This is a genomic window from Pauljensenia sp. 20925_1_34 (genome assembly GCF_041432775.1).
Taxonomy (GTDB): domain Bacteria; phylum Actinomycetota; class Actinomycetes; order Actinomycetales; family Actinomycetaceae; genus Pauljensenia.
This window is the reverse complement of sequence record NZ_JAPWAG010000002.1, coordinates 115,343-173,013: the sequence shown is the minus strand read 5'-3', so window position 1 is coordinate 173,013 and position 57,671 is coordinate 115,343. Positions and strand designations below refer to the sequence as shown.

The 57,671-nt window shown below is 65.2% G+C and carries 50 protein-coding genes and 1 pseudogene (2 of these 51 running past the window's edge); 32 read left to right on the top strand and 19 right to left on the bottom strand.

Features of this window, described 5'->3' with window-relative positions:
• The 3 genes from O3669_RS01720 to O3669_RS01710 all read left to right on the top strand — a co-directional run.
• Positions 1-308, top strand: the 3' portion of a protein-coding gene (locus tag O3669_RS01720; RefSeq protein WP_295921641.1) for a carbohydrate ABC transporter permease. 604 nt of this gene lie to the left of the window's left edge; only the last 308 of its 912 coding nucleotides appear in the window; its start codon lies beyond the left edge, outside the window; the stop codon is at positions 306-308.
• Positions 305-1,237 (top strand): carbohydrate ABC transporter permease, encoded by a 933-nt coding sequence (locus tag O3669_RS01715; RefSeq protein WP_371523395.1) that lies wholly within the window; start codon positions 305-307, stop codon positions 1,235-1,237. Before O3669_RS01720 ends, O3669_RS01715 begins: the two co-directional genes overlap by 4 nt.
• A gap of 158 nt (positions 1,238-1,395) precedes the next feature.
• The gene (locus tag O3669_RS01710; protein WP_371523394.1) at positions 1,396-5,100 is read left to right on the top strand and encodes a cadherin-like beta sandwich domain-containing protein; all 3,705 of its coding nucleotides are present in this window, start codon (positions 1,396-1,398) and stop codon (positions 5,098-5,100) included.
• A 66-nt stretch (positions 5,101-5,166) separates the two neighbouring features.
• Here the strand turns inward: O3669_RS01710 and coaA are convergent, their stop codons facing one another.
• Positions 5,167-6,114 carry a type I pantothenate kinase gene (gene coaA, locus O3669_RS01705; RefSeq protein WP_371523408.1) on the bottom strand — a complete coding sequence of 316 codons (948 nt, stop codon included), beginning with the start codon at positions 6,112-6,114 and terminating at the stop codon, positions 5,167-5,169.
• Between the two features lie 180 nt (positions 6,115-6,294).
• Here coaA and glmS point away from each other — a divergent pair, with 180 nt between their 5' ends.
• The 9 genes from glmS (at position 6,295) to O3669_RS01660 (ending at position 14,691) form a co-directional block, all read left to right on the top strand.
• Positions 6,295-8,208: a glutamine--fructose-6-phosphate transaminase (isomerizing) gene (glmS, locus tag O3669_RS01700; protein WP_371523393.1), complete on the top strand. Its 1,914-nt coding sequence runs from the start codon at positions 6,295-6,297 to the stop codon at positions 8,206-8,208.
• A 199-nt stretch (positions 8,209-8,407) separates the two neighbouring features.
• Positions 8,408-8,959, top strand: a complete 552-nt coding sequence (locus O3669_RS01695) for a hypothetical protein (protein WP_371523392.1) — start codon at positions 8,408-8,410, stop codon at positions 8,957-8,959.
• A 40-nt stretch (positions 8,960-8,999) separates the two neighbouring features.
• Entirely contained in the window at positions 9,000-9,377 is a 378-nt protein-coding gene (locus O3669_RS01690) for a helix-turn-helix domain-containing protein (protein WP_295920675.1), read from the top strand.
• Entirely contained in the window at positions 9,370-9,825 is a 456-nt protein-coding gene (locus O3669_RS01685) for a hypothetical protein (RefSeq protein WP_371523391.1), read from the top strand. The genes O3669_RS01690 and O3669_RS01685 overlap by 8 nt, the downstream gene beginning before the upstream one ends.
• A 371-nt stretch (positions 9,826-10,196) precedes the next feature.
• Positions 10,197-11,096, top strand: a complete 900-nt coding sequence (locus tag O3669_RS01680) for a GRP family sugar transporter (protein ID WP_371523390.1) — start codon at positions 10,197-10,199, stop codon at positions 11,094-11,096.
• 455 nt (positions 11,097-11,551) lie between these two features.
• Positions 11,552-11,698: an NAD(P)H-hydrate epimerase gene (locus O3669_RS01675; RefSeq protein WP_295920680.1), complete on the top strand. Its 147-nt coding sequence runs from the start codon at positions 11,552-11,554 to the stop codon at positions 11,696-11,698.
• Between the two features lie 255 nt (positions 11,699-11,953).
• The gene (locus O3669_RS01670; protein ID WP_371523389.1) at positions 11,954-12,304 is read left to right on the top strand and encodes a hypothetical protein; all 351 of its coding nucleotides are present in this window, start codon (positions 11,954-11,956) and stop codon (positions 12,302-12,304) included.
• Complete coding sequence (locus O3669_RS01665; RefSeq protein WP_371523388.1) at positions 12,304-14,079, top strand: alpha/beta hydrolase; 1,776 nt, start codon at positions 12,304-12,306, stop codon at positions 14,077-14,079. The genes O3669_RS01670 and O3669_RS01665 overlap by 1 nt, the downstream gene beginning before the upstream one ends.
• A 138-nt stretch (positions 14,080-14,217) precedes the next feature.
• Positions 14,218-14,691, top strand: coding sequence for a hypothetical protein (locus O3669_RS01660; RefSeq protein ID WP_371523387.1), 474 nt, complete (start codon positions 14,218-14,220; stop codon positions 14,689-14,691).
• A 242-nt stretch (positions 14,692-14,933) separates the two neighbouring features.
• Here O3669_RS01660 and O3669_RS01655 read toward each other — a convergent pair whose 3' ends face one another.
• The 9 genes from O3669_RS01655 to O3669_RS01615 all read right to left on the bottom strand — a co-directional run bounded on the left by O3669_RS01655 (position 14,934) and on the right by O3669_RS01615 (position 20,223).
• Positions 14,934-15,365 (bottom strand): hypothetical protein, encoded by a 432-nt coding sequence (locus tag O3669_RS01655; RefSeq protein ID WP_314769851.1) that lies wholly within the window; start codon positions 15,363-15,365, stop codon positions 14,934-14,936.
• A gap of 99 nt (positions 15,366-15,464) precedes the next feature.
• Positions 15,465-15,764 carry a hypothetical protein gene (locus O3669_RS01650; RefSeq protein ID WP_295920524.1) on the bottom strand — a complete coding sequence of 100 codons (300 nt, stop codon included), beginning with the start codon at positions 15,762-15,764 and terminating at the stop codon, positions 15,465-15,467.
• The gene (locus tag O3669_RS01645; RefSeq protein WP_295920525.1) at positions 15,761-16,534 is read right to left on the bottom strand and encodes a hypothetical protein; all 774 of its coding nucleotides are present in this window, start codon (positions 16,532-16,534) and stop codon (positions 15,761-15,763) included. Before O3669_RS01645 ends, O3669_RS01650 begins: the two co-directional genes overlap by 4 nt.
• Positions 16,531-17,010 (bottom strand): hypothetical protein, encoded by a 480-nt coding sequence (locus O3669_RS01640; protein WP_295920527.1) that lies wholly within the window; start codon positions 17,008-17,010, stop codon positions 16,531-16,533. The genes O3669_RS01645 and O3669_RS01640 overlap by 4 nt, the downstream gene beginning before the upstream one ends.
• A complete protein-coding gene (locus tag O3669_RS01635; RefSeq protein ID WP_371523386.1) occupies positions 17,007-17,318 on the bottom strand; it encodes a hypothetical protein in 312 nt (103 codons plus the stop codon). The genes O3669_RS01640 and O3669_RS01635 overlap by 4 nt, the downstream gene beginning before the upstream one ends.
• 115 nt (positions 17,319-17,433) lie before the next feature.
• The gene (locus O3669_RS01630; protein WP_371523385.1) at positions 17,434-18,618 is read right to left on the bottom strand and encodes a hypothetical protein; all 1,185 of its coding nucleotides are present in this window, start codon (positions 18,616-18,618) and stop codon (positions 17,434-17,436) included.
• A 147-nt stretch (positions 18,619-18,765) separates the two neighbouring features.
• A complete protein-coding gene (locus tag O3669_RS01625; protein WP_295920531.1) occupies positions 18,766-19,044 on the bottom strand; it encodes a hypothetical protein in 279 nt (92 codons plus the stop codon).
• Complete coding sequence (locus O3669_RS01620; protein ID WP_371523383.1) at positions 19,041-19,277, bottom strand: hypothetical protein; 237 nt, start codon at positions 19,275-19,277, stop codon at positions 19,041-19,043. The genes O3669_RS01625 and O3669_RS01620 overlap by 4 nt, the downstream gene beginning before the upstream one ends.
• Positions 19,278-19,470: 193 nt before the next feature.
• Complete coding sequence (locus O3669_RS01615) at positions 19,471-20,223, bottom strand: hypothetical protein (RefSeq protein ID WP_314769848.1); 753 nt, start codon at positions 20,221-20,223, stop codon at positions 19,471-19,473.
• Between the two features lie 880 nt (positions 20,224-21,103).
• Between O3669_RS01615 and O3669_RS01610 the strand changes: the two genes are divergently transcribed.
• From O3669_RS01610 to tsaD, 10 genes are all read left to right on the top strand, one after another.
• On the top strand, positions 21,104-22,849 hold the full coding sequence (locus tag O3669_RS01610) for a bifunctional ADP-dependent NAD(P)H-hydrate dehydratase/NAD(P)H-hydrate epimerase (RefSeq protein WP_371523381.1): 1,746 nt from the start codon (positions 21,104-21,106) through the stop codon (positions 22,847-22,849).
• Between the two features lie 54 nt (positions 22,850-22,903).
• Positions 22,904-24,178, top strand: coding sequence for an alanine racemase (alr, locus tag O3669_RS01605; RefSeq protein ID WP_371523379.1), 1,275 nt, complete (start codon positions 22,904-22,906; stop codon positions 24,176-24,178).
• Positions 24,171-24,803 (top strand): tRNA (adenosine(37)-N6)-threonylcarbamoyltransferase complex ATPase subunit type 1 TsaE, encoded by a 633-nt coding sequence (tsaE, locus tag O3669_RS01600; protein ID WP_371523378.1) that lies wholly within the window; start codon positions 24,171-24,173, stop codon positions 24,801-24,803. Before alr ends, tsaE begins: the two co-directional genes overlap by 8 nt.
• 9 nt (positions 24,804-24,812) lie before the next feature.
• Positions 24,813-25,508: a tRNA (adenosine(37)-N6)-threonylcarbamoyltransferase complex dimerization subunit type 1 TsaB gene (gene tsaB / locus O3669_RS01595; protein WP_371523376.1), complete on the top strand. Its 696-nt coding sequence runs from the start codon at positions 24,813-24,815 to the stop codon at positions 25,506-25,508.
• Positions 25,505-25,981 carry a ribosomal protein S18-alanine N-acetyltransferase gene (rimI, locus tag O3669_RS01590; protein ID WP_371523375.1) on the top strand — a complete coding sequence of 159 codons (477 nt, stop codon included), beginning with the start codon at positions 25,505-25,507 and terminating at the stop codon, positions 25,979-25,981. The genes tsaB and rimI overlap by 4 nt, the downstream gene beginning before the upstream one ends.
• A gap of 204 nt (positions 25,982-26,185) precedes the next feature.
• A complete protein-coding gene (locus O3669_RS01585) occupies positions 26,186-26,899 on the top strand; it encodes a succinate dehydrogenase cytochrome b subunit (protein ID WP_371523374.1) in 714 nt (237 codons plus the stop codon).
• A gap of 16 nt (positions 26,900-26,915) precedes the next feature.
• The gene (locus tag O3669_RS01580) at positions 26,916-28,895 is read left to right on the top strand and encodes a fumarate reductase/succinate dehydrogenase flavoprotein subunit (protein WP_315282677.1); all 1,980 of its coding nucleotides are present in this window, start codon (positions 26,916-26,918) and stop codon (positions 28,893-28,895) included.
• Positions 28,892-29,635 carry a succinate dehydrogenase/fumarate reductase iron-sulfur subunit gene (locus O3669_RS01575; RefSeq protein ID WP_295919790.1) on the top strand — a complete coding sequence of 248 codons (744 nt, stop codon included), beginning with the start codon at positions 28,892-28,894 and terminating at the stop codon, positions 29,633-29,635. Before O3669_RS01580 ends, O3669_RS01575 begins: the two co-directional genes overlap by 4 nt.
• 151 nt (positions 29,636-29,786) lie before the next feature.
• The gene (locus O3669_RS01570; RefSeq protein WP_295919793.1) at positions 29,787-30,026 is read left to right on the top strand and encodes a hypothetical protein; all 240 of its coding nucleotides are present in this window, start codon (positions 29,787-29,789) and stop codon (positions 30,024-30,026) included.
• Positions 30,027-30,106: 80 nt separating this feature from the next.
• Entirely contained in the window at positions 30,107-31,162 is a 1,056-nt protein-coding gene (gene tsaD / locus O3669_RS01565; RefSeq protein ID WP_295919795.1) for a tRNA (adenosine(37)-N6)-threonylcarbamoyltransferase complex transferase subunit TsaD, read from the top strand.
• A gap of 15 nt (positions 31,163-31,177) precedes the next feature.
• On the opposite strand, the gene O3669_RS01560 is transcribed toward tsaD, so the two are convergent.
• From O3669_RS01560 to O3669_RS01545, 4 genes are all read right to left on the bottom strand, one after another.
• Positions 31,178-32,743 (bottom strand): esterase family protein, encoded by a 1,566-nt coding sequence (locus tag O3669_RS01560; protein WP_295919797.1) that lies wholly within the window; start codon positions 32,741-32,743, stop codon positions 31,178-31,180.
• A 2-nt stretch (positions 32,744-32,745) separates the two neighbouring features.
• Positions 32,746-35,442: a bifunctional lysylphosphatidylglycerol flippase/synthetase MprF gene (locus O3669_RS01555; protein ID WP_371523373.1), complete on the bottom strand. Its 2,697-nt coding sequence runs from the start codon at positions 35,440-35,442 to the stop codon at positions 32,746-32,748.
• 165 nt (positions 35,443-35,607) lie between these two features.
• Positions 35,608-36,777, bottom strand: coding sequence for a glutamate--cysteine ligase (locus tag O3669_RS01550; protein ID WP_371523372.1), 1,170 nt, complete (start codon positions 36,775-36,777; stop codon positions 35,608-35,610).
• Positions 36,778-36,842: 65 nt separating this feature from the next.
• Entirely contained in the window at positions 36,843-38,084 is a 1,242-nt protein-coding gene (locus O3669_RS01545; protein WP_371523371.1) for a methyltransferase, read from the bottom strand.
• A gap of 257 nt (positions 38,085-38,341) precedes the next feature.
• On the opposite strand from O3669_RS01545, the gene groES reads away from it, so the two are divergent.
• Positions 38,342-38,638 carry a co-chaperone GroES gene (groES, locus tag O3669_RS01540; RefSeq protein WP_003790486.1) on the top strand — a complete coding sequence of 99 codons (297 nt, stop codon included), beginning with the start codon at positions 38,342-38,344 and terminating at the stop codon, positions 38,636-38,638.
• Between the two features lie 112 nt (positions 38,639-38,750).
• Here the strand turns inward: groES and O3669_RS01535 are convergent, their stop codons facing one another.
• Entirely contained in the window at positions 38,751-39,566 is an 816-nt protein-coding gene (locus tag O3669_RS01535; RefSeq protein WP_295919806.1) for a thioredoxin domain-containing protein, read from the bottom strand.
• 102 nt (positions 39,567-39,668) lie between these two features.
• Positions 39,669-39,965, bottom strand: a complete 297-nt coding sequence (locus O3669_RS01530) for a WhiB family transcriptional regulator (protein ID WP_003790481.1) — start codon at positions 39,963-39,965, stop codon at positions 39,669-39,671.
• A 290-nt stretch (positions 39,966-40,255) separates the two neighbouring features.
• Between O3669_RS01530 and O3669_RS01525 the strand changes: the two genes are divergently transcribed.
• From O3669_RS01525 to O3669_RS01500, 6 genes are all read left to right on the top strand, one after another.
• Positions 40,256-41,176 carry a MerR family transcriptional regulator gene (locus O3669_RS01525; RefSeq protein ID WP_295919811.1) on the top strand — a complete coding sequence of 307 codons (921 nt, stop codon included), beginning with the start codon at positions 40,256-40,258 and terminating at the stop codon, positions 41,174-41,176.
• Positions 41,177-41,292: 116 nt separating this feature from the next.
• Positions 41,293-42,561, top strand: a complete 1,269-nt coding sequence (locus O3669_RS01520; protein ID WP_295919813.1) for an AGE family epimerase/isomerase — start codon at positions 41,293-41,295, stop codon at positions 42,559-42,561.
• 139 nt (positions 42,562-42,700) lie between these two features.
• Positions 42,701-44,224: an IMP dehydrogenase gene (guaB, locus tag O3669_RS01515; RefSeq protein ID WP_371523370.1), complete on the top strand. Its 1,524-nt coding sequence runs from the start codon at positions 42,701-42,703 to the stop codon at positions 44,222-44,224.
• A 316-nt stretch (positions 44,225-44,540) separates the two neighbouring features.
• Positions 44,541-45,179 (top strand): TetR/AcrR family transcriptional regulator, encoded by a 639-nt coding sequence (locus O3669_RS01510; protein WP_371523368.1) that lies wholly within the window; start codon positions 44,541-44,543, stop codon positions 45,177-45,179.
• Positions 45,172-46,338 (top strand): macrolide family glycosyltransferase, encoded by a 1,167-nt coding sequence (locus tag O3669_RS01505; protein WP_295969043.1) that lies wholly within the window; start codon positions 45,172-45,174, stop codon positions 46,336-46,338. Before O3669_RS01510 ends, O3669_RS01505 begins: the two co-directional genes overlap by 8 nt.
• Positions 46,339-46,425: 87 nt before the next feature.
• Positions 46,426-47,115, top strand: a complete 690-nt coding sequence (locus O3669_RS01500; RefSeq protein WP_297910218.1) for a transaldolase family protein — start codon at positions 46,426-46,428, stop codon at positions 47,113-47,115.
• Positions 47,116-47,965: 850 nt separating this feature from the next.
• On the opposite strand, the gene O3669_RS01495 is transcribed toward O3669_RS01500, so the two are convergent.
• Positions 47,966-48,718 carry an exonuclease domain-containing protein gene (locus O3669_RS01495; protein WP_371523367.1) on the bottom strand — a complete coding sequence of 251 codons (753 nt, stop codon included), beginning with the start codon at positions 48,716-48,718 and terminating at the stop codon, positions 47,966-47,968.
• Between the two features lie 80 nt (positions 48,719-48,798).
• Here O3669_RS01495 and O3669_RS01490 point away from each other — a divergent pair, with 80 nt between their 5' ends.
• Positions 48,799-49,923, top strand: coding sequence for a GuaB3 family IMP dehydrogenase-related protein (locus O3669_RS01490; protein ID WP_295969195.1), 1,125 nt, complete (start codon positions 48,799-48,801; stop codon positions 49,921-49,923).
• Positions 49,924-50,481: 558 nt separating this feature from the next.
• Here O3669_RS01490 and O3669_RS01485 read toward each other — a convergent pair.
• Positions 50,482-51,004 (bottom strand): annotated as a pseudogene (locus O3669_RS01485) (transposase); the annotation flags it as partial.
• Between the two features lie 165 nt (positions 51,005-51,169).
• Complete coding sequence (locus O3669_RS01480) at positions 51,170-51,706, bottom strand: hypothetical protein (protein ID WP_371523366.1); 537 nt, start codon at positions 51,704-51,706, stop codon at positions 51,170-51,172.
• Positions 51,707-53,011: 1,305 nt separating this feature from the next.
• On the opposite strand from O3669_RS01480, the gene O3669_RS01475 reads away from it, so the two are divergent.
• Entirely contained in the window at positions 53,012-55,573 is a 2,562-nt protein-coding gene (locus O3669_RS01475) for an ExeM/NucH family extracellular endonuclease (protein WP_371523365.1), read from the top strand.
• Positions 55,574-55,628: 55 nt separating this feature from the next.
• A protein-coding gene (locus tag O3669_RS01470; RefSeq protein WP_371523364.1) for a bifunctional UDP-sugar hydrolase/5'-nucleotidase crosses the window boundary here: on the top strand, positions 55,629-57,671 show its 5' portion. Its footprint extends 261 nt past the window's final position; 2,043 of the gene's 2,304 nt are visible here — the first part of the coding sequence; its start codon is at positions 55,629-55,631; the stop codon falls past the right edge of the window.

Genomic DNA, 57,671 nt, shown 5'->3' with positions numbered 1-57,671 from the left:
CCGAACTGGACGGCGCGGGCCCCATTCGACGCTTCATGACCGTGACCGTTCCCGGTGTCAAGGTCATGATGTTCCTGGTCGCCACGCTGACGACCATCGGCTGCCTGAAGATTTTCACCGAGGTCTACCTGCTGGGAGGGTCGGCCTCGCCCACCAAGACCCTGACGATGTACATCCGTGATCGGATCGTCGACCCAACATTCGGGTCGCTCGGTCAAGGCGATGCGGCGTCGGTGTGTCTGTTCCTCATCACCTTCGGCTTCATCATTGCCTCCCAGAGCCTGCAGAGGAAGGCTGAAGACTCATGAGCACAGTTTCTCCCACCGACACCACCTCCTTCGGCCAGCGATTCGCGCAGTGGCGCAAAGAGCGTCGGCTCGAGCGCCAGGGGCGCAATGTCGCCTCGCGCCAGATGCGTGGCGGAGCTCTGTTTGCCCGCTACGTCGTCCTGATTGTTGTCGCCATCGTCTTGGTCGGCCCCCTCATCCTGCCTTTGATGGCAGCCTTCAAGGCTCCCGGCGAGTCGGTCTTTGGCCAGGGGGCAACGATCCTGCCGCAGCAGTGGTCGCTCGAGTCCTTCTCCGTTCTTTTCGAGCGTACCAACGTCCTGGGGGCGATCAGGAACTCCGCGATCATTGCTGCCCTGACCGTCGCCTCGAACGTGGTCCTCTCGTGCGTGGGTGGCTACATGCTGTCGAGGCGTGGGTGGAGCGGGCGTAACATCATGTACTTCGTGGTCTTGTCCGCCATGATCTTCCCCTTCGAGTCGATCATGCTCTCGCTGTTCAAGATGATGGTCCAGCTGGACCTGTACAAAACGCTTCCCGGCGTGTGGATGGTCGCGATGATCGGCCCCTTCCAGATTCTCATGATGCGCGCCGCGTTCATGGGCATCCCCGACGAGATCGAAGACGCCGCCCTTATCGACGGGGCTGGGGAGGTGCGCCGCTTCTGGTCGATCTTCCTGCCCCAGGTTCGAGGCACCCTGACGGTCGTCGGCCTGACCTCCTTCATCGGGGCCTGGTCGGACTTCATCTTCCCGCTGCTCATGCTGCCCGACCCGAACAAGCAGACGCTGATGCTCACCCTGACGGCGATCCAAAACTCGCCTCAGGGCGTCACTTACCAGCTGGTTCTGGCAGGCGCTGTCGTGGCGATGGTGCCCGTCGTCCTGGTCTTCGCCTTCAGTCAAAAGTTCTTCTTCCGCGGCATCGAAGATGGCGGTTTGAAGTTCTAATCTCACCCCCGCGGGTGCGCGAGCATCCGCGGGGGCTTTTTCTACCCACAAAGGAGGTTCTGTGACAAAAAGCTAACACGTGTTAGGTATTGTGGGGTCCCGATCGTCAAGCGACGGATCCCGGATATTAACCCCATACTGACGAAGGAGTTAAACTCATGGGGAAAAGACCCATTATCGGCGCGTTTGGAGCCCCGATTCTTGCGGCCACGATGCTCGGGCTTGTGCCCGCCGCGGCCATCGCAGCACCCGACGCCCCCTACCACCCGAGTGTCCTGTGGGCGACCTCCGAAGAGAAGGTCGGCGAAGGAGCCCCCAACGGCACCATCGCCGCACTCGTCGATGACGACACCGCCCGCTCCGACGCAACCAAGACGTTCTGGACCACCAAGTGGAAGGGAGGCCTCGACCCCTACCCCCACGCCCTGGCGGTCCAGAACCCGACCCCCGGCACCCAGGTCTGCGGCCTTGGCCTGACCCCGCGCCCCACCTACGATTCCACCCTCGGAAACGATCAGTTCCCGGGCGAATACCGCGTCTTTGCCTTCGATGAAGATCCCGGCAACCCCGCGTCTGAGGCCTCCTTCGAGGACTGGAAGGCGAAGGTCGCCCAAGGAACCTGGGACGGTGGCACCGAGGTCACGCACGGAAGCGACCTCCAGTTCGGCAACAAGGAACAGTACGTCACCTTCCCGGCGACCACGAAGCGCGTCATCGCCCTGGCGGGCCTGCGCTCCCTCGCGCCCGGCAAGTCCGACATGGCGCTGTCCGACATTAAGCTCCTGCCCTGCGACGCCGAGGGCAACGCCATCACCTCCTACGGCAGCGACGAGGGCGGCGGACACAACGACGCGACCCGTCCCGTCGTGCCCCACCCCGAGGCCCCCGCGCAGGGATCGGGCGCGTCCGACCTCGTCGTTGACTTCGTCATCGACCAGCTGCCCTATGGCGAACCCGGCAAGCCCGTGGACTTCGCTCCCGGCACCCACACCTACACGGCCACCGGCTACTACCACGCCAAGGCCGTCTCGGCCCGCATCCGCACCGTCGAGGGGGCAACTGTCACCATTAACGACGCGACTCCCGACGCCGACGGGCGCGTGGCTAACCTCGACCTCGAAACCGGTCTCAACGTCATCACCGCTCACGTGGCCAAGGACGGCAAGGAAGCCACCTACGTCGTCAACATTTCCAAGGTGGAGACCGACTTTCGCGGAAACGTGCTGATCCCGGCCACGGCCTCGGCGAATGGCGGAAGCGAGACCGACAACGCGGCTCTGACCGACCTCGACCCCACCACGACGTGGACCTCGGATCCTCTCGTGCGAGCCAATGAGTGGTCCGAGGGCGTCACAGGTATCGAGCTGCACCTGGGCGAGGCCCGCTACGTCCACCGCGTCAACGGCTGGGGCACCCCGACCCTACCCGCCGGCGTGCAGGGGTGGCACGGTGGTAACTCCGTGGCGATCGCCGTGCAGGAAACCGAGGGGGGACCGTGGAAGACGATCGTCACCCACGCCTCGCTCACGCGCGACGCGCGCGGCCTGTGGTACTGGGACTTCAACGCCTACCACCTCGCCACGAACATCCGCATCTGGATGAACGACGAGACCGAACCCCAGACTCCCCAGAACATCGCCACCGCCGTGACCTTCAACGACCTCGAGGTGTGGGGCCTGCCCGCCGGCAAGACCCCCGTCGCCCCGGCGGTCGACAACTCCATGTACGAGCGCTACTCCGGCTTCGACCCGGGCGAGGGCAAGTGGGGCGTCAACCGCGCCCAGGCCCTCGCGCTGCAGTACGGCGTCATGATGCCCGCGTGGGTCCCCTCCGAGGGATACGGCCGCGGCGGCTTCGATGCGAACGAGCGCGACCTCACGGGCGGCGCCTTCCCGATGTTCTACGACCTGCCCATGTTCAACACCGCCATGATGGAGTCCCTGGGCAAGGGGGCGCCGTGGGCACTGGCCAAGGCTCCCTACGGCAAGAACAGCATGTGCAACGCCGGCGAGCCCGGTGAGTTCATGAACGAGTACATGAAGCCGTATGCCTCCACGCTCGTCGACATTCAGTACGGCGACGAGGGCGGCTTCAACCGCGGCGAATCCGAGTGTTTCAAGAACTGGTTCGCCTGGTCCAAGCAGAACATCCCCGGCGCCGTCGTCCACGCGAACTCCTGGGATGACCCGTCCTGGTACCGCGACGCGAACCTGAGCTACTACGTCGAAAACGCCCAGCCCGACCTGCTCAGCTGGGACAAGTACTACTGGGGCGCCAACGGAGGCCCGGCCCCGAACAATGTGGTCATGAACCTGCTGAACACCAACACCTGGAAGAAGCAGCGCGAATACGGCCTCAAGGGCACGAGCGGTGACGGCTCCAGTCCGATCCTGTACGGCCAGTACCTGGACTACAACTGGGACGCCAACGTGTCGGCCTCCGAAAAGTCGATCGTTCCCTCCCTGGGCTTGGCGACCGGCCAGAAGTGGTTTGGCCTGTTCCGCATGGAGTACAACGGCTACGACCGCTCCTCGATCATCGACCACGACGGTGCTCCGACGCGTTCGTTCTACGAGTTCTCCAACATCTTCGGCAACGTCTCCTACATCGGTAACTACACGAAGGCCATGAACTCCACGTTCGTTGCCTACAAGCCCGGACAGTACGCGGCACGCGCCGAGGCCCCGACGTTGAGTGGCTACACCTACGGCAACTTCGCCTCTGGCGACGAGGCCGTGGCCGCCAACGCTGCCGTCGGCCTGGTCGACCTGTCGGTGACCAACGTCGGTTCCGTCAACGACGGGATGCCCGGCGACGTCGTCGTCGGCTACTTCGAGCAGCTGAAGGGCCTCGAGGGCGCCAAGTCCGCCGAGATTTTCGGCGACTCCACAACGGCTCCCGTGGGCTTCATGGTCGTCAACGCCCTGACCGGCCAGACCCGCTACCCGTCCTACCTCCTCGACCCGCGCACCGACAACGGCTCGCTGGCCGAGACCGCGCAGGACATCACCCTGACTGTCAAGAAGCCGAGCGCGGGCGCGCACCTGATGCTCGTCAACCCCGCGGACAAGACGACGCAGGAAGTCGAGCTGGGCGAGGGCGAGACCTCGCAGGTCGTGCTCCACGCCGTCGGCGGCGGCGACTCGCGCTTCCTGTACTGGGTGACGGTCGACAACCCGACGCCGGAGCCCGAGCCCACCCCGGATCCAGCCCCCTCCGTGGACCCGACCCCCACCCCGGAACCGAGCCCCAGCGTGGATCCCACCCCGGCGCCCCAGCCGACCCCGGATCCCGCGCCCCAGCCTCGCAGTGGCCAGTGGAAGTCTGGATACTTCGGCTGGTGGTACGCCTACTCTGACGGCACCTACGCCGCCAACGAGACACTGGTGATCGATGGGCTGACCTACCGCTTCGACGCGAGCGGCTACCTGAAGATGGGCTGGGTCTACGAGGAAGGACACTGGTACTTCCACGGCGCGTCGGGCGCCCAGCAGATCGGCTGGGTCAAGGACCGCGGCACCTGGTACTACTTCGACCCCGCGTCGGGCGCGATGGCAACCGGGTGGACCATGATCGGTGGACAGTGGTACCTGCTGTCCGAAAACGGCACCGTGCGCACCGGCTGGGTGAGCGACGGTGGCGCCTGGTACTACCTGACGCCATCTGGAGCGATGGCCATCGGATGGCAGCATCTGGGCGGCGCCTGGTATCACTTCGGCGCGAACGGCATGATGCACACCGGCTGGATCCAGGACGGGCCCACGTGGTTCTACCTGCGTGGTGACGGCTCCATGGCCACCGGCTGGGAGCTGATCGGCGGAACCTGGTACCAGTTCGCGCCCTCGGGCGCCTGGATCGGGTAACCGAACCTGCGCATGATCGACGAGGCCGTGGCCGGGTGTTCCGGCTGCGGCCTCGTTCGGTGGTGGTCAGTCTTTGCGGATCGCCAGCGACTCGACGCGGTGGTCGGGGCCCTTCGTGAAGATGAGGGTCGCGCGCTCGCGGGTCGGCTGGATGTTTTCGCGCAGGTTGGGCAGGTTGATCGCGTTCCAGACGACGTGGGCGGTCGAGACGGCCTCGTCGTCGGTCAGCGAGGCGTAGGTCTTGAAGTAGGAGTCCTCGCGCGAGAAAGCGGTCGCGCGCAGCTTGAGGAAACGATCGACGTACCACTGCTCGATGAGCTTTTCGTCGGCGTCGACGTAGATGGAAAAGTCGAAGTAGTCCGAGACGGCCACCGAGATGGAACCGGGTGCCGAGCGCGGCGGCTGGAGCACGTTGAGGCCCTCGACGATGAGGATGTCGGGGCGGTCCACGTCAACGTAGGTGTCGGGCACGATGTCGTAGGTGACGTGCGAGTACACCGGGGCTTTTGCGTGCGGGTTGCCGGCCTTCACCGAGGCGAGGAACGAAATGAGGGCCGAGCGGTCGTAGGACTCGGGAAACCCCTTGCGGGCGATGAGGGATCGTTCCTGCAGGATCCGGTTCGGGTAGAGGAAGCCGTCGGTGGTCACCAGGTCCACGCGCGGCGTGGAGTCCCAGCGGGAGAGCAGCAGCTGGAGGAGGCGCGCGACCGTCGACTTTCCGACGGCGACAGAGCCGGCGATGCCGATGACGAAGGGGGTTGAGTGGCCTTCGGGTTCGCCCAGGAACGCGTGGCGCTCGGCGGCGGTGCGGCGGCGCCCGTCGATATAGAGCTGGAGAAGGGCCGACAGGGGCCGGTAAATCATGTCGACCTCCGTCATGTCGATGGGGTCGCCTAGCGACGCGATCTGGTCGATGTCTTCTTGCGTGAGCGGCAGCGGAGTGCGGTCCGTCAGGCGGTCCCACGCGCAGCGGTCGAAGCGGGCGTAGGGGCTGGGATTGGCCCGCCATCCCACGTTCGGGGCCGCTGTCGACGAGGCCGTGGCTGGGGTGTGCGAGGAGGCGTCAGTGGTGCTCACGGGCTTATTCTCCCTCACATGGGCGCATGTGCGCGCCCCGTGTTCACCTGACGTTCACCACGTGAAGCGACACACGTTATATGTCCCGAGCGGGGTAGGTGTGCTGGAATTAGTTCTATGTGTGGAATTGTTGGACATATTGGATGCAAGGCTTCTCAGCGCAGCCGCGAGGTGATCCTCGGCGGTCTGGCGCGCCTGGAGTACCGCGGATACGACTCGGCGGGCATCGCCCTGGCCTCGGATGAGGGCCTGTACGTGCGCCGCGCGGTCGGTAAGCTCGTCAACCTCGTCGAAGAGGTCGACGCGGACAGCCCCGCCGACGCCTACGCCGGTATCGGGCACACCCGCTGGGCCACCCACGGTCGCCCCACGGTCGCGAACGCTCACCCTCACACGAGCCCGGACGGCCGCTTCTCCCTCGTGCACAATGGCATCATCGAGAACGCGGACACCCTGCGTGCCGCCCTCGTCGCCGACGGCGAGACCTTCGCCTCCGAGACCGACACCGAGGTGGTCGTCCACCTGCTGGCGCGCGCCTACGATGAGGCAGCCCCGGCCTCGTACACTGGCGCGGTCGCCGGACTGAGCGGCACCGACGAGGAGGTGGCGCGCCGACTGGTTGCGGCCATGCGCGCGGTCACCGCCCAGCTGCACGGCACCTTCACGCTCCTGGTCGTCTCCAACCAGTCCCCGAACGTTATCGTCGCCGCCCGCCGATCCTCCCCGCTGGTCATCGGCCTGGGCGAGGGTGAGAACTTCCTCGGTTCCGACGTCCTGGCCTTCGTCGAACACACGAACCGCGCGCTCGAGGTCGGCCAGGACGAGGTCGTGGTCGTCTCCGCGACCGGTGTGACCGTCATCGACCCCAGCGGCAACCCCGTCGAGCGCGCGGCGTACGAGGTTGACTTCTCCTCCGATCGCGCCACCAAGAACGGCTGGCCGACCTTCATGGAGAAGGAAATCCACGAGCAGCCCGAGGCCGTGGGTGCGACCCTGGCCGATCGCATCGACTCTCACGGACACCTGGCCCTGGACGAGGTGCGCATCCCCGAGCACGTCCTGCGCTCCGTCGACAAGGTCATCATGATCGGCTGCGGCACCGCCTCCTACGCGGGCCAGGTCGCCCGCTACGCGATCGAGCACTGGTGCCGCATCCCCTGCGAGGTCGAGCTCTCCAGCGAGTTCCGCTACCGCGACCCGGTGGTGGGCGAGAAGACGCTGGTCGTCGCCATCTCGCAGAGCGGCGAAACCATGGACACCATCCAGGCGATCCGCCACGCCCGCGAGCAGGGCGCCAAGGTCGTCGCCATCGTGAATACGCCCGGCTCGACGATCTCGCGCGAATCTGACGCCGTGATCCTCACCCACGCCGGCCCCGAGATCGCGGTCGCCTCCACGAAGGCCTTCACCGCGCAGGTCACCGCCTGCTACATCCTGGGCCTGTACCTGGCGCAGGTGCGCGGCAACAAGTACGCCGACGAGATCGCCGACTACATGGAGAAGCTCGCGCGCGTCCCCGAGGCCATCGCCCGCATCCTCGAGAGCGGCGAGACGGTCCGCCAGTTCGCCCGCACGATGCAGGACGCAACCTCGGTCATCTACCTGGGTCGCCACGTCGGTTTCCCCGTCGCCCTCGAGGGGGCGCTCAAGCTCAAGGAAATCTGCTACATCCATGCCGAGGGATTCGCCGCCGGCGAGCTCAAGCACGGCCCCATCGCGCTCGTGGACGAGGGGCAGCCGGTCATCGTCATCGTGCCAACCCCGCGCCGCCCCGAGCTGCACGGCAAGGTCCTGGCCAACATCGCCGAGGTCCGCGCCCGCGGCGCCCGCACGATCGTGGTCGCCGAGGAAGGGGACACCTCCGTCGATGAGTTCGCCGAGGTCGTCTTCCGCGTGCCCCCCGTGCCGACCCTGTACGCGCCTCTCCTGACCGTCGTGCCGCTGCAGATCTTCGCGTGCGAGCTCGCCTCCGTCAAGGGGCTGGACGTCGACCAGCCGCGCAACCTCGCCAAGTCCGTGACGGTGGAGTAACCACCCGCGCGGGGCACCTGTCCTGCGGACGCGCCCGGGCCTCGTTCCTCATCCAGGGACGAGGCCCGGGCAGTTTTGTGGTCTGGTTTCAGTTCCTCATGCTCGGGGCGACCGTGAAGTCCCCTTGCGTGTTGTACGTGGCAAGCTCTCGACGGCATGTGTGCTCACAATTCAATGCCACCCGGCTACCATGGAGTTCATGAGCGTCGCAGATGATTCCTCCAGGTCGAATGCGTGTCTCGGCCTGCCTGCGGACTTCTATTGGTATGGCGGCGGCATTGGTACGGCTCAAGAGCACATTAGCCTAGCTGTGAATGCTCTCATGGCGGCCATCAAGAAACCGGCGAACCGTCGCTGGAATCCATACCAAGAGGCAATGATCCGAGCGAGTTTTAGAAAGCGCCTGGAAAAAGCGGCTCAAGGTAAGCTCCGACCACCGGGAGAGCTGAAATCTTTACGCGGGGGTGCCACTCTCTTTGAGATTCGGTGGCGGGACATCAATGTTCGCGAAGTTAATCCCTTAGGGAATGAATCCTATGTTCAGGTTGAGATTCGCCTCATCCACGCTCAGCCATACGATCAGCTTGGCCTTTGTATACTGGGCCTTCACGCTCATGGGAAGGTAATCGTCGAGGGGGACCCGGCTGCGACCAAGGCCGCGCAAGACGCTGAGATCGGCATTGCCGAAAGCCTTCTCAACTCGGGATATTCCACATGCTGGGGTGTCGAGCGGCGCACACAACATGACTGAAGTTTGCATAACGTCATCTCACACTTATATAGTTTAATCTATGACTTCAGTGAGTGATGAGATCCTTGAGCGCCGCGCAGATCTGCTGGTCGATGCGAAGGATCGCCTTCTCGAGGATTTGGTAAGCCTCCGCAAGGAGCATAAGCTCAGCCAGCAGACTGTCGCCGAGCGCATGGGTGTCAGTCAGCCGACGGTCGCTGCGTTTGAACGCTATGACGCTAACCCGACCGTGTCATCCATCATCCGATACGCGATGGCCGTCGACGCACTCCTCGACATTAAGGTTGTCGATGACTGTGGTGAGGGTGTGCCCGCTACGTGGCAGATGACCGGAGCCGCCAAGGCGACTGTCCGTGTTCCGGCGACACCGCGTCAGGCACAGACGATCAGCATTACGCAGGAGCTAGCTCATGTCTGAGACCCCCCTCTTGACGAGCATCGACGAGATGCTTGAGACTGCACAACTCCAGCTTGCAGACATTCGCTTTGACCACATGTCGATTGATCTTGTGGAAAATGCTCCCCAGGCGGGTTCCGATCTCGAAGGCAGTGAGTCGACGCCGATCGAGATCAACTGTATGCTCGGCACTCGCCACGAAGGCAAACGTTTCGGAACACGATTTGAGTTCCAGTTTAAGGCTACGCAGTGGCAGGCCATTATCGCGGTCATTACCTACTACGAGGGTTGCCAGGAGTTTGCTCTCGCTCCTGAAGTCCCTGCAGACTTTGCATCGAGAGTCGCGCTCATGGCGGCGTTTCCTTATGTTCGTGAGGCCCTCAGTGATCTGACCACGCGGGTTACCGGCACGGCGGTTGTTCTGCCTCTCCTTCGCCCTGGTCAAATCGTATTCACTCTCAACGAGTAGTCCAGGTGTTTCTCGCGCAAGGGCTGTGTGCGTCTTCCGATCTTGTTCGTTCGATAGGGCGGCACCAGGCTGCGGCTTCGTGAGCGCTAACGGGCCTCGTTCCTCATCCAGGGACGAGGCCCGGGTCGCATTGCGTGGATCGGTGTCAGATTCCGAAACCTGGGCGTGCGCTGCCTCATGGACGGGGCCTGGTCTGGTGAAAGGCTTCACGACGTACATGTGAAACAGGAGCCAAAACGGCGACGGAGTTTGCAGGGGTGGGGGAGGGGGAGACTAGCGTGGAAGAGGTGGCGGCGCTCCTGCCGCACCCACCAACGTAAATCACCCCGGCCTCGTCAATCGGGGCCGCGACCACCCCAGGAGGTGCGCATATGACCCTGTCCACGATCCTTATCGGCATCCTGCCCTCAGTCTTCTTCGGTGTCGCCACGACGCTGATGGGAAAGACCGGCGGCTCAGACCGCCAGCGAGTCATGGGCGCCGTCCTCGGCGGCCTGCTCATGGCCGCCGTCGCCACCCCCTTCCTGCATCCCGCGTGGACGCCGCTGAACCTGGGAGTCTCCTTCCTGACCGGCCTGCTCCTTGGCGTCGGCGTGTGCGACCAGCTGCGCTCCTACTCGGTGCTCGGCATGAGCCGCACGATGCCCTTGTCCACCGGCGGCCAGCTGGTCCTCATGTCCCTGGCGGGCATCGCGATCTTCGGCGAGTGGCTTCACGGCGGGGCGCTGCCCTACGGTATCGCCGCCATCGCCGTCCTCATCGTTGGCATCTGGTTCCTGTCGCGTTCCGAGTCCGGTTCCGACGCGGCGTCCCTCGACTGGAAGCGTGGCGCCTTCCTGCTGACGACCTCGACGCTGGGCCTCGTCGCTTTCCCGCTCATCATCAAGTGGTTCGGCATCCAGCCCGCCGAGTTCCTGCTGCCTCAGGCGATCGGCTACACCGCCTACTGCGGCGCATTCTTCGCGATCCAGGGGCGCGGCGGGGTCGACCCCGAGGATTCGCTGCGCCACCGCCGCATGATCCCCTCGATTGTCAACGGCGTCCTGTGGGGCACCGCCATCCTGCTTCTCCAGCTCAACTCCAACAAGCTGGGCGCGGGAACGGGTTTCACCCTCTCGCAGCTGGGCATCCTGATCTCCACGCCGCTGGGCATCCTGTGGCTCCACGAGACGCGCTCGCGCAAGGAGCTGCGCTGGACCATCATCGGCGTCGCCCTCGTCATCGTAGGCGCGGTCCTGGCGGGCGTCGCCAAGACCCTCGACGTGGCCTAAGTGACGCGATGGAGCCACCTCACCGCTCGGTGCGCGACGGCGGTGGCGACCCCGATACTCTCCCGGGCCTCGTTCCTCATTCGGGACGAGGCCCGGGCTGCATCCGCGGGCACTGTGACGTCGTTGCGCAAGCGGGCACCCCGGGCGTGCGCGGTGCGACAGAATATGGTGCATGTTCACGATTGATAGAGCTGCTCTGTCCTTCGCCCACGCTCGGGAACTGGAGAAAAGTGCATTGATCAGGCGGTTTCTGAGGGAGATCTGGACCGCTACATGCTCGACGTCGCGGGCGAGGTTGCGGCCGCGGTCGTGCGCATCATTGACCTCGGCGGACAGTCGCTGCGCTCCATCGAGAACACGCCCGCATGGTCCGAAGTGTTCCTCGCACACGCCCGGATCGACAGCGTCGTGGGCACCGGTGCCAAGGCCCGCTCACGGGCGCACTCGCGGAATCCGTGGAGCTCCTCAACAGGCTCTCCGCCATCAAGCCGCGGCCCGTCATCGCGATCGACGTCCCCTCGGGCCTGACCGACGACGATGGCGCGATCACGGATCCGATCCTGCGTGCCACCCACACGCTCACATGCGAAGAGCCGGTTTAACGCGTGTGCAGGTGGGTCCAGAGTGTCACCTGACTGTCCGATGACGCAATCCGCTGGAGCGGACTCTATCGCGCCCTACCGCAGCGTCCGGGACTGACCTCAGCAGTGCGAAAGATTCTATAATCCCGGGCTGTGTTTGTGAATCGCGCGTGACCTGCGGATTCGTGGGTAAATGTTTAACGCTTTGAACTTCTTTGATAGGGTCGATATGTGACAGAGTCGCGCAGCGTTGCGCCTGGTAGAGGAGGGACTCGAATGACAGATCTGCACATCGTGGAGGGCGATCTTGAAGTGTTGCGTGATCGAACGCGGATCGTGGGCGAGGATTTGGAGCCCGTCACCGTTGCCGACATCGGCGGCTACGTGACGAGCGCGATGCAGGGAGCAACCAGTGTGGGTGAATCGGAGCGCGCGTGCGATCGTATCGATGACGACGTGACAGGCGTCGTCACTGCGCTGTCGGACTTCTCCCAATCTGTCGACGAGTCCATCACCAACTACGCCACCACGGAGGACGCGTCCAGCGTGAGCTTCACGGTCCCCGCGCACGTCTACGGGCCGCTCACCGGCAACAAGCTGCGTCAGATGTGGGAGGCCGAGCGCTGATGGGACTGTCATGGGCTGACGTGAAGGAATGGACCGATGCGGGCCTCAATGAGGCCATCGCCATCGCAGAGGATGCTCGCAAGGCCGCGTCCAATCAAGCGGCGGAGCTTGCATCGCATAAGAGTTCTATCGCGTCGACGGGTCAAGCGCCCAGCGACATGCGATCGGCGCTCGATGCCATCCAGGGGAATCTCGATGCGCGCGTCAACGAGCTAAGCGAGCTGATGATGGCCTGTGCCGAGGCCTACGACGGCGTGCGCGTTGTTATCGCGAAGGCGGATTCATGCAAGGAGCTGAGCGCCAGCCTCGGGTGCACGATTTCAGATGATGGAACAGTGTCGGCTCTGGTCAATGACGACGGGGTGAGCAGTAGTAAACACGAGGAGCTGACAGAGCTACTGAGTGAGACGTTGACCGAGGCCGACCGGGTTGACGTCGCCTTCGCGGCGCGGCTCAAGGCTCTCGGGGACGGAACCTATTCGTCGAACGAGAATCACGCGTCGGCCTCACCCGGCCTCGTCAACAATGCGGACTCCACGTGGACGCCTCGCCAGGTCTCGGCCTGGTGGAATTCCCTCACCGAGGCCGAACGGCAAGCCTGCATTGAGGGGAATCCCAAACTGTACGGGAATCTTGACGGCATCGACATGGCGTCGCGCGCCGCCGCGAACGACCTTGTCCTGAATGGACGTAAGGACGCCTCCGGTAATCGCATCCCGGGAACGTCCATGCTGGATGAGGCGCAGGCCGAGTATGATCGCGTGAAGGCGCTGTATGACGAGGCTCAAGCAAATCCTCACAAGTACGATGCTCGTGGTGAGGGGCTGAGGCCAAATCCCCACAAGGATGAGCTTGAAGCGGCGCAGCATAGGCTCGACGAACTCAATCTGTTGGTTAAACGGCTGGGACCTGAGGAGAATGAGCTGGGAGCTGAGGAGAATAAGGATGCTTCGCTCATTGCCCTTGATGACAGTGGGGACCGTCTTAAGGCGGCAATTGCCTTCGGCGACGTCGATAACGCTGCGCACGTTGCTACCCTGGTGCCCGGAATGGGCACCAACGTACACGATTCGGTTGAGCGCTACATGGATACGGCTCAGCGTCTACGCGTCAAAGCGGCAGAGCAAGCGCGCATAGATCTAAGCGATGTCGCGACCATCGCGTGGCTCGACTACGACGCTCCTCCGGATTTCTTTAAGACTGGCGATACCTCCGTGGCTTCGGTGAATCTGGCGAAGGCGGGGGGCCAGCGCCTCACGGAGCACGTGACGGGCATCGACGCCTGGCGGCAGGAACGCGGCATGTCCGTTCATCAGACCGCGGTGACGCACTCCTACGGGTCCACGACGGGTGGCTTCGCGATGCGTGACATCGGGCGCGGCGTCGTCGACGACTTCATCTACACAGGCTCGCCGGGCAGCGCCGTCCAGTCCGTTGAGCGCTTGGGGGTTGAGTCCGGACACGTCTACGTCAGCGCGGTTCCATCGCTGGATGCGGTGCAGGGTATCGGGCCGGACGGATCGTTCGGCAGGAACCCCGATCAGCTCGAAGGAATCGAGCACCTGTCGGGGGACACTACGGGTGCTCAAGACCATAAGAATCTCTTCGAGTTCCGCTATGATCGCTGGTGGTTGGCCCCGACTGCGCTTGGCCCGCTGGCCGTCACCGACATTCCGAATCCTTTCGGTAACCACTCGACCTACTTCAGTCCCGCCCAGCAAGGGCAGCACAACGTTGCTTTTGATGACATTAGCCGCGTGGTTGGGGGGTGTTAAGTGATGCGTCGGGTTGTGGGGGTGTTGTGTGCGCTGGTGTGTGCGGCGTTGGTAGGGTGTGTTCCTTCTGGGCGGGAGTGGTTTGATCCGCCTGAGGGTAAGACTTCTTTTGAGAAGCGCCAGACCATCAGTGAATTCATGGAGCACACCGAGCCGGTCTTCGTGGAGTTTATCGCCGATGTTGTGCGGCGCAATAGCGGCGACGAATTGTATTACTTCAGGAATGAGTCGCTCACGGGGTGTGAGGACGGCGCTGGAGCTCGTTTACACTCCCTGCTCTTTAGTGTGCGTATGGATGGTGATGGGCATCTTGCTGAGTCGTCGCACATTTTGGAGGAGGCGGGCTTTGTTCCCCCGCCGGAGTTTGTTGCCGACGAGCACGCGACGATGAGGTGGGTGCGTCCAGGTGATGCCGACACGATGACGGTCGTGTATTTTCCGAACGAGGGCTTCAGCATCGCGTACGAGACCGGCTGTCACCCGCTGGGGGAGCTGACCCTGAAGGATTACCGGCAGATACTCAAGGACTGGGATCCGGTCGAACGTTTCCCCGACATGACTGTCATGGAAGGGACCTTCGGTCGATCCTCCCAATCGGGGACTCAGAGCTGAGGGCTTGTCCGCCAGCCCTCGGTCGTGAACTGGCACATAGGCAGCGCCCCGTTGTGTGAATACCACCATGAGGTGTCTGTGAAACAGTAGACATAACGGCGACGGAGTGTGCGAGGGCGGGGGATGGGGCTACTAGCGTGGAAGAGGCGTGCGCATGACCCTGTCCGCCGGCGGCTAGCGATTCTCATGTCCCTGGCGGGCGTCGCCAAGACCCTTGACGTTGCCTGACGGACCTGCCCACGCTATGCGTGCGGCGGTATCCCGTCCTCGCGTTCGGCAAGAATGCGTTCAATGTCTGCATCCGGGAGGGGCTTACCCGTTGCGTCCAGTAGGCCGTGACGCTTCAAGTACTGATAATACGGATCAGCAAAACGAGGCAGAGGAAACGGCAACAAATACACGACCCCGACCACAAGCGCTAACAAAGCGATGAAGAGCAGAACCCTCACAATAAAGACAGGGGCACCAATTGGTTCGAGAAGAAGAGCGATTCCTCCGAAGAAGAACCAGAGGCCGACGCAGGGGCGCAGCATCGCCTGGGCGTTGCGCGTGGGGGACAGTGCCGCAGACATCCTCCGCCACGATCTGGCAAGCGGCGAGTCCGTGTATGTTTCGAACCACCACGCATGAATAAGGAGGCAGCCAAACACCACGCAGCCGATTCCGCTCCACATGTTTCGTGTCCTTTCCGAGCGCCTTGCACGCTCCGTCAGCTGTATGGTCCCTTGAATGGGTACGCGCGCAGCGTTGGGTTATTCCAGTTGCTCATGGTCTCACGTGGGCTCTCTCTGGGATGACTCGAGGTAGCGTGCGGATGCTTCGATGTCGGCTTTATTTTCGTCGTCGATTTCTCGAAATGCACTATCCGCGCCATCTATTCCCTCTTGTATGAAGCCCAGGATTTGCGCGATGTCACTCGCGGCCTTCGTGATCTTGGCGATCTTCTCATCCAGGGAAGCTTGATGTTCGCTGCCTGTTGCAGGTGAATCAAGCGTGATCTCATTCAGTGTCGTCTGTGCAGCGTCGGCGTCTTGTTGGGCTTTCTTAACTTCCCCGAAGTCCCACGAAATCATGCGCGTTCACCACCCTTTGCATCGTCGGCGGGGGGCGTGAAGAGTTGGGCAAGTTGGCCCCATAGGACGGTTTGGAGGACGGGCTCCATGGTGGCTTCTTCGCCGGAGGATTCACCTCGTGGCGGGGTGACCAGGTAGGAGCCTGAGGGAGTGGAAAGGACATTCAGGGCAGCCCAGGGGATTAGGCCGTCGGGGGTGATGTTGTCGCGTGTCCAGGTGGTGTATTCCCATTGGCGGTTGAGCAGGGCCTGGGAGAAGAGGGAGTCGGAGGGGCCGAAGGTGGTGAGGTGCTCCAAGATGGCTTGTGCGGTGTCCAGATCGCCGTCGGTAGCTGCACCGATGAACTCAGAGGGCAGATAAGGGGGTCCATCGAAGGCCTCGGGGCGCGGTCGCAGCGGAGAATTCGCGGCGACGACGTGGGGAATCTCCTCGGTGTCGATACGGTAAATGTGGATCTTTTCCCCGCGCGCGCGGGCGACGGTCGCGTAGGGGCGGGACAGCCAGATCCGCAGGTTACGGTGGGTTGGGTGTGTAGGGGTCAGGGACGCCATCGTCATGATGGCACGTGCCCGTTTCATAGACTCCCACAGTGCCAGTGCGGTCTCGCTGAAGGCATTTTCGTCGACAACGGCTGTCGAGCTAAGGTTCAGGTCACGTGCGGTGTCGAGCTGCTCAGCCTCGGGGATACGGCGCGATGCCAGAGACAGGAACGACATAGCCTGCTCGACGGGCAGGCTCAGGGTGGGGCGGAAGGAGTCGGTGGGGCTCATAGGGCAACCTCGATGGTGGGAACGATGGTGACGATGTCGTCGGCGACGAGGGGAAACTGGTCAGTCGTTGCCGTCGCCGTCACCGTGATGAGGAAGCGCTGGCCGCCCTGGGTGCGGTGGACCCACGCCCACTGGCACATAGTGATGGGTACGGTTTCTTCGATGTAGATACCCGTGCGTAAGAATGACCCGCGCGGGGCGGCGGGCCACGCCATGTCTTCGAGCATGATGAAACCGCCGATGGTGTCACGGATGAGGCGCGCCGAGTCGGCCAGGACCATCGCGTCGTCCTGGTCGTCGGGGATGGACGAGGCAATGGCTACGATCGTGGCTGCAAAGCTGTGAGTGGGGTCTAGAGGACCGGCCAAGCCACCAAGGACACGCGTGCCTGCCTGCGTGCCAGCCGGGGTAATGGCAGCGAAAGCCTCCTCGGGCAACGCAGACCACCGATCAGGAGCCTGATAAGAACAAGTCATGAGGACGTATCTCCTTCGCGTTCGGCAAGAATGCGTTCAATGTCTGCATCCGGGAGGGGCTTACCCGTTGCGTCTAGTAGGCCGTGACGCTTCAAGTACTGATAATACGGATCAGCAAAACGAGGCAGAGGAAACGGCAACAAATACACGACACCAATGACAAGGGCGAGCAGACCAGCAGCCCCGAACGAGTACCAGAGGAATGTGGGAGCTCCAATCTTCTGTAGGAGCATCCCTAATCCGGCGCCGACGAACATGAGGCCGACGCAGGGGCGCAGCACCGCTTGAGCGCTGCGCGTGGGGGACATTGCCGCAGACATCCTCCTCCACGATATGGCAAGCGGCGAGTCTGTGTATGTCTCGAGCCACCACGCATGAATAAGGAGGCAACCAAGTACTAGACAGGCGATTCCAGTCATCACGTTACTTTTTCTTTCCGAAGAAACTAAACACCCCGTCGACTACTTTGTCGTTGAACCAATCAGCCGCTGCGTCGGCTACCTTACTTGTTACAACTCCTCCGACGATGCCGCCCACGACTCCTCCGACGACAATGCCGACGGGTCCTCCCGCCGCGCCGATCGCGGCCCCCAGCTGCGCGCCGTAGGTCGCGCCGGCCCAGCTGGCAACACCCGTCGCAACCCCCTTGACTCCGGCACGCGTGATCTTCTCACCTTCACCCATGTCCGGATGGTTGATGGTGTCGGACTGGTAGGAGTTGTAGGCGTTGATGCCGCCTTCTGCGACGGCTGCGACGACACCGGCTACCTTGCCGACCTTTTCGAGTCCTTCGACGGCACCGGGTATCTTCGGAGCCTCGCCCGCGCGGTGCCTCGCGTATCGCGTCCAGTTGGACAGGTCGCCTTTCGCGGTGAACTGTTTCCACTTCGATAACTGCGCAAAGCCCTCGGGAGGGGCATAGTGGCCGTTATGGAACCACGCGTGCCCCGCGCGCCACACGTTGCTAGCAAGGTCAGACCAGCCGCCTAGGGCACTCGTCGTCGAAGCAGCGGGGTGTTCGGAATTGGGAATGTAGCTCCCCTTGAGCTGCTCCATGAGCGCCTGAAGGGTTTTCTCCCACACGGATGTGTCCACGTTGGCAAGAGCGGTGGAAAACTCTTGCTCGGCGGTACGGTGCAGGCTTTGAGCATAATTGAGCTGCGAGAGAGCGGAGTAATAGGAGCTCCTGTGCTCCGACGGCGCGTTTTCCTGAACTGTGACCGTGCAATTCGTGTAGTCGCCGCTGACCGAGAGGCCACCTGCCTGCGCGTTGGTGACGACCGTTTGATACTTCTCGCGCACGACGCCCATCGCGCCCGCGAAAGCACTAAGGGCTGAACGAAGCTTCGCGGCTTGCGCGCTTACGTCCGCGCATACGTCGGAGAGATTCGAGTAATCGTCCGTGATGGCCGGGATACACATCGCGCTTTGATGCGACATGAGGTCCTTCGCCCCTCGGATGTTGATATCGGCGTCGGTCAGATTCTGGTCAAAAGTAGTGAACTGAGAATCAGCTGCCGATGCGGCGTCGGGTTTTACCGAGAAAGCCCACGAGAACGATTGCGCCGCGTTCGGGTTTGGGCCGGGCGAGGGAGATGGCGTACTCATCGTGCTGCCTCACAGAATGTGTGTTCCATGGGGATCTCCCGATTGTCCTGTCGTGCATCAATCCCTGACGATCGGTACTCTACTCCGTGTTGTCAAACAGGGCGCGGGTCACGTCCATGCTCTGGAACGAGGCTCCGTTTTGTGGCTCTACAATCGATGTCTGCAACGTTTGTTACCTGACTGAGTGGCGCGCCAGCATCCATCGACGACCTCCGAGTCGGCCAAGACCGCCGCGTCGTCCTGATCGTCAGGGACGGTGGAAGCCACGGTCATGAGCGTGGCCGCGAAGCTGTGCGTGGTGTCGATGGGACCCACCGCACCGCCCAGCACGCGAGTACCCGACTGGGAGTCAGTCGGGGCGATAGCCGCGAAAGCCTCCTCGGGCAACGCAGACCACCGATCAGGAGCCTGATAAGAACAAGTCATGAGGATGTATCTCCTTCGCGTTCGGCAAGAATGCGTTCAATGTCTGCATCCGGGAGGGGCTTACCCGTTGCGTCCAGTAGGCCGTGACGCTTCAAGTACTGATAATACGGATCAGCAAAACGAGGCAACGGCAGGGGCAACAGGTACACCACGCCAATAACGAGGGGGACTGAGCCAAGGAACGCGAACAGGGTAATGAGCGGTGTCGGTGCGCCGACCTCCTTGAGGACCACAGCTACTCCTCCGAAGACAAGCATGAGCCCGGTGCAGGGACGCAGCATCGCCTGTGCGTTGCGCGTGGGGGACATTGCCGCGGACATCCTCCGCCACCATCTGGCAAGGGGCGAATCAGTGTACGTCTCCAGCCACCACGCATGGACAATGAGCGCGCCGAGAACCGCTCCCGCAACAGAAAACCACATATCGCTATCCTCCAAACCACTTGGCGACGGGACTCACCACGTAATCGTTAAACACATCAGCAAATACACCGCCGGCCTTGCTTGCTACGACTCCGCCGACGATACCTCCGACGACGCCTCCGACGACAATGCCGACGGGTCCTCCCGCCGCGCCGATCGCGGCTCCCAGCTGCGCGCCGTAGGTCGCGCCGGCCCAGCTGGCGGCACCAGTCATGACTCCCCTGACTCCGGCACGCGTGATCTTCTCACCTTCACCCATGTCCGGATGGTTGATGGTGTCGGACTGGTAGGAGTTGTAGGCGTTGATGCCGCCTTCTGCGACGGCGCCGACGACACCGGCTACCTTGCCGACCTTTTCGAGTCCTTCGACGGCACCGGGTATCTTCGGAGCCTCGCCCGCGCGGTGCCTCGCGTATCGCGTCCAATTGGACAGGTCGCCCTTCGCAGTGGTTTTCCCCCACGGGGATAGCTCTGCGAAGTTAGAAGGCCGAACGTATTGCCCGTTATAGGCTGAAACGTGGGCTGCTCGCACCCCTGTTGCGGTTAGATCAAGCCATGAGCCGATAGTGCCCGGTAGCGACGACAGAGGGCGTTCGGGATTGGGAATGTATGTATCCTTCAGTTGATCGATGAGGCTCGTCAGCGTCTTTTCCCAGAGGGTCGTGTCGACGTCGTTGAGTGCCGTTGCGAACTCGTGCTCGGCCATTTTCTGGAGGCTCTTGGCGTTCTTGAGGGCCGATTGTGCAAGGCCATACATGAAATCTTGCTGTGAGGAGCCGGAAGCGTCGAGGGTAACGGGCTCTTCGCATGTAAGGGTGTAGGAGGTGTCGGATTGGGCCGGAGTGGGCCGGAGTGCAGGTGGCGGCGTGGGCGGCGTGCCCATCCTGCCGCCAGTAGGGCCCAGTTGCGCATGGAGGGGTGTGGCGGTGAGTGGTTCGGTGTGCCAGTTCCGCGTTTGTTCTTGTGCGTTGGGGCAGTGCACCCGAACTGTAGGCATTACACCTCTTCTGTTCGGGTGCACCGCCACGTAACGGGTGCACCGCCACATAACGGGTGCAGCGCCACATAACGGGTGCAGCGCCCCCGTGCTTGTGGCGGTTGTGGCGGCTGTCGGGGTTGCGGGGGTCTTCTGTGCTTGAGTTGTCTTCCGCTTGGGTTGTCTTCCGCTTGGGTTGTCTTCTGCTTGGGGGTCTTCCGTCTGCTGGGCTTGGGTTGTCTTCTGCTGGGGTCTTTGTGGCGTCTCATGTTGTGGTTCCTCAGAAATGTCGCACGTAATTCCCCGACATGTATTTCAAACATTGAAATCACATCGTTGGAATTCTGCGGTTTTCTCGATACCTATGAAAAGTTAGGGTACCCAAATTACGTGCGAGTTTTGGTTAATGAGGCGCCCGAGGCGAGCTCCTGTGTTCGGTCGTCGTCCCACGACACTGCCCACGATCCCCGGGACGCTTCGAACACCACCCCCACACCCCACAATGCGAAGAGCCCGATATGTCAAGCGGTAGAACGTCTCGACAGGCGCGCAGCGTAGCAACTGGTCAGGTGAGGGGCAATTGACCGTTTGTTGATCCTGGACGGCCGCGCCCAGTGGAAAGCATGCGCGGAGGCGTGCGAAAGCATGTGACAATGGAGATATGTTGACTTTTGACGGACCCGCCCAGACGTTCCAGCAGGCGCGCTCAATCGAAGAGCGCTTTGTCCGCGAGGCTGCGGAGATCGATGACCCAGACCTGTACATGCGCCAGGTCGGCGACGCGGTCGCGCAGCGCGTGGCCCGCCTCGTCGGTGACACGCCCCCTCTGTTGACCGAACCTCACGAACCCGCCGTCCCCGGCCCGCGGGCGGACGTCGTCGCCTTCGTCGGAGGGGGCGACAACGGTGGCGATGCCCTGTACGCATGCGCGACCCTCGCTGACATGGGCTTCAACGTCGCGGCGATCCTGCTCAAACGAAAGCGCCACTCCCGCGCGCTGCGCGCCGCTAAGACCGCTGGGGTCACCATCGTGGACCTCAAAGGGGGCTCGATTACCACAGTTCTTGATTCCCCCCAGCTCGCCCTGGTGGCATTCGCGAAAGTGTGGATCGACGGCATCGTTGGCATCGGTGGCAAGGGGACCCTCAAGGGGAACCTCGCCGAGGCCGTTGAACAACTCAACGACTTCTCGTTCCTCACCCACCCTGCAGTTGTCTCGATTGACGTGCCCTCGGGCCTGACCGATAACGAGGGGAGCGTGAAGGGCGCCGTCATGCGTGCCACGCACACGATGGCCGTGGGCAGCTTCAAGCGCGCCCAGATCCTGGCGCCCGCCGCGCAGTATTGTGGTGCCTTGGAACTCATCGAGATGGAGTGGACCGGACTCGTTGGCCTGACGCCCGCTGACACGGAGGAGACGAGCGGCGAGGTCCCGGTGTACTTCTACGACGGAACCGGCAGTAGTCGATTCGTTCAAGCCCCGGCCTTTGACGACGACAAGTACGCACGCGGCGTCGTCGGCCTCGTCGCCGGATCCGACACATACCCCGGCGCCGGCCTGCTCGCCACACGCGGCGCGCTCGCGGCCGGCGTGGGCATGGTCCGCCTGAACTCCACCCGCCGCGTCCAAGACCTCGTGCTAGCCGCCGAGCCGGGCGTCGTCATGGTGGGCGGGCGCATCCAGGCGGCCCTCATCGGCCCAGGACTGGACGAGGACCGACGCGAGGACGCGCTCGAACTCGCGCAATTCTGCGGCCAATCCGGCGTGCCGCTCGTCATCGACGCCGGGGCCCTCGACCTGATTCCCGAGCTGGCGGACACCATCAACCCCGAGACCACCGTCCTCACCCCGCACCACGGTGAGGCCGCGCGGCTGCTGACGAGGCTCGGCACGCCGACGAAGCGGGATGAGGTCGCCGCAGCCCCCCTGCGCTACGCGAACCTCCTCCACGATGCCACGGGTTGCCACGTCGTGCTCAAGGGCCCGGTGACCATCGTGCGTTCCTTCGAATACGCGGACATGCTCCGCGATCAGGCGCTGCTCGCCAGCTTCATCAACCCGGAGTTGGGCTTCCCCGACCTGGAGAGCATGGAGGACAGCGTGACCCGCTGCGACTGCACGCTGGTCGCGCCGACCACCACGTCGTGGGCTGGGGTCGCGGGCAGCGGCGACGTCCTGGCTGGCCTGATCGCCGGTATCCTCGCCCGCCCCGTCAGGGACGAGCACGCGCTGCCAGGACCGAACGGACAACCGCAGGCCGTCACGCCCGAACGACTGGTCTCTGCCGTGTGGCTCCACGGTCGCGCGGCGAAGCTGGCCGCCGATGAATACATCGGTCGTGCCCCCATTCAGGCGCGTGACATCGCTGACGCGATCCCCGAAGTGCTCGCCGCCCCCGGTCTCTGAGGCGGGAGGGTGCGCCCGCGCGGCGCGCTCGGGCTCGCGTGAGATACTAGGGGAGTGACTTCCACGAACGAACACGGTCAAGGACGGGGATACCCGTCACAAGCGGTCGTCGACCTGGCCGCCATTCGTCATAACCTGGGCGTCCTGCGGGCTGCCGCCCCCGGCGCGCTTCAGCTCGCCACCGTGAAGGCCAACGCCTACGGGCATGGCCTGCTCCCGGTCGCGCTCGCAGCGCTTGAGGGTGGTGCCGACTGGCTGGGTGTCGCCCAGCTGGCTGAGGCCTTCACCCTGCGCGAAGGCCTGGACGAGGCCGGGGTTGCCCGCGCGGACGCGCCCCTCCTCGCGTGGATTTCCACCTCCTCCTCCGACTTCGCCGCGGCCATCGAGTCCGATATTGACGTCTCTGTGTCCTGGACGTGGGTCCTGGCCGACATCTGCGCCGCAGCCCGAGCGGTTGGCCGCCCTGCGCGCGTCCACGTCAAGATCGACACAGGAATGTCTCGCGCCGGCTCGACGCTGGCCGACCTGCCCGCCCTGGCCTCGGCTCTGAAAATGGCCGAGGAAGACGGCCTCGTTGACGTCGTGGGCGCGTGGAGCCACATGTCTCGCGCTGACGACCCCACCGAGGCGGGCAACGCCTCGACCGCCAGCCACGTGCGCATCTTCGAGGAGGGCCTGGCAATCCTGGCCGACGCGGGTATCACGCCGCGCATCCGTCACCTGGCCGCCACCTCCGGGATCCTATGGCACCCCGAGACGCACTACGATATGGTGCGCGTCGGCATCGGCCTGTACGGCCTCAGCCCCGACCCCGCCGTCGCCTCCGCCACCGACCTGAACCTGGTCCCCGCCCTCACCCTGCGCGCGCCCCTCACCTCCGTCAAGGTCATCGAGGAAGGCACCCCGGCCTCGTACGGCGGGACCTGGGTGGCGCCCACGCGCCGCTGGGTCGGCCTGGTTCCCCTCGGCTACGGCGACGGCATCCTGCGCTCCGCCTCCAACCGCGCCCGCGTCACCGTCCACACCGCGTCCGGCCCCCTCGAGGCGCCCCTCATCGGACGCGTGTGCATGGACCAATTCATCGTCGACCTCGGGCCCGCAGACGGCGACGCGGGCACCCCGACCGCGCGCAGCGGGGACGCGCCCGCGGCCGTCGGAGACCTTGCTGTCCTCTTCGGCGCGGGGCTCGACTCCGATCCGCTGGCCGACGACTGGGCGCACGCCGCGGACACCATTAACTACGAAATCGTCACCCGCCTGGGCGCCCACATCCCCCGCGCCTACGTCGGTGAGGCCACCGCGACCCAGGGGAGCACCGCTCATGACTGATCAGCCCATCGCCACCTACGCCATCGACACCAGCGACGCCGACCAGACGCGCGCGCTCGGCGAAGATCTCGGGCGCGTGCTGGTAGCCGGGGACCTCGTCATGCTCTCGGGCGGGCTCGGAGCAGGCAAGACGACCCTCACGCAGGGCATCGGAGTCGGCATGGGCGTGCGCGGGCGCGTCGCTTCCCCGACCTTCATCGTCGCCCGCGTCCACCCCTCCCTTCGCGGAGGGCCGGACCTCATCCACGCGGACGCCTACCGCATCACGGACCTCAGCGACCTGGAGACCCTCGACCTCGACTCCTCCCTCGACGAGGCCGTCACCGTCGTCGAGTGGGGCGACGGCAAAACCGAAGCCATGAGCGAGGAACGCCTCGCCATCGAGGTGCGCCGCGCCAGCGGCGGGCAAGCCCAGCGCGACGGCGACGTCATCGACCTGGAGCACATGGACGACGGTCGCCGCCGCATCGTCCTGCGCGCGCACGGACACCGCTGGGATGGTGTCCTTGAGAACGTCGTGGCCGCCCACGGGGGGACGCGCATTGACGAGGCCCAGGTGGCCTCGTCGGATACTGACCCAGCCGCGCCCGCCGCTGACAGCGACGAGCGTACCCGCGACGAGTAGGATCACATCGTGCGAGAGATAGCCCTGGACACCCAAGCAGCCACCGCCGTCGCGATCCTCGAGGACGGCCGGGTCACCGGCCGCGCCCACAACGATTCCGTGCGCCACCACGCCGAATCTATTACGCCGCTCGTGCGCGATGCCCTCGCCGCCGCCGGCCTGCCCCCTGTGCTGGCCGAGGCCGGCATCGACCGCATCCTCGTGGGCACCGGCCCCGCCCCCTTCACGGGACTGCGCTCGGGCCTCGTCTCTGCCCGTGTCCTTGCCCGCGTCGCGGGAGTTCCGGCTTACGGGGTCTGTTCGCTCGACGTCATCGCCCGCCAAGGCCTCGACCTGCTCGCCCGCGACATGCGCGTCTACGCGATCGCAGACGCGCGCCGCCGCGAACTCTACTGGGGCTCCTACGTTGCCGCCGGGCCCAACGACGTCACCCTCGAAGGGCGCCTCGAAGTCGGTGACGTCTCCACCCTGCTCTCTGCCATGCACAGCGCACCCGGCCTCGTGGTTGCCGGAGCGCCCGTCCCCGCGCACTCAGCCTCGGCCCTGGCGCGCGTCGACGTCGGCCCCCAGGTCGAGCTTGACCCCGCCGTCATGAGCCGGATCGTCGCCACGCGCCTGGGGCGCGGCGAGGACGAACGCCTGCGCACCGACCCGCTGTACCTGCGCCGCCCCGACATTCACGGCCAGTCGGCAGCGCGCCTGTGAGCACCCAGCTGCGTCTCGCCACGCTCGATGATCTCGAGGCCCTCGTCGACCTTGAGGCGCTCACCTTCCCCGAGGACCCCTGGACCCCCTTCATGCTGGCCGACGAACTGATGTCGCCCGCGTCGCGCTACTGGATCGCCGCCGACGAGTCCGGCGCGCCGATCGGCTACGGCGGCGTCAAGGTCGGCGGCGACCAGGCCGACGTCATGACGATCGGGGTCGCACCCCAGGCCCGAGGCCGTGGCGTCGGGCGAGCGATCCTCGACGCGCTCCTCGACTGGGCACGCCAGGCCGGCGCCGCCGAAATCTTCCTCGACGTGAGGCCCTCCAACGAGGGGGCCATCGCCCTGTACAACTCCCGTGGGTTCGTCGAAATCGGGCGTAGGCCGCGCTATTTCCGCAACCCGGTCGAGGAAGCCGTCGAAATGCGCGCGCCCCTGACCCGCGCGGGTGCGAAGACCACCACCAAATAGGAACGATACGTGTCACATTATTCGGCTCTTTCAGCCCCGCTCGGGCAGGCGCAGAGGGCCGAAAATGTCGCGGCGTACACCGATTGTCCACGCGCAAAAAACGGCGGAAAATAGCGGAAAGCTGGGGCAGGGGAGAAGCCTACGCGCGCCGTCTCGTGCCAACGTCCTACCGCCGCCGGGCAACGCGCCGATATGCTTCATGCCATGGCCACTCAAAATGTCGCAACGAAGAAGCGCCGCGCGTGGACCACCAGCGTCTTTATTAAGCAGCTGATGGCCGTCTCGGGCTTCGTTTTCGTTTTCTTCTTGCTGTTCCACTCCTACGGCAACCTCAAGATGTTCCTGGGCGCGCAGGTCTACAACGACTACGCGCACTGGCTGCATGAAGAGGCTTTCGTGCCGATCTTCCCGCACGGCGGATTCATCTGGGTCTTCCGCGCGGCCATGGTGCTGATGCTCGTGATCCACCTGTGGGCCGCCGCCTACACCTGGAAGCGTTCGCGTCGCGCCCGCTCCACCCGCTACGTCGTCAAGAAGTCCGTCTCGGACTCCTACGCGGCTCGCACCATGCGTATGAGCGGTGTCCTCATCCTGCTGGTCCTGATCTTCCACATCGCTCACTTCACCACCGTGAGCCTGCCCGCGAAGGTCGCGAACTTCGGCGCTGACGTCACCACGCCCTACGCCCGCATGATCGCCTCCTTCCAGTCGCCGGTCCTGGTGATCCTCTACGCCGTGTTCGTCGGCTGCGCCTGCATCCACGTCTCCCACGGCTTCTGGTCCATGTTCCAGTCGCTCGGTTGGGTGCGTTCCGCGACCCGCAAGCCTCTGGTTCTCCTCTCGGGCCTGGTCGGTCTGGTCATCTTCGTGATGTTCATGGCCCCGCCCGTTGCCATCGTCACCGGCTTGATCCACTGAGGAAGGGCACGCAATCATGACCGATACACTCATCCACGGCCTCTACCGTGAAGGCGAGAAGATCGCCGACGCGAAGGCTCCCCACGACGTTCCGATCGACCGCCGCTGGGAGCAGCGTAAGTTCAACGCAGCGCTGGTGAACCCGGCCAACCGCCGTAAGCTGCGCGTCATCATCGTCGGATCCGGCCTCGCGGGCGGCGCCGCCGCCGCCTCGCTCGGCGAAATGGGTTACAACGTCGACTGCTTCTTCTACCAAGACTCCGCCCGCCGCGCGCACTCCATCGCCGCGCAGGGTGGTATCAACGCCGCGAAGAACTACCGCAACGACAACGACTCCGTCTACCGTCTCTTCTACGACACGGTCAAGGGCGGCGACTACCGCGCCCGTGAGGACAACGTCTACCGCCTCGCCGAGGTGAGCGCCAACATCATCGACCAGTGCGTCGCGCAGGGCGTTCCCTTCGCCCGCGAGTACGGCGGCCTCCTCGACAACCGCTCCTTCGGCGGCGTGCAGGTCTCCCGTACGTTCTACGCGCGTGGCCAGACCGGTCAGCAGCTGCTGATCGGCGCCTACCAGGCGCTCGAGCGTCAGGTCGCGGCCGGCACCGTCAAGGAGTACTCCCGCCACGAGATGGTCGAACTCATCGTCGACGACGGCAAGGCGCGCGGCATTATCGCCCGCGACATGTCCACCGGCGAACTCCAGACCTTCATCGCCGACGCGGTCATCCTGGCCACCGGCGGCTACGGCAACGTCTTCTTCCTGTCGACCAACGCCATGGGCTGCAACGGCACCGCCATCTGGCGCGCCTACCGCAAGGGTGCCTACTTCGGTAACCCCTGCTTCACGCAGATTCACCCGACGTGCATCCCCCAGCACGGCGACCAGCAGTCGAAGCTGACCCTGATGTCGGAGTCGCTGCGTAACGACGGCCGCATCTGGGTGCCCAAGCGCGCCGAGGACTGCGAGAAGGACCCGCGTCAGATCGCCGAAGAGGATCGCGACTACTACCTGGAGCGCATCTACCCCTCCTTCGGTAACCTCGTGCCCCGCGACATTGCGTCGCGTCAGGCCAAGAACATGTGCGACGAGGGCCGCGGTGTCGGCCCGAAGATCGACGGTGTCGCCCGCGGCGTCTACCTCGACTTCTCCGACGCGATCCAGCGCATGGGCATGGCCGCCGTGTCCGCCAAGTACGGCAACCTGTTCGACATGTACGAGCGCATCACGGGCGACAACCCCTACGAGGTCCCCATGCGCATCTACCCGGCCGTTCACTACACCATGGGTGGCCTGTGGGTTGACTACGACCTCGAGTCGAACCTGCCCGGCCTGTACGTGGCCGGCGAGGCGAACTTCTCCGATCACGGCGCGAACCGCCTGGGTGCCTCGGCGCTCATGCAGGGCCTGTCGGACGGCTACTTCGTCCTGCCCAACACGGTCAACGACTACCTGGCGCACTGCTTCCACCTGCCCAAGCTCGACAAGAACTCGCCGTCCGTCAAGGAGGCCCTCGACTCGGCTCAGAACCGCATCGATACCCTCATGTCGATCAACGGCACCCGCTCCGTGGACTCGTTCCACAAGGAGCTGGGCAAGATCATGTGGGAGTACTGCGGCATGGAGCGTACCGAGGACGGCCTGAAGAAGGCGATCGGTATGATCCGCGAGCTGCGCGCCGACTTCTGGAAGAACGTTCGCGTTCCCGGCAAGTCGATCGGCGAACTCAACCAGTCCCTCGAGAGGGCTGGCCGCGTCGCCGACTTCATGGAGCTGGGCGAGCTTATGTGCATCGACGCCCTGCACCGTGAAGAGTCGTGTGGCGGCCACTTCCGCGCGGAGTCCCAGACTCCCGAGGGTGAGGCCCTGCGTCACGACGACAAGTTCCTGTACGTGGCGGCCTGGGAGTTCGCCGGTGACGGCGAGGCCCCGATCCTCCACAAGGAAGACCTGATTTACAACGACATCGAGCTGAAGCAGCGGAGCTACAAGTGAACCTGACACTGAGGATCTGGCGCCAAAACGGTCCGAACGACAAGGGCGCAATTCATGAATACCAGGTGAAGGGAATCTCGGACGAGTCCTCGTTCCTGGAGATGCTCGACGTTCTGAACGAAGAGCTCTTCGCCCGCGGCGAGGAACCCATCGCCTTCGACTCCGACTGCCGCGAGGGCATCTGTGGTCAGTGTGGCATCGTCATCAACGGCATCGCTCACGGCCCGGAGGTCACCACGACCTGCCAGCTGCACATGCGTTCCTTCAAGGATGGCGACGTCATCACGATCGAGCCGTGGCGCGCGTCGGGCTTCCCGATCATCAAGGACCTGGTGGTGAACCGCTCCGCCCTGGACCGCATCATCCAGGCCGGCGGCTACATCTCCGTCAACACGGGCGCGGCCCCCGACGCGCACGCGACCCCGGTCCCGAAGCAGGACGCGGATCGCGCGTTCGAGGCCGCCGCGTGCATCGGCTGTGGTGCGTGCGTGGCTGCCTGCCCGAACGCGTCCGCGATGCTCTTCACCTCCGCGAAGGTCACACACCTCGGCCTGCTCCCGCAGGGCAAGCCCGAGAACTACAAGCGCGTGGTGGGCATGCTCAACCAGATGGACGAGGAGGGCTTCGGTTCCTGCTCGAACATCGGCGAGTGTGCTGAGGTCTGCCCCAAGCAGATCCCGCTTGACGTGATCGCAAACCTGAACCGCCAGCTCGGAAAGGCCGCCTTCAAGGGCGTCTGATCCGCCCGAGTGGCCAGGGGCCCGGCGCACGCACGTGCGCCGGGCCCCTTTGCGTCCTCGGCCCGCGATGATCCCCTCGTCAAGCGCCCACCAACACTGTGATCTGCGGCGTATCATGGTGACATCAGTGGGGCTCAGAGAGGAGCTTGCCATGCAATTTGATGAGACCGGCCCGAATACGCACACGCGCCGCTACTGGGTCAGCGCGACGGTCGCGATCGGCGCGATGCTTACCTTCGTGATCCTGTCGGTTCTGTTGGTTTTGGGGGTCGTCTTCGGGCCCCCGACCATCAAGCCCGTCGCCGATTCGCTTATCCCGTGGTCGCTGCTTGTGGCCGCTGTCGCGGGCGTCGCGATGCTCATTGCGAACAAGCGGACCGGGCAGGACTAAGACTCGGACTCGAATGCACACGCCGCGCGCTCGCCGCGTGCGCGCGGCGTCCTCGTGCGCGCCGACTTAGACTAGAGGGCGTGAGTGAACCCCTGGTCCTTGGTATTGAGTCAACGTGTGACGAGACGGGCGTCGGCCTCGTGCGCGGCACGCAGCTACTGGTCGACCGTACGGCCACGTCGATGGACGAGTATGCCCGCTACGGCGGCATCATCCCGGAGATTGCGTCGCGCGCGCACCTGGAGTCTTTCCTGCCCACGCTGGACGCCGCCCTCGACGAGGCCGGGGTGCCCCTGGCTGACGTGGATGCGATCGCGGTCGCTGCGGGGCCCGGCCTGGTCGGTTCGCTGACGGTGGGTATCTGCGCGGCCAAGGCCCTGGCCTCGTCGCTGGGCAAGCCCCTGTACGGCGTCAACCACGTGATCGGGCACCTCGCGGTCGACAAGCTGGCGGACGGCCCGCTGCCCGAGCACTTCATCGGGCTGGTTGTGTCCGGCGGACACTCGAACATCCTGGAGATCCGGAACATCGCGACCGACGTTGTCGAGCTGGGCGGCACCCTCGACGATGCTGCGGGCGAGGCCTTCGACAAGGTCGGGCGACTGCTCGACCTGCCCTACCCGGGCGGCCCCCACGTGGATCGACTCTCCCAGCAGGGCGACCGCGAGGCGATCCGCTTCCCGCGCGGCCTGGCCGCCGGCAAGGACAAGGAGCGCCACAAGTACGACTTTTCGTTCTCGGGCCTCAAGACCGCGGTGGCCCGCTACATCGAGGGCGCGAACGCCCGCGGTGAGGTCGTCAGCAAGGAAAACGTGTGCGCCGCGTTCTCCGAGGCCGTCAACGATTCCCTGACCGCCAAGGCCGTGCGCGCGGCGCTGGACACCGGCTGCGACACGATCGTCGTGGGCGGCGGTTTTTCCGCGAACTCGCGCCTGCGCGCTCTACTCACCGAGCGGGCTGCGGCGGCCGGTGTCCAGGTGCGCATGCCCCCGCTGCGTTTCTGCACGGACAACGGCGCGCAGATCGCGGCCATCGGATCGGAGCTGGTCGCGGCGGGCCTGCCCCCGTCGGACTGGGATTTCTCCCCGGATTCCGGCATGGAGCTGACGACGACCTACGTTCCCCCGCGCGCCTGAGCAGCAGGGGCCCTCTCAGCGCAGGCCCTCCATGAAGGACTCGGCGACCGAGGACCACGAGGTGTAAAAGCCGCCCGCCATGTTGGCGCACACCCCGATGAAGGCGGCGCAGGCCAGTGACGTGAAGGCGAGGGAGGTCAGCCGCGCCAGGTAGGTGACGCAGGAGGAGACCGCGCCCGGCATGCGGGCAATGATGCGCGGCATTGGCAGGCGGAAGAGGCGCGATTCGCGCGCCCAGTCCTGCTCGTCCCCGGCCAGGAGGGCGCGCCACGAGCCCGCGAAACGCCACGTGATCGTCAGGCTCATTGCGGACAGCAGCGCCAGGATGGCGAGGGTGGCCGCGCCGTTGGGGGCCGTCGGTCGCACGGAGTGCGTGACGTTTGTGGCCGGCACGATGGAGGCGTAGGCTTCGGATGCCAGCGCGGTCGCCGCCGTCGGGGCAGCCCCCACGGCGGTGGCTACCGCGTCGGAGGAACCCCACCACGCCAGCATCGTCGGGATGTGCTCGCGCCACAGGGGCCCGGCGTGCCCGCCGGTGGGCGGGATGTCGGTCGTCACGGTGTCGGGAGCCTTGACGGCCTTCGCCATCGCAACGGCGGCGGGGGCGCCGCCGGCCCCGTCGTCTGCGGCGGCCATCGCGTAGATGCGCAGCCCGTCGGGGACCCTCTTGGCCAGCATCGTGGAGAGGGTGTTATCCGCCAGGTACTGGTCGCCGAGATTCGTCATCTGCCCTTCGATCTGCGTGTCATAGCCGGAGAGGGAGGCGGCTGCGCCGAAGGTTTGGGGTGTGCGCATCGCCGTCCACACCGCGCAGTAGGCGCCCGCGGAGAAACCGCCGAGCATCCATGCGTCGCGCTTGTCGGAGGTGTTGGGGAAATTGTGGCGGATGAACGCGGGGATTTCGTGCGCGGACCACGTGTAGACGGCGGGGCGTCCCTCAATGTCCGCGCAGTCGTGTGCTTCTTCGTCGACGCTCAGGGAGGGGGCGACGATGATGGTGGGCGGGATGATCCCGGCGTCGATGGCGTTGTCGAGGGCTTCCTGGACGTGGGCGCCCTGCGTGGTGCCGTCGGCTTCGCCCGGGTAGCCGTGCAACAGCTCGATGACCGCGTAGGTCTTGCCGTCGGTGGGGGAGTAGTCGCGTGGCGCGATGACGAAGACGGGTAGCGTGATGCCGCTGATCGGGCCCGTCCACGTGGTGGTGAGCATCCCGTCCTCGGTCCTGGTGAAGGTCGCGTCGAGGCTGGATGACGCGATCGGCTGGTCGCCGATCGTGACCTCGCCACCAGACTCGGCTGCCGGTTCCTCGACGTTGGAGGCAATGAGTTCCGCCAGGTCGCCGCTTGTCTTGACAAGGCCGAGGGAACGGTTGAGGACGAGCGCGCCCGAAGCAGTCACAAGGAGGATCGGCGCGAGGATGAGGACCGTGCGAGCCAGCCAATGCCTCGTGCGGCGCGGAAAGCGCCTGGGAGCCCACCGCGGCAGGAGGAACGCCCCCGCCAGGAGAGACAGGGCCGCCAGGGCTGCGAAGACCGCGAGGGTGCGTGCTGACGTCAGGGACAGAGAGCCAAGAAAAGACATCGTCATTCCTTCGTGGAAGCGCTGGACGAGGCCGTGGCGGCCTCGCGTGTATTGTCAGGGCCGGGCGAGGCCGGGGTTGGCGCCTTCGGTGAGGCAGCGCGAGCGGCGTGGGCCGAGCGCAGGTCACCCACGCCTTTTGCCGCGAGTTTGGCGAGGCCAGCGCTGACGGAGGCGAGCAGCGTGAGGGTTTGCGTGGGGGACACGTGGGGCACGTAGGCGTGCGAAATGGCCAGGCCCACGGTTGCCAGGGAGGCGGGGTCAGGCACGGCCAGGTAGAGGGGCTGCGTGCGCGGCTTGAACTTGCGTTTGAAGGCGTGCAGCGACGTGAAACCGTAGAGGGGCTCCATGATGGCCGCCAGCGCGTCGATGAGTGGGCCGAACACGGAGGTGTCGTCGGCGGAGCGGGTGAGGGGCGCGCCCGATAGGGACAGGAATTCGAGGCCCTCCTCCTGGGCGGACAGGGCCGCCTTGCCGATGAGGAACTCGATGGCGGGGCGCCACCCCTGGGTGCGCCTGCGCATGACGTCCAGGGTGAGGCCGACGACCTGGCCGCCCCGGTATACAGGCAGCCATGAGGTGACGGCGTGAATCGTTGACTGGGAGTCGACTGCGACGAGAATGCGTGTCTCTGGGACCGCGAGCTCGCGAACGCCGCCGAGCGTGAAGCCCATTTCCGGCAGGGCCTTGTCGGAGCTCCACCCCTGCGAAATGACGGTGATCTGGTCCTTCCAGCCCTGCGGGCACTCCTCCCACGTGGTCCAGTGGGCCTCGACACCCTCGCGCGCCGCGTGGTTCATGGCGGTGCGCACGTCCTGGTAGGCCTTGCCTTTGAACGCGAGGCCGGGCAGGTCGAGGAGCGATTCCTCGGCGACCTGCATGATTGTCCAGCCGTCGCGCCGGGCGGCCTGCGCGAGGTCCTCGTGGATCGAGTAGAGTGCGGGCGTCAGGCCCGCGGAGGCGGTGAAGGAGGAGAACTCGGCGATGGCCCGCGAGGCCGTTCCCTCCTCGTAGGCGAGGTCCGTGACGGTCAGCGCGACGCCGCCGGCCCCGCGGTAGGCGACCCCGGCCTCGTCGAAGGGAGAGACCCACACCTGATTGCCTTCCCAGGTCTGCATCCACCCGAGGGTGTTGGCCCCGTGCTCGCGTAGGAGGGGGATGAGGTCGTCGACCGGGGAGGAGGCGGGCACGCGGGGCAGAGCCAGGAGCGCGCGCAGCACCAGGAACAGCGTGCCGACCCACGCGACGAGCGGCGTCCACAGGACGGGCGCCTCGGCCAGGAGAGTCATGGGAACGAGCGTGGGTTCGAAAATCGAGGCGGTCGCAGTGGGCAGGAGAACGAGGACGTAGTCGTGGAATACCTGCAGTGGCGTCGCGTTGGGAGCGTCCGATAAATCCTCGCCCGAGGCCAGCGCGGAGAAGGGAATAAACGAGTCACTCGTGAGTAGCCCGAGCACGAATACCACGGCCGCGCACACGACCATGAGAATGAGCCAGCGACGCAGCAGGGTCGACGTTGTCGAGGGCGCGGCGTGGATCGTGAAAGAGCGGCGCACCCACCAGGTAATGGCGCACAGCGTCACGTTGAGGAGGACGGGCATGAGCAGCAGGGCGGCGGCCGTGCTCACCTCGGGGCGCAGGGGATCGTCCGGGCCGTTCCACGCGAGAAGCTCGACGGTGGTTGACGTCACCGTCGAGATGCCGAGGATACCCTGCAGGATGAGCGTCCCGACGTAGGCGAGGCGGCGCCCCCTACGCAGGCCGTAGGCGAAGACTAGCTGGAGTGTGATGGGCGCCAGGCACAGGAGGGTCGTGATGACGCCCGTGCGGCCCTCGAGCCACCAGGCCGGCCCCAGTGACCAGCGCATCTGCGCGAGCGGGCCTTCGGGTGCGGCCGAGACGACGGTGAGAGCCGCCGCGCACGCCCAGCACAGGGCGGCGATCGAGGCGAATTGGCGCCCGAGGGTCACCTCGTCGTCGGTGTCGTCCTCGGAGCCGCGCACGCCGACCAGGCGCGCGGCGACCATGCCGGCCAGGAGCGCCCACACGCGCGCGTAGGAGATCGCTGATCCGAGGATGGCTGCCGACAATACGAGGACTCCGATGAGGAGGAAGCGGGCCCTCCAACGCCAGCGCGACCCCAGGGACTGCACGGCCGCGCCCACTAGGGCCACGAGGATCAGGCTCGTCCCCCACAGGGTTCCCTCGCCGATCGCCTGGCCCCAATCGGCGATCGTGCGCTTGAGGAGCGGCAGGGTTGCCCACGTCGCGGTCACGCCCAGGACCTGGCCCGCCAGCGCCGCGGTCACCCAGGTGCGCGTGCCCAGATGGCGTTCGGCCGCGCCGCCAGCGAGGATCATGGCGCCGATGCCCAGGAGCGCCGTGGCCAGGAAATGGCCGGGAACCGCGCCGACCGAGGAGAAAATCGACCACCAGTGGGAGGGGGAGGGGGAGGGGCTGGCCTCAAGGACGCTGAACTGGTCGCGCCACACCAGGTACGAGGCGGACAAGACGCTCAGGACGACCGTGACGACGGCGGTGGCCGGGGCGTGGGAGAGCCAGCGCACCGTCAGGCGCGCGAGCGAGGAGATCAGGAGCCAGAAGGTTCGCAGCGTCGCCGCAAGTGGGGTGCCGATCATGCGCAGACGTGCCGCGCGCTGTTCGGGCTCGGCGTGGGGTGACTCAAATTCTTCCTGCGCCACGATGGTGTCCTCTCAGGCCGTACCATTTTCCGCAGCACAGGATACTACTGCGATCTGACAATGGGCTGAGAATCGGCTGGGAAGCGCTCGGCCCAGCCACGAAGCGTGGCCGGGCCGAGGCGTTGAGGTTGCGCGGGCGTTGATGCGCGGGCTGGTGTGGCGCTCTCAGGCGTTGAGCGTCGCGAACTCCGCGAGGGCCAGGGGACGCCCCGCGGCCATCTCGGCGCGCATGAGGTCCACGACGGCGTCGAGGCCCTGGCCGGGTCGGGCGGCCGCGGCGACCGAACGCTGGCGCTCGTAGGAGGCGCCGATCGTCAGGATCGTGTCCAGGCCCGCGAACTCGCGGGCGCATCCCAGGTCGGCGGCCACGGGAGCCAGCTCCTCGCGCAGGCGCGCGATACCGTCGCGGGCGCTCTCAGTCGCGCCGTCGCGCGAGACAATGAGGGTCGCGTCCATGCCGTATCGGGCCGAGCGCCACTTGTTTTCGGCGACGAACCAATCCGGCAGAGAGGGCAGCGGCTCGCCGGCATCGAACAGGCGCGAGAAGTGCTCGACGAGGACGTGGGTCAAGGCCGCGAAGGTGCCGACCTCGGTCGCGTTCGTCGCCGCGTCGAACACGCGGTTCTCGATCGTGCCAAAGGCAGGCGAGGGGCGGATGTCCCAGCGGACCTCGTCAAATCCCTCGATGACGCCCGTGCTGATCATGTCGTCCGTGTAGGCCTCCAGGTCCTCCCACGTCTCGAACTGTCGCGGGATGCCGGCGGTGGGCAGCTGCTGGAAGACCATCGCGCGGTTGGACGCGTACCCCGTGTCCTGGCCCGCCCAGAACGGGGAGGACGCGGAGATGGCCTGGAGGTGACCCAGGTGAGCGGTCAGAGCTGCCTGGATGGGCAGGATCTTCGCGCGGTCTTCGACGCCGACGTGCACGTGGACGCCGTAGAGCAGCATCTGGTGGCCCCAGTAGGCGGTGCGCTCCACCAGCTGGGCGTAACGCTCCGAGTCGGTCACGCGCTGGCGCCCCGGGCGGGCGAAGGGGTGCGTGCCTGCGGTGGCCAGGTCGATCCGCAGGTCCGAGGCCAGGGGCCGCAGGAAATCAACGCAGCCCGTCAGGTCCGCAACGCACTCGGCGACGGTCGAGCGCGGCTTGGACACGACCTCGATCGTGTTCAGGAGCATCTCTCGGTGAATGCCGGGGTAGAGCTGGCCGTTGACCGTGGCGCGGTCGATGATCGCGTCCGCGCTCTGACGCAGGTCGTGCGAGTCGCGGTCGACGAGCTGGAGCTCCCACTCGACACCGATCGTGGAACGTTGGGAGGAACCGAAGGGCAAGGTCATGACGATCCTTTCGCTGATTGCCTCCATTGTGTCAGTCGGGCGCGCTGGGACGGCGGAGAGCTTCCTTACAGGTTTTCGGGCAACCGCCTGCAGATAATCGCCCGGTGGCGACCGGCAAGACGCGTCGCAATGACCGTCAGCTGAGCGCTGCCGCCGCGAAGCTTGAGAGCTTTACGCAGGTCATCAGGATTGATGTCCGCGCCGCGCTTCTTAATCTCCACGCTGCCCGCGTCTCGGGATTTGAGAGCGGCGGCGATGGCCTTGGCCCGCAAGTTTGTCACCTCGAGAATCTCGAAGCGATCGTAGAAGGGACTGGGCGGCAGATCGTCGCCCGTCAGGTAGGCGATCTTCTCCGACACGATGCCCGCCCCGCACTGGCGTGCGAGCACGCCCAGCAGGCCCGAACGGATCACCGCCGGGTCCGCCTCGGCGACAATAGCCCCGAGCGGGGCGACCTCCACGGACTCGGCGGGCGTATTCGCTGCCATCCCCTCGGGAGAGGAGAGCGCGTGGGCTGCCCCGGCCTCGTCCAGGAGCAGGCAGGAGCGGCCCCGCCCCTCCGGCGCGAGCGCAGGAGACCACAGGGAGGCCTCGACGAGGTCCCCGCCCACGCTCACCCACTGCGCGTGCCAATCGGCGGGAATGAAGTCGTAGGCGATGCCCGGCGCCACCTTGACGCCCACACGCTCAATCGTGCGCGCCCACCCGAGGACCGCGGACAGGGGAGGAGACCACTGCTCCGGATTCGTAATGCGCGCCGATCCCCGCGAAGCGCCCGTGCGCCGGGCGGGATCGGCGAAGATCGCGTCCACGCCCTCGCCCGCCAGCTCCTCAACATCCACGTCCATGACGTCGCCCAGGCGCACCTGCGCGCCCTCGAAATCCCGCAGGTTCGCGGCCACGGCACCCGCCGCGTCCGGATCGATGTCCACCGCCAGCACATCCAGGCCCAGGCCCGCGATCGCCAGCGCATCCCCACCGATCCCGCATCCCAGGTCCGCCACGCGCGTCGCCCCGCTGGCGCGGAAGCGCTGAGCGTGGCGCGCGGCCACCACCAGGCGCGTCGCCTGCTCCAGCCCATCGCGCGTGAACACCATGTGGGTGGCCACCGGCCCGAACTTCTTGCGCGCAGCCTGGCGCAACGCCAACTGTGTCACAACTGCGGCGGCCAGCTCGGCCTCGACGCCCGACGCTCGCAACGCCGCGCCCAGCTCACGCAGCGGCATCGGCTGGGACTCCAGGCGTGCTTGCAGGGACTCCAGCAGCTCCCAGCCGGGAGAGGACAGGATCGGGGTCAGGGTGCTCACGGGCCCATTGTCCCACCTCTTGGGGGACGAGGCCGTGGTGGCTGCGCGCTCGCGGGTCGCGCTCGCGGGAATGGAGGGGAGGGACGGGCGAATCGCCCACGGTGAACGCCCCTGGCACTCGGGTTGCCCGAGTGCCAGGCCCGCAACTACACTCGGGGAGGAAGCGCGGGATCTCCCCGCGACCGGTCCTGCACCTGACCCCCGCGACGGCAGGGAAAGGACGAGCACCTTCGTGACAAAGAAGAAAGGGAGCGACAATGTCGATCTCCATCAAGCCCCTCGAGGACCGCATCGTCATCCGCCAGGTTGAGGCCGAGCAGACCACCGCCTCCGGCCTGGTCATCCCGGACACCGCCAAGGAGAAGCCGCAGGAAGGCGAAGTTATCGCCGTGGGCCCCGGCCGCGTTGACGACAACGGCAACCGTATCCCCGTCGACGTCAAGGTCGGCGACGTCGTCATCTACTCGCGCTACGGCGGCACCGAGGTCAAGTACGACGGCCAGGAGTTCCAGATCCTGTCCTCGCGTGACGTGCTGGCGGTTGTGGAGCGCTGAACGCCTCCGCGCAGACGCATAAAGGGGCGGCCCGGAAGGATTCCTTCCGGGCCGCCCCTCTCTGTCTCTGTTGATGACGGGCTGGACGCGGTGGGTCGCGCCGCCCGCAGGCTCAGGAAGCCGTTTCGGCCAGCTGTGCCAGGACGGTGTTGCGCACGTACGCCGCGTCGCGGAAGCCGGGGATGTAGGCCTTGTTGATGAACAACGTGGGCGTGCCCGTGATTCCGGCCTGGTGCGCCTGCTCCTTCGCGGAGGAGACCTTGGTGACGGTCAGCGGATCGCGCATGGTCGCGCGGAACTTGTCCAGGTCGGGCACGCCGGCCTTGGCCGCGAAGTCAACGAGGGACTGCTCGGAGTACTGGGGGTGCCCGGTCGGGTCGGCGGCCGCGTACACGGCGTCGTGGAATTCCCAGAACTTGCCCTGCTCGCCAGCGGCGATGCCCGCCTGGGCCGCCAGGGGAGAAGAGTCGGTGATCTGCGCGAGGTCGTACCACTCGACGCGCAGCGTGCCGTCTGCGACCAGGTCCGCCAGCTCAGGGTCGATCTCCTGGGCGAACTTCGTGCAGTAGGGGCAGGCGAAGTCGGAGAAGACGACCATGGTGACGGGCGCGTTGACGTCGCCCTTGGCCTGCGGGTCAGCCGCGTCGTGACGCACGAACGACTCCATGATGGCCAGGTTGTTCGGGTTCGTTTGGCTCGGCTCGGCGTTCGTCTCGTCGGCGGGCAGCTGCGCGGAGGCGCTGGCCGCCGGGGTCGCCTGGCTCGCGGGCGAGGTGGAGGAGAGCTGGACGCCCATCCACACGCACGCGCCCGCCAGCAGGGCGGTGATCGGTGCGGTGACCATGAACAGGGTCTTGTAGATGTTGGTGTCCTGCTCGGCGGTGGTCTTCTTGGTCGTTGACGAGGCCGTTGAATCGTTGGCGGTCATGCGTCCTCCCGGGGAACGTCGGTCGTGATGGCGGGCGATGTCTGGACAGTAAAATGGTGCGGCATCGCGGGGGCGATGCCGCACCGGCAGTTCGGTTGAGCGTTAGGACACGCGACGTCCGCGTCCGGAGGAGCGGATCTCTTCGCGTCGTTCTTCCTCAGTCATTCCACCCCAGATGCCGTAGGGCTCCTGGGCGGCCAGAGCGTAGGACCGGCACTGCTCGATTACCGGGCAGGTCGCGCAGATCGCCTTGGCGTTAGCCGCGCGGCGACGGCGCGTCGAGCCGCGCTCACCCTCGGGGTGGAAGAACAGCTCGGTGTCCAGGTCTCGGCACGCCGCTTCGTACTGCCATTCCCACGCGTCGATCATGGGTCCGGGCAGACGGGAGACGTCAGTCATTGGGTGCCTCCTTCTTGTCTGTCGTGCCGACACTTTCGGCATACGATGTCCGCAAGGATAGACACTTGTGCGGTAGTTATTCAAGGCCCTTTTTAGAACTATGAGCCAGTTCTCATGCTGGCAAGGTCTGGGCGGTGAAAATGCAGATGAAACCGTGGTGGCGATTATGAACGAACAATGAACAACTTTTTGAATAACTTTGAGATGCTTGACGCATAGCTTCCTGTGGCGCTCACGGCCGCAACCGGCAAGAATCAATAGGGAACAACGGCGAAGGGAGAGGAGCAGTCATGCCTCGAGCGATTCTGACGCACGCTGCGCACGCCGATCGTTCCCGCACCGTGTCCTCCGTCGCCGACGAACTCGGCGTCTCCGCCTCCACGCTGCGCACCTGGGAACGCCGCTACGGCCTCGGCCCCGCCCAGCACGAGGCGGGATCGCGGCGCCGCTACCAACCCGAGGACGTCGAGCGCCTGCGCGCAATGGTCAACCACGTCCACGCCGGGCTCCCTGCCGCCGAGGCCGCCAAGCGCGCCCTCTCCGAGCTCTCAACCCGCCCCAGCACCGGGCCCATCAGCGCCGCCCAGCTGCGCGCCGTCGTCCTGGCCGATGATTTCCCCCGCCTCGAGGAAGCGCTCGAAGCCGCCGTCGCCAGCCACGGCCTCGTCCATACCTGGTCGCGCTATGTGGAGCCCACGCTCAAATCCCTGCGCGCCACCCCGGCGGGCGACCCCGTGGGATGCACGCCCGCGCTCATGCTGCTCAACGCCTTCCAGCGCGTGTGCCGATCCGTCCACCTCTCACGCCCCGCCCGCTCCCTCGTGGGCGGGGACCGCGTCGCCCTCATCTGCGACACCCTCCACGAGACCCCCGCCCAAGTCATCGGCGTCGCCCTGGCCTGGTACGGGTGCGACGTGCGCCTGCTGTCCAGCGACAACTACGGGGGTGTGGGGGCCGCGGACCGATTCCGTGAATACGTGCGCGGCGGCGTCCCCGCGCTCACCGTCGTGCTCGGCTGCGGGCCCGCCTGCGCCGACACCGTCCGCGAACTCAACGCTCGCTACGGCGGCCCCACGATCATCGTCGGCACCGACGCCCCCGACGTCCTGGCCGCCCACGTGCAACGGGTGCGCACGATCAGCGCCTGCGTCGAAGAAGCCCTCGCGCTCCTGGCCCCCCAAGCAGACCTCCAGCTCGTCGGCCGTTCCTGACCATTGACGAGGCCTGGGTTCCTCTCATTTGACGACGATCCCACGCGGGGCCGTCGTTCATGCCAACAGCGCTGGTCAGGTGATACCGTGAGAGTACGTACGGCAGGAGAACAGTCATGAACGCCCCCTGGAACAATGAAGATCTACGCCGCGCTTTCGACGCCGACTTCGAGGCGCTGGTCTCCTTCGCGTCCCGATCAAAGGCACGCGTCGGCTTCGCATTCCTGCGCGCCGACGGCCACGTGGACCTCGGGCGACCCCTGGATGCGCGCATCAGCGCGCGCATGACGCACGTCTTCGCCCTCGCGCAGATGCGCGGCATCGAAGGCGCGGCGCACCTGGTTGACCACGGCCTCGCCGCCCTCACCGGACCCCTGCGCGGCCCCGGCGGCTCCTGGTACTCCGAGGTCGTCCCCACCTCCGAAACCAGCGCGACCCCGGTACCCCGCTCCGTCCTGTCCCAGCGCGCCCAGTCCGCCATGATCGGCGCGGCCGCCGCGGCTCTCATGGCCGGGCACGCCGAGGCCAGCACCCTCCTGGCCGACCTCGAAACGGACCAGGACCGGCGCTGGTGGGACCCCAACGTCGGGGCCGTGCGCGAAGAGATCGACCCGGCCACCGGCGCGCGCTCGCCCCTGCGCCGACTCTCCACCAACCTCGACACCGCCCAGTCCTACCTGGCCGCCTGGGAAGCCACCGGAAACCGCGTCTGGTTCGACCGCGCCCGCTCCATCATGCGTCTCGTCGGCGAAATCGCGGCCCGCTCCGGCTTCGCCCTGCCCGACCTCTTCGACGAGGAATGGCGCCCCCTGCCACCCACCTCCGACCAGCCCCCGCTCGAACTCATCCGACCCGCCGACACCCTGCCCGGCCTCGGATTCAAAGCAGCACGCCTCATCGGCCAGATCCACGCGATCCTCACCCACATGGGCGAAACCCCCGGGCCCTGGATGCTCGATACCGCCGTCTCCCTGTACGAGTGCGCCCACGCCGACGGCTGGACCGACGACGGCGTCGGCGGCATCGTCTACACGCTCGACGCCACCGGCGTCGTCGTCGCGCCCGAACGCATGCACTGGGTCGTGTGCGAGGCCGCCAGCGCCGCCCGCGTCCTCGCCGAACTGGTCGACCCCGACCGCGTCGAGGACATGGCCGTCGACTACGCCCGCGCAGTCGCCTGGGCAGACTCCCACGCCCGCGCCGGCGTCGGACGCTGGATCCACGAAATCGCGCCCGACGGATCCGTCTCCATGCGGGTGTGGGAGGGACGCCCGGACGCCCTGACCGCCGCCCGCATGCTCGCCCGCGGCGCCGCCCCCATCTACCTGACTGTCACCGGGGCCACCGCTCGGGCCGGGGCCTCCAGGGCCCAGCGCGCCGCCTAACACCTGGGCCCGCGCGCCTCGTGACGTGCCTCCCCCAGGCGCCACCGTGACGCGCAGGCCAGCTCCGGCCTCGTCCCTGTCACCACCCCCACGCGCGGGCGGTTACGCGAAAGCACCGCCGACCACCTACAATTGGCCCATGGGAGAACTTTCATCACACGATCCTTTCGGCCTGACCGGCCTCACCTACGACGACGTCCTGCTCCTACCCGAGCTTACGGACGTCGTTCCTTCATCCGTTGACACATCCAGCCGCCTGACAAAGAACATTTCCCTGCGCGTGCCGCTCCTGTCCGCCGCCATGGACACCGTCACCGAGGCGCGCATGGCCATCGCCATGGCCCGCCAGGGCGGCATCGGCATCCTTCATCGCAACCTCTCCATCGAGGAACAGGCCGCCCAGGTCCGCCAGGTCAAGCGCAGCGAATCCGGCATGGTCGAAGACCCGGTCACCGTCGGCCCCGATGCGACCATCGACGAACTCGACCGCCTCTGCGGCCACTACCGCGTCTCCGGCCTGCCCGTCGTGAACGAGGACGGCACCCTCCTGGGCATCATCACGAACCGCGACCTGCGCTTCGTCCCCCAGCGCGAGTGGGCCACCCTGCGCGTGCGCGACTGCATGACCCCGCGTGACCGCCTCGTCGTCGGCCAGGTCGGCATCTCCCGCGAACACGCCAAGCACCTGCTGGCCGAACACCGCGTCGAAAAGCTGCCCATCGTCGACGAGAACGACCACCTGACCGGCCTCATCACCGTCAAGGACTTCGTCAAGACCGAGCAGTACCCCAACGCCACGAAGGACTCGCGCGGGCGCCTCGTCGTCGGCGCGGCCGTCGGCTACTGGGGCGACACGTGGGAGCGCGCCACCGCCCTGGCCGAGGCCGGCGTGGACGTCCTCGTCGTCGACACCGCGAACGGCGGTGCCCAGCTCGCCCTCGACATGATCCGCCGCATCAAGGCCGACCCGACGTTTGAGGGCATCGACATCATCGGCGGCAACGTCGCCACGACCGAGGGCGCGCAGGCGCTCATCGACGCGGGCGTTGACGCCGTCAAGGTCGGCGTGGGCCCCGGCTCGATCTGCACGACCCGCGTCGTCGCCGGCGTCGGCGTCCCCCAGATCACCGCCATCCACCTGGCCGCCCAGGCCTGCCGTCCCGCCGGAGTCCCGCTCATCGCGGACGGCGGCCTGCAGTACTCGGGCGACATCGGCAAGGCCCTCGTGGCCGGCGCCGACACCGTCATGCTTGGCTCTCTCCTCGCCGGCTGCGAGGAGTCCCCCGGCGAGGTTGTGTTCACCAACGGCAAGCAGTTCAAGCGCTACCGCGGCATGGGCTCGCTCGGCGCGATGAGCTCGCGCGGGCGCAAGTCCTACTCCAAGGACCGCTACTTCCAAGCCGACGTCACCTCCGACGACAAGATCGTCCCCGAGGGCATCGAGGGCCAGGTGCCCTACACCGGTTCCCTCGCCCAGGTCATCTACCAGCTCGTCGGCGGCCTGCACCAGACCATGTTCTACCTGGGTGCCTCCACGATCTCCCAGGTCAAGGCCAACGGTCGCTTCGTGCGCATCACCAGCGCGGGCCTGCGCGAGTCGCACCCGCACGACGTACAGATGACGACGGAAGCGCCGAACTACCATTCCTCATCAGCGAAGTAATCGCAGGTCGGGCGTTCGGAACGGGCGGGAGCAGCCGGTGGGCTGCTCCCGCCCGCTTCTTGTATGCAAGGGTGACTCGGGGGGCGATGACGCTGTATGAGTTGGTTACGTGCGTGTTTTGTCTTGGAGGCATTCAAGGATTTGTGTTGCGGCTGCGTGGGTGGGGGAGGGTGCAAAGAGGGTGGGGAGCTGGGTCTTTCGTTAAGTCGTGGCAGTGTGGCTGCTCTTGTCTTCCGGACTCTTCGGTGGCTTGTCTTGCTGGGTGTGAAGGAGGGACGTACAATAAAACCGACCGACGGTCTGGAATGGGGGTTGTGTGAATCAGGCTGAGAAATCCGAGCGTACCCGGGAAGCGATCTGTATAGCCGCTCGCCAGCTCTTCGCAGATAAGGGTTACGACATGACAACGATGCAAGATATCGTCACGACAAGCGGCATGTCGAAGGGGGCGATCTATCATCATTTCTCGTCGAAACAGGAGGTGCTGCGTTCCGTTGTTGTGGGGGAGTTGCACTATCTGAACGCATTTGTTGAAGACCTGGCTGCACAATCTGATGCATCGGTGACCGATAGGGTAACGGTCCTCGCGAAGCATATGGTTGCGTCTAGTCCGCAAAGTGGTCTTGGGCGCGCCAACTGGGTGAGTGAGGTTCCAGAAGCCTTACTGGAATCATTGCGTAACACGCTGACAAAGCTTGCGCCCCACCTGGAACAAATGCTGCGCCAGGGAATCGAGTCTGGTGAAATCGGCTGTGCATTCCCCCGTGAGGTTGCTGAAGTGTTGGTCCTGCTTGTAGATGTGTGGGTCGATCCGCTGATCGTTGCGGAATCGTATGAGCGAATGTGTCAAAAGGTGGACTTCATCGCTGCTTTCCTCAAGCGTTTCGATGCTCAGGTGCTCAGTGAGGAAGCTATCGCAGTCATCAAAAACGGTGTAGGTCATTTCTATGAATGAGCGCAATTCCTACTCCATTCTCATGGTGAATCTACCGTTTGCTGGCCATACGAACCCGACGCTCGGATTAGCTCGGGTACTCACTGATATGGGGCATCGTGTCACCTATATTCATTCTCCTGCGTGGCGAGAAGCAGTGGAAAATACGGGCGCGCATTTCGTCCCTTACGATGACTATCCCCTCTTCCCGCGTCCATTCCAGGATCGCATGCGATGCTGGCGTGCGGCTTATCGGACGGTGCTGCGTATCGGCGCAGGCTACGACTGCCTGCTCTACGAGATGCTCTTTGTGTCAGGCAAGGCGCTCGCCGACCGTTTGGGAATAGTCCCCATTAGGATCTTCTCAACCTTCGCGCTTAATGAGCATGTGCTGGAAGACTTCGGTCGAAACGGCGGGTTGTACCTAACCTCGATCTTCCGTTTCCCGCGCCTGAGAGCGCTCATCTCCGCACCTATGAGTAGGCGATATGGCTGGCGATTCCGAGAGCTTGAGGCTGAGATTGTGCGTAATAGCCCTGCTCTCAACATCACCTACACGCCTCGGAGCTTCCAGGTGTACGCCGGCGAATTTCCTCAATCTCGGTATGCGTTCGTAGGTGCTTCTATCGATGGATGTCGCCACGAGCCATGTGAACTTCCCGAAGGTGGCGGACCTCTCGTCTACATATCTCTCGGAACAGAACTCAATAAATCCGAGCGGTTCTTCCGTCGCTGTGTAGAAGCGTTCGGAGGTACTGGTGTGCGTGTTGTCATGGCAATCGGCAACTCGGTGCGCCCCGAGAACCTAGGGCCCCTTCCTCCTACGACGATGGTTCGCAGCAGGGTTCCGCAACTTGAGGTGCTCTCGCAAGCATCTCTCTTTATTACCCATGGAGGTATGAATAGTGTCAATGAGGCACTCTTCTACGGTGTGCCGATGCTGGTTGTTCCTGTTGGTAACGACCAGCCGACTGTGGCGCGGCGGGTGGAGGAGCTGGGATTGGGTGAAGCGTTGGAAATCCGCGAAGCAACTCCCAATGTCCTCCGTGAGGCGGCTATGCGCGTGCTCTCTGATCGTGAGTGCCATGCGCGCCTCTCCGAGTTTCGTCAAGAGACGCGGAGTGCAGGGGGCAACACAAAAGCGGCGAAGCTCATCATCGAACAGCTCAATCGAGTGTGAACAGCGGGCGGGAGCAGCCGGTGGGTTGCTCCCGCCCGCGCTATCCTAGGGGTGCGAAAAACCCACGACAGCGCAAAGGAGCCACCCATGCTCATCCTCATCGATCACGCGAACGTCGATTCCATCAAAAAGACCCTCGAATACCTGCCCATCGACGGCGTGACGACCAACCCGACGATCCTGTACCGCGAAGGCAAGGAACCCCTCGAGGTCCTCCACGCGATCAAGTCCGTCCTGCCCGATGGCGCCCAGCTGCACGTCCAGATCGTCTCCCAGCGTGCCGACGACATGGTCGCCGAGGCGCGGGCGCTGCGCGGCGAAATCGGCGGCAACCTCTTCATCAAGCTGCCCGTCACGCACGAAGGCTTCGCCGCCATCCCGCGCATCGTGCGCGAAGGCATGCAGGTGACCGCTACCGGCATCCACTCCTCGATGCAGGGCTTCATGGCCGCCAAGGCCGGGGCTCGCTACGTCGCCCCCTACGTCAACCGCATGGACAACTACGGCATCGACGGCGTGCGCGTCGCCTCCGAAATCCACCGCACCCTGCGCACCTACGACCTGAAGGCCGACGTGCTGGCCGCGTCCTTCAAGAACTCTGAGCAGGTCCTCGAACTGGTCCGTCAGGGTGTTGGCGCCATCACCGCCGCTCCCGACGTGCTGGCCGCCCTCATCAAGAACCCCGCGACAGACGCCGCCATCGCGGACCAGAACCGCGACTTCGGCATCCTCGTGGGTGAGCGCCGCACGTGGCTGGACCTTATCAACGACAAGTGATCCTTGCGTAGAGGCCCGGAGGCGGCGACTCGCCTCCGGGCCTCTCGCATACCCGCGTTGCGGCTGTGTCGCCGGTGTTCCGTTGGCTGTGTCGCCGGTGTTCTTGCGGCTGCGCCGCTGGTGTTTCTGTTGGCTGTGTCGCCGGTGTTCCGTTGGCTGTGCACCGGGACCGCGGCTCATCATCGGTGACCGTGACGCATGCACTGACCCTGTCCTTTACGTGGACGGAACTGGAGAGGTCTGGGCCGCGAGGACGGTCGCAGGCATGGTTCCTAGGCAATGTCGCACGTAATTCCCCTGCGGCTGCTTCAAACCTTGAATTTGTGTCGTTGGAATTGCAACGTTTTGAGCGGCACTTGAAAACTGACCGTGGGAAATTATGTGCGACTTTTATTCGGCGAGACCCTGTGGCGCCGTCGGGCCCGCCGGCACCCTCCACACGGGTCGCGCGTTGCGTGTTACGTGACCAGGCCCTTCGTTCCCTGCCATACCCTCTGGGCTTATCTGGATAGGTTGTGCACACGTGGATAGGTTATGCACATCCGGATAGGTTGTTAAGCTATCCGGATGCTGCTTACCTATCCGGATGTTCGTTACCTATTCGGATGTTGCTTATCTATCCGGATGTGTGTTGGTGGCCAGGGGCTGCGACCCCGCCAGCGCCCTCCGCACTGGTGGCGTGTAGCGCGTGCTGCGCAGCCGGTCGGCCGCCCACCGGGCGCGGCCTAACCCGGCCACTGCCTCGTACAGGCGCTCTCCAAGCAGCTCGTACAGGCCCCCTGTGTGCGGAGGAGCCTCATGCACAACGAAAACGGGGGCCGGCACCTGCCGACCCCCGCCTGAATCCTTCTTACTCCTGGTCGCCGCCGCGGCCCCGCGGCGTGATCTGGGGCCACTCGCGGTCGATGGATGCGTCGCGGCCCTGCTTGCGCAGGTACTTCTCGAAGTCCTCGGCCCAATCCTGGTGGGCCTGGAGCTGGTAATCCATGAGCTCCAGGGCGCTCATGGAGGCCAGCTGCGGGTACTTGTCGACCATGCCGGCCAGCACGTCGAGCGTCATGGCCACGTCCACCTCGGCCGTGTGCGCGTCGGGGGAGGCGACCGCCCCATAGACGGGCGCCATCTCCGTCAGCGTCTTCTTGCCCTTGCGGAAGCGGTCGAGCTTGCGGTCCAGGACCAGGGGGTCGACGACCAGCATGGGCGCGCCCTCCAGACGCTCCTCGAAGGAGCCCAAGCGGTGGCGGCGCAGCTCCTGGTTGACCAGCGTGATGTCGTAGGTCGCGTTGAAGGCCACGACCGGGTAGCCGCGCAGCCAGTGCTCGACGATGGAACCGGCCAGCTCGTGCAGGACCTCCTCGATGGGGCGGCCGTCGCGCCGCGCCTGCTCGGTCGTGATGCCGTGAACGGCCGTGGCCTGCTCGGGAATCTCGATGCCCGGGTCAGTCAGCCACGTGGCCACCTGGTCGGGGGCGCTGACCCCGCTGCGGTAGGAGGCCCCGTCGATGCGCAGCACCAGCGCGGCGGTGACGAGGCGGTCCTTGAGCGCGCGCACGCCCGTCGTCTCGGTGTCAAAACCCATCCACGGGTCGTCGATCCAGCTCATGGTTGCTCCTGTCCTTGCCGGTTCCACCAGTGTGGCAGAGGGCGGGCACATCTGCGTCCCGGAGGCAGTAGAATCGGTTCATGAGCCACGAAGTCGAAATCGGACGCGGCAAGCGCGGTCGGCGCGCCTACACACTGGACGACATTGCGCTCGTGCCCGCCCGGCGTACGCGCGACCCCGAGGACGTTAACGTCGGCTGGCAGATCGACGCCTACCACGTCGACATTCCTCTCATGGCCGCCCCGATGGACTCGGTGATGAGCCCGGAAACCGCGATCGCCTTTGGTCGCCTCGGTGGCATCGGCGTCCTGGATCTGGATGGACTGTGGACCCGCTACGAGGATCCCGAGCCGATCCTCGACCAGATCGCGCACCTCGGCGAGGAGGAGTCGATCGCGACCCTCCAGCGCGTCTATTCGGAGCCGATCAAGCCCTCGCTGATCACGGAGCGGCTCACGCAGCTGCGCGAGGCCGGCGTGGTCGTCGCCGGCAAGCTCTCGCCCCAGCGCGTCCAGCAGCATTGGCGCGCGGTCGTGGACGCGGGCGTCGACCTGTTCATTATTCGCGGCTCCACAGTGTCTGCCGAGCACGTGTCGTCGCGGCGCGAGCCCCTCAACCTCAAGCGTTTCATCTACGAGCTGGACGTGCCCGTCATCGTGGGCGGCGTCTGCACGGACACGGCGGCCCTGCACCTCATGCGCACGGGCGCGGCGGGCGTCCTCGTTGGTTTCGGCGGGGGAGCGGCGCACTCGACGCGCCAGTCGTTGGGCGTTCACGCGCCGATGGCGACCGCGATCGCGGATGTGGCCGCAGCTCGCCGCGACTACATGGACGAGTCCGGCGGTCGTTACGTACACGTCATCGCCGACGGCGGCATCGGGCGCAGCGGCGACCTCGCGCGCGCTATCGCGTGCGGCGCGGACGCCGTCATGCTGGGTGCGGCCATCGCCCGCGCGGAGGAGGCTCCCGGGCGCGGCTGGCACTGGGGGTCGGAGGCGACCCACCCGGATATGCCGCGCGGCCAACGCGTTCACGTGGGGACGACGGGCACGCTCGAGCAGATCCTCTACGGCCCCTCGACTCGCGCGGACGGCTCGCTGAACTTCGTCGGCGCCCTCAAACGTGCCATGTCCACGACCGGTTACGCCGAGGTCAAGGACCTTCAGCGCGCCCAGGTGGTCGTCTCCCCGTACTCGGCGTCCTGACTGTCGCTCATCGACAGGGACGAGGCCGGGGCTGGCACAGTGCATGCCCTCAGGTCGGGGCCGTAGGTGCTGTATCACGGCCTCGTTGAGTGGCTGTGAATCTGGCATGGTTGATCGTTGTCGTGTCATACGCCTCGGTCCTTGTAAGCGTGATCCTGTGTTGCTTGATGTGCGTGCAGGAATATGCCGAGAAACAGGACACGGGCTGAAACGGGTACTTGGCAGCGCGAGCTGTTAGATGATGACCACGAAACACGGTGATCAAGTATCCACGACAAAAAGCTTTCGTGGCGGCAGACTAATGCCACGTCCTCCAACCCCCGCCTTAATGGTCGGGGGTTTCATCTTCGTATTAGAGAGCAGAGCGTGTTGGTTTTGTGGTGATCTTTCGGCTTTGTAGCGCGTGAAGGCGGTATTGAAGGTGGTTGTTTCATCGTGGGGGATGAACGCTCCCACATGCTCGGTGTACGGGCGAATGCTTGGCTTGGTGTGGACCCTCAGCTTACGCAGCGCAGCGCAGCGATAGTGTTGCTCCCCGTGCACTATGATCCAGGCCAGTACTTTCATGGTCAGTGCGTCAGCGGCGACGAAGGTGAAAGGACCAGCGTCATCGAGGGGACGGTTGCGGAACTGTTCGACGTGTTCGTCTAGGTCTGTTGCCATGCGTGAGACCTGGGACTTCGACAGTCCTGTGATTCCCAGGGTTTTGACGAGCTTATCCATGCGCCGTGTCGATACTCCCGCTAAGTAGCAGTCAGCGACCACTGTGATCAACGCGGTTTCACTGCGTTTGCGCCGTTGCAGCAACCGCTGACGGGAAGTAGGTGCCTGAACGCAGCTTGGGGATCGCCACGTCGATGGTGCCGACCCTGGTGTCCAGGGGCCGGTGTCGATACCCATTGCGTTGGGCGTGACGCTGCGGATCTTGTTGGCCCCACTGGGCCCCACACACCGTGTCAGCGTCCCCTGAGAGCAGCGCGTTAATCAGGTGCTGGAGCAAGGAATGCATCAAATCTGGGGACGCCTGGGACAACGCCTGGCCAAGCAGGCCAGCAGGGTCGATAATATGAGGAGCGGTCATCGTAGTGCCTCCACATCGTTTCGAGTGAGAAGTAGAAGAGCTTTCTCGAAGGATCACACGGTGACCGCACCCATATCAAACGAGCCGACCACCACACGGTTACACCACTATGCGGGATGCTACTCCGGGCGGCACCATCGCCCCGGGGTAGGCTCACGCCTTGCTTTAGTAAGAAGACAGAATAAAAATCCCCTTTGTCACCTCATGTTCAAGCACTTGACGAAGAGCGGGACGCAGATAGTCTCTTTCGAGTACACTGAGGTCACTCCTGTCCCCGAAGGTGCATCGGCGAGCCTTGGCAAGGCTGACGAATTTCAGATGACCATGAGCAGTGATAGTGTCATCTGATGAAACTCCTCGCCTGTTGGGACCGTACCATTCAAGTTCTGTGAGAAAATACGCTTCTCCGGTTGTTGTAAATGCAAAACATTTAATAAAGGAGTCATAATAATCTAACTTTTCAATGAGCCACCCTTCAGATTCAGCTGAGTAGACCGTAAAAGGGTGCCCTAAGCCAAACATTGAAGTTCCTGATCGAATATCTTTGTAGAATCTTACAGGAGGGACTTTATATTTTCTCAAAAGTTCTTTAAATTCACTAAGCGCTGGATGGTCGGATACGTTAAAATATCTTACCTGAGCGCGCCGGCGCATATCTTCTTCTTCGATTTCACGGCGAACTTCGTCTTCAAGTGATCCCATGGTTCAATGTTAGCAATGTGGGACTGCTGCAGGTCAAGTCCTGTGGAGTGGTGTAAACGTTTTGTGTTCTTCGGGTTGGGTTATGTGGCTCTTCGCATTGTGGGGTGTGGGGGTGGTGTTCGAAGCGTCCCGGGGATCGTGGACAGTGTCGTGGGACGACGACCGAACACAGGAGCTCGCCTGGGGCGCCTCATCTACCAAAACTCGCACGTAATTCGGATACCCGAACTTTGTGCAGCACCCCAAAACGTTGCAATTCCAACGATGCGATTTCAACGTTTGACATACATGTCAGGGAATTACGTGCGACATTTCTGAGGAACCACAACATGAGGCACCACAAAGACCCAAGCAGAAGACAACTCGAGCCCGGAAGACAACCCAAGCGGAAGACAACTCAAGCACAGAAGACCCCCACAACCCCGACAGCCGCCACAAGCATGGGGGCGCTGCACCCGTTACGTGCCGGTGCACCCGTTACGTGGCGGTGCACCCGTTACGTGGCGGTGCACCCGAACAGAAGAGGTGCATTGCCTACGGATCGGGTGCAGTGCCCCAACAAACAAGAACAAACGCGGAACTGGCATACCGAACCACTCACCACCACACCCCTCCATGCGCAGCTAGGCCCTACTGGCGGCAGGATGAGCACGCCGCCCACGCCGCCCACGCCACCACCTGCACTCCGGCCCATTCCGGCCCATTCCGGCCCACTCCGACACCTCCTACACCCTTACATGCGAAGAGCCCGTTAACCTGCGCGCAGGTGGGTCCAGAGCGCCACCTGACTGGCCGACGACGTGATCTGTGGGAACGAACTCGTCCACCCATGCCGCAACACCTGGAACTGCCCCCACCAACGTGTTCTGTCTGATAGCCCTCGGCTTCCCAACGTCGCCGATAGTGGCTCGCGTGTGCCGGAATCCCCTGCATAAGGAGGCTGGTGGTGTGCACTCCTGTGCGGCAGGAATGCTATTCCTCCGAGTGCGTGGGTGCGGTGTGGATGCGCCCCCATTTGTTTTTTCCGCGCAGTGAGTCGAATGTGTTCTCCCAGGCAGCGATGATCCTGACATCGAGGTGGAGGTGTGGCCACAGTTCGATGAGCAGGGCGTGATTGAGGTATTCGTGTTGCTCCTGCGTGGCTTCTCGTATGTCGTCGCGGGGGGACGGGAATCCTCCCATGCGGTTCCATTTGTGTGCGATTGAGACTACACTTGTCACAACTCGTGTTGCCGTTGGTAAAGATGCCTGCGGTTCGGGACCTGTGGGTCCCTCACAGTGAGGCGAGGTTGAGAGGAAATCCCGATGACGCGCGGGACTCGGTCGTTAGCTGTACTCGGCGTGCTCACTCTGTCCGCGGTGGGGCTTGTTCCTGCCGCTTGGGCGACTGACGCCGGGGCGGAACTTGCGCAGGTTGCTCAGTCGGGCGTTGGATACCCTGCTCAGTCGGGAGAACAACGTGCTCCCGAAACATCCGGTACGCCCGCTGCCCAGGGGAGCGGAATCACCCAGGGGCAGTCGGCCTCGTCAATGACGGGGGAGGGACAGCTGAGCGCCCCCGAGAGTCGTGGCTCTCAGCCCTCCGCCGACGTCGAGACGACTGGGGGCGTGCCCGCGAGCGTGGCCGCGACCCCGGAAGGTGCCGCTGGGCGTGCGGTTGCAACTGCTGAGGATGCCGCGCCAAACGGTGCGACCGTCGATACCCCAATCCCGGACATCCAGGCGGTGGGGGAGGGAGATGACTCGGCGATGGTGGGGGCTACCCTCACCACGGTCGGCGTCGTGACGGCCGCCTACCCGGCGGGGGAATCCGGGCTGGGGGCCACCCTGGACGGCTACACCATCCAAACGCCGGGCAGTGGCGGCGCGTGGGATGAGGGGCGGGTCAGCTCGGACGCGCTGTTCGTCTACGCGGGGAAGAACGGCCAGATCCCGGCCCTGGGGACGTGCGTGCGCGTCAGTGGCGTGGTCGGCGAGTTCCCGGCGACGACCGCGAAGGAAAACCCCTCGAGCCTGACCCAGTTGGCTGCCACCGGATTCACGCAGGTAGACGGGTGCGAGGCCGTGGCTCCCTCTCCGGTCACCGGTGTCCCTGTGGATGGGCAGGCGGAGGCCTACGAGTCGATGCTGCTGGATCCGCAGGGAACGTGGACGATCACGGACAACTATGCGGCGAATCAGTATGGGACGCTGGCGCTCACACCGGGCTCCGAGCCGCTGCGCGCCGCGACCGACGTGGTCGCGCCGGGGCAGGCCGCACGCGACTTTGAGGCGGCTAACGCCGCGCGGGTGATCACCCTCGACGACGGGACGAACACGAACCTGCTGAAGGGTGCGGCGACCGAGGTGCCCTACGCCTACCTGGCCAACGGGGCTCCCGCGCGCGTGGGCTATCACGTGACCTTCTCCGCTCCCGTCGTCTTGGAGCCGAGGCATGGGTCCTTTGTCTTTCAGCCGACCTCCATGGTCGCCGGGCATCCCGACCGATCGCCCGTGACCGTCACCGGGCAGCGGCCGAGCGCACCCACGGTCGGCGGGGACACGCGCGTGGCGACCTTCAACGTCCTCAACTACTTCTCCGACCTGGGCGTCGACGAGGCCGGATGCACGGGCTACCCGGACCGCACGGGCGCCTTCGTGACGGCCAAGAAGTGCAAGGTGCGCGGCGCGTTTTCGCGCGAGGCCTTCGCCAACCAGGAAGCCAAGATTGTCTCCGCGATCAACGCGCTGGGGGCCGACGTGGTCGCCCTGGAAGAGATCGAAAACCCCGTCGCCGTGGGGGTGGGGAGTGACCGCGACGCCGCCCTGGCGCGGCTCGTGACCGCCTTGAACGAGGCCTTGGGATCCGACGTGTGGGCATACGTGCCCTCGCCGCCGACCATCCCGGCCGGCGAGGACGTCATCCGCGTCGCCTTCATCTACAAGACCGCGGCCGTCACGCCGGTCGGGGACTCCGTCATCCACGACGACGCGGCTTTCTCGGGCCTTGCACGCCAGCCGCTGGCCCAGGAGTTCGCGCGGCGTACCACCGAGCGCGCGTCCGCCCCTTCCTTCGTGGTGATCGCCAACCACTTCAAGTCCAAGGGGTCCGTGCCGGTCGGGGCCGGGGACGGTAACACCGATAGCGGGGATGGGCAGGGAAACGCCAACGCGATCCGCGTCGCCCAGGCCTCGTCCCTGGCGTCGTTCGCGGCACGCTACGCGGACAAACCCACGCTGCTGGTCGGCGACTTCAACTCCTACTCGCAGGAAGACCCGATCAAGACCATCGAAGGCGCCGGGTGGGAGCGCGTGTCGGGATCGGGCGAGCCCTCCTACGTGTACGCGGGCCGCTCCGGGTCGCTGGACCACGTGTTCGCCAACGCAGCCGCCACACCCCTCGTTGCCGGTGTCACCAGCTGGGCCGTCAACGCCCAGGAGTCCATCGCCTTCGAGTACTCGCGTGCGGGCATGAACGCCCACCTGGCCGTCGAGGCCGAGGGCCCTTACCGCTCCTCCGATCACAACCCCGAGATCATTGGGCTCAGGCTCCTCGAAGGCACGCCCACACCGGGCGATGAACCAGTGCCAGCGGTGACGCCAGGACCGGAAACGGGCACCACCCCGACGCCCGCGACGAGCCCGGCGCCCGCCGGGCCCCGACCGCATAGCGCCACCACCTCCGCACCGCGTGTGACCACCCGGGGTGCCACGGCCTCGTCCCGCGGAAAGAGCCCGGAGAACCGCGCCTCTCCCGCGAGTGCCCGGGCCCTCGCGCGCACGGGTGCCAGCGCCGAGCTCGCCATCGGGGCCGGGTTCCTTCTCGCCCTCGCGGGTCTGGCCGTGCGCGGGACGGCGTGTCGCCGCCTGGGCGCCCCTCAACGTTGAACCATCCCAGTCACCACAACACGCGGCGTTGTTGCCGCTCAGAAAGGAACACACCATGCGCAAACCATGGACACGCCTCGCGCTCGCTTCGGTGTGCGGGCTCGCCCTGGCAACGCTGCCAACAGTGGCAGCTGCTAACCCGCAGGAGGGGGCCGCGCCGCAGGACGAGGCCGCGCCGATCACCCTGGACCTCTACAACCTGACGGACGTCCACGGGCACATCCAGCAGGTCACCAAGAAGGGAGTCGTGCGCGAGGCCGGCCTGCCCGCGATGAACTGCTACCTGAAGAAGGCACGCGAGACGAACCCGAACTCGTCCTTCACGCTGTTGGGCGACAACATCGGAGCGTCCCCCTACATCTCGGGCGCGCTCAACGACAACCCGACTATCGCGGCCCTCAACACCCTGAACCCGCTGGCCTCCACGATCGGCAACCACGAGCTGGACATGGGGCAGGCTGTCTTTAAGCAGCGCGTCGACGGCTCCAACCCGAGCGAGTACGTGCAGGCGACCTTCCCGTACCTGGGAGCCAACATCGAGGGCATGGGCACCTACGGGGACGGCATCCCCTACCTCGGGGACTACAAGCTGTGGACGTCGCCGTCAGGCATGAAGGTCGCCTTCATCGGGGCCATCGCGCAGGACGTCCCCTACAAGCTGAGCCCTGGCACGACGGAGGGACTGACCTTTAGCGACCCGATTGCGCGTATCAACTCGCTGGCCGCATCTCTCAAGGACAGCGGCACGGCAGACGTTGTCATCGCCATGCTCGACGACGACGTGAAGAACAACTACACGAAGGTCGGCAAGGACGTCGATGGCCTCATGGGTGGGGACACGCACGTGCCCTACGAGTTCGACCACGTGAATTCGGTGGAGCACTTCGAGTCCGCGAACCCGCGCCTGGCGGGTATCGCGTCCGGCTCCTACACGGATAACCTCGGTCTGATCCGCCTGACGATTGATCCTGCGACGCGCCAGGTCACGAGTGCCGACTCGATCCTCATCCCGGCCGCCGAGGTTGCCCAGTGCGGCGCGGACCCCGACACCCAGGCAATCGTTGATAAGGCCGAGGCCGACTCGAGGGAAGCGGGCAAGCGCGTCGTCGCGACCGGCTACACGACACCCTTCATGCGCGGTGTCTTCACGACCCCCGACGGGCTGACCGAGCCGGGCTCGAACCGCGGTATCGAGTCCTCCCTCGGTGACCTGGTGGCCGACTCGCTGCGCGAGACGATCCTCACCCCGGACGGAAAGAGCGTCGACATCGGCATGATCAACGCGGGAGGCCTGCGCGCCGACCTGGTGCCCAACGAGGACGGGACGATCACCTATGCGCAGACCTACGAGGTCGAACCCTTCTCCAACGAACTCGGCTACGTCACCCTCAAGGGATCGGACCTCAAGGACGCGCTCGAACAGCAGTGGAAGACGGACCTGAACTCGCAGAATTCTCGGCCCATGCTCAAGCTGAGCCTGTCCTCGAACGTGCGCTACACCTACGATCCGGCCAGGCCCTACGGGGAGCGTATCACGTCGGTGACGATCAACGGTGAGCCGCTGAAGGCTGATGGGACCTACACGGTAGGGTCCGTGAACTTCCTGTTGGACGGCGGAGATTCCTTCGAGGCCCTCACTCGCGGGGGAGCAACCGTGACGAACGGTAACCTGGACCGTGACGTATTCAACGATTACTTGGCGCGCCACTCGGGCGTCGCGGACCGGGCTGCGGGCGCCGCGAGCGGCCTGGCCCCGCGCGAGGCGAAGTCCTCGATCGGCCTGACCCTGCCCACCGAGGCGGTCGCCGACGGCTCGACCGTGACGATCCCGCTGCGCGGCCTGTCTTTCTCGGAGGGGCCTTCGATCACGCGCAAGGTGCGCGTGAGCGCGGGCGGTCCCGAGGCCGTGGCCGACGTGGATAACTCCCTCGTGGACGCGCACGCCTCCGACGCTGCCGCAGTCATCACGACGGACGGCGCGGGACAGGCGAGCGTGGATGTGACGGTCGTGGGTGCGTGTGAGGGGAAGGCGGCCGGCGAGGTCGTGAATGTGGCGCTGACGGTCGCCACCGACTTTGCAACGGTCGTCGAGGCCACG

Excerpts from the sequence above, each read along its gene's own strand:
- O3669_RS01570 (WP_295919793.1), top strand. The coding sequence starts at position 29,787 with ATGCAATTTGATGAGACCGGCCCGAATACGCACACGCGCCGCTACTGG.
- O3669_RS01660 (WP_371523387.1), top strand. The coding sequence starts at position 14,218 with ATGGAGCACACCGAGCCGGTCTTCGTGGAGTTTATCGCCGATGTTGTG.
- O3669_RS01580 (WP_315282677.1), top strand. The coding sequence starts at position 26,916 with ATGACCGATACACTCATCCACGGCCTCTACCGTGAAGGCGAGAAGATC.
- O3669_RS01715 (WP_371523395.1), top strand. The coding sequence starts at position 305 with ATGAGCACAGTTTCTCCCACCGACACCACCTCCTTCGGCCAGCGATTC.
- glmS (WP_371523393.1), top strand. The coding sequence starts at position 6,295 with ATGTGTGGAATTGTTGGACATATTGGATGCAAGGCTTCTCAGCGCAGC.
- O3669_RS01645 (WP_295920525.1), bottom strand. The coding sequence starts at position 16,534 with ATGAGCCCCACCGACTCCTTCCGCCCCACCCTGAGCCTGCCCGTCGAG.
- O3669_RS01475 (WP_371523365.1), top strand. The coding sequence starts at position 53,012 with ATGACGCGCGGGACTCGGTCGTTAGCTGTACTCGGCGTGCTCACTCTG.
- O3669_RS01650 (WP_295920524.1), bottom strand. The coding sequence starts at position 15,764 with ATGATTTCGTGGGACTTCGGGGAAGTTAAGAAAGCCCAACAAGACGCC.
- groES (WP_003790486.1), top strand. The coding sequence starts at position 38,342 with ATGTCGATCTCCATCAAGCCCCTCGAGGACCGCATCGTCATCCGCCAG.
- O3669_RS01685 (WP_371523391.1), top strand. The coding sequence starts at position 9,370 with ATGTCTGAGACCCCCCTCTTGACGAGCATCGACGAGATGCTTGAGACT.
- O3669_RS01525 (WP_295919811.1), top strand. The coding sequence starts at position 40,256 with ATGCCTCGAGCGATTCTGACGCACGCTGCGCACGCCGATCGTTCCCGC.
- O3669_RS01480 (WP_371523366.1), bottom strand. The coding sequence starts at position 51,706 with ATGGGATCACTTGAAGACGAAGTTCGCCGTGAAATCGAAGAAGAAGAT.
- O3669_RS01505 (WP_295969043.1), top strand. The coding sequence starts at position 45,172 with ATGAATGAGCGCAATTCCTACTCCATTCTCATGGTGAATCTACCGTTT.
- O3669_RS01690 (WP_295920675.1), top strand. The coding sequence starts at position 9,000 with ATGACTTCAGTGAGTGATGAGATCCTTGAGCGCCGCGCAGATCTGCTG.
- O3669_RS01490 (WP_295969195.1), top strand. The coding sequence starts at position 48,799 with ATGAGCCACGAAGTCGAAATCGGACGCGGCAAGCGCGGTCGGCGCGCC.
- O3669_RS01655 (WP_314769851.1), bottom strand. The coding sequence starts at position 15,365 with ATGTGGAGCGGAATCGGCTGCGTGGTGTTTGGCTGCCTCCTTATTCAT.
- guaB (WP_371523370.1), top strand. The coding sequence starts at position 42,701 with ATGGGAGAACTTTCATCACACGATCCTTTCGGCCTGACCGGCCTCACC.
- O3669_RS01640 (WP_295920527.1), bottom strand. The coding sequence starts at position 17,010 with ATGACTTGTTCTTATCAGGCTCCTGATCGGTGGTCTGCGTTGCCCGAG.
- O3669_RS01610 (WP_371523381.1), top strand. The coding sequence starts at position 21,104 with ATGTTGACTTTTGACGGACCCGCCCAGACGTTCCAGCAGGCGCGCTCA.
- O3669_RS01625 (WP_295920531.1), bottom strand. The coding sequence starts at position 19,044 with ATGACTTGTTCTTATCAGGCTCCTGATCGGTGGTCTGCGTTGCCCGAG.
- O3669_RS01530 (WP_003790481.1), bottom strand. The coding sequence starts at position 39,965 with ATGACTGACGTCTCCCGTCTGCCCGGACCCATGATCGACGCGTGGGAA.
- O3669_RS01560 (WP_295919797.1), bottom strand. The coding sequence starts at position 32,743 with ATGTCTTTTCTTGGCTCTCTGTCCCTGACGTCAGCACGCACCCTCGCG.
- O3669_RS01585 (WP_371523374.1), top strand. The coding sequence starts at position 26,186 with ATGGCCACTCAAAATGTCGCAACGAAGAAGCGCCGCGCGTGGACCACC.
- O3669_RS01535 (WP_295919806.1), bottom strand. The coding sequence starts at position 39,566 with ATGACCGCCAACGATTCAACGGCCTCGTCAACGACCAAGAAGACCACC.
- O3669_RS01680 (WP_371523390.1), top strand. The coding sequence starts at position 10,197 with ATGACCCTGTCCACGATCCTTATCGGCATCCTGCCCTCAGTCTTCTTC.
- O3669_RS01615 (WP_314769848.1), bottom strand. The coding sequence starts at position 20,223 with ATGTATGGCCTTGCACAATCGGCCCTCAAGAACGCCAAGAGCCTCCAG.
- O3669_RS01710 (WP_371523394.1), top strand. The coding sequence starts at position 1,396 with ATGGGGAAAAGACCCATTATCGGCGCGTTTGGAGCCCCGATTCTTGCG.
- O3669_RS01550 (WP_371523372.1), bottom strand. The coding sequence starts at position 36,777 with ATGACCTTGCCCTTCGGTTCCTCCCAACGTTCCACGATCGGTGTCGAG.
- O3669_RS01520 (WP_295919813.1), top strand. The coding sequence starts at position 41,293 with ATGAACGCCCCCTGGAACAATGAAGATCTACGCCGCGCTTTCGACGCC.
- O3669_RS01670 (WP_371523389.1), top strand. The coding sequence starts at position 11,954 with ATGACAGATCTGCACATCGTGGAGGGCGATCTTGAAGTGTTGCGTGAT.
- O3669_RS01695 (WP_371523392.1), top strand. The coding sequence starts at position 8,408 with ATGAGCGTCGCAGATGATTCCTCCAGGTCGAATGCGTGTCTCGGCCTG.
- O3669_RS01495 (WP_371523367.1), bottom strand. The coding sequence starts at position 48,718 with ATGAGCTGGATCGACGACCCGTGGATGGGTTTTGACACCGAGACGACG.
- O3669_RS01630 (WP_371523385.1), bottom strand. The coding sequence starts at position 18,618 with ATGAGTACGCCATCTCCCTCGCCCGGCCCAAACCCGAACGCGGCGCAA.
- O3669_RS01635 (WP_371523386.1), bottom strand. The coding sequence starts at position 17,318 with ATGTCCCCCACGCGCAGCGCTCAAGCGGTGCTGCGCCCCTGCGTCGGC.
- tsaE (WP_371523378.1), top strand. The coding sequence starts at position 24,171 with ATGACTGATCAGCCCATCGCCACCTACGCCATCGACACCAGCGACGCC.
- O3669_RS01665 (WP_371523388.1), top strand. The coding sequence starts at position 12,304 with ATGGGACTGTCATGGGCTGACGTGAAGGAATGGACCGATGCGGGCCTC.
- O3669_RS01500 (WP_297910218.1), top strand. The coding sequence starts at position 46,426 with ATGCTCATCCTCATCGATCACGCGAACGTCGATTCCATCAAAAAGACC.